Here is a 57,671-nt window from a genome sequence, read left to right on the forward strand (position 1 = left end):
TCAAAGTAGCATAAATTTCGTATCTTTCATCTTGAGAAAGTTGGGTGTATTTCTTCATTGTGTGCTTTCCAATTGCGAGTTGAAAAAGTCTAATGATTCTATGAATACACCTAACTTTTTCAACTAATTACAAATGTGTTGCACTTGGGATTTGAATCTGCGTAAAAAGAAAAAGTAAATAACAGTTTTTTGGCAAATACAGATCCCCTACTTAGATAAAACTGAAAAATTCATTAGATTAATTTCAGATACAGATTAAATTTTGACTTGTGGATATTGAAGACGGCGATCATATTCAAATGCAGGATGAGACCAGATGTCATGCATCGGGATTTTTACGTCTAGTGCAAGCGGTAATTTTTTGGGATTAAATTCCATCTGGCTTAAATCATTTCCCCATGCAATCAGGTCGACATCCAGGCTGATCTGATGCGATGGTCGAACCCGCCCTGAATCCGTTTCCATTTGCTTTAATAAATCTGTCATATCTTGAACAGAAACTTCACTGTATAGGAGGCAGGCCGCATTCCAGTAATCTGCTCCGATACTATCCCGACATGGAATGAGGTAAATTGGAGAAAACCGGACTTCCCCCAACTCACTGATCCGTTGCTGGGCAGCCTGAAAATGTTGCTGTGGATGACAATTACTCGCCAGTGCTAGGGCGAATATCGTTGCGGTGGCGTTCAAGACGTATCCCTACAGAATTGGCTTGCGCGATAATGGCAGGCTTACGGATCGTAATCATAATCGATTCTACACTTTCAAAGGTAGCAAAAAGCGCGTCTAGTACCAGTTTTGCTGCATGTTCGATCAATTTTGGCTGAGCTTCCTGAATCACCCGCGCTGAAATCTCGCAGATTTCGGCATAATTCAAAGTATCTTCCAGTTCATCTGACTGTGCCGCTTGTTCTAAGTTGGTACGAATGTTTAGATCCAGCATTAAAGGCTGAATGATTTGACGCTCCCAATTAAAGCAGCCGACTACTGTATCGACCTTTAAGCCTTCAATAATAATTGCGTCCATTTTAAAACTCGGAATTTAATATTTACCAATAATCTCCCTAAATCCCTCTTTAATACAGAGGGACTTTCATCACTTCTATTTATTTTGTAATGAAAGCCTCCCTTTCTTAAAGGGAGGACGGGAGGGATTAAATTAGTGCTTTAACAGCAAATTTGGGTCCATAGTCTGAACCATCTGCAAACGCTGATCTGCATAGATATCTGTATACGGCGCCAGAATTCTCATGAAACGGTCGAAATACAGCATTTGCTTGAACAATAAAGCAAAGTCACGTGGGAAACGAATGCCATGACGTTCACCGACTGCTACCATATCCATCATGATATCGTTGAGATCTGCAGGGCTTGAAGTTAATAGATCCTGAGGATCAGCTAACATCACACCACTAAATAAACGTTCAAGATCAGCCGCAAGCACTTTGGTATCAATCTCAACTGCAGTCATACCCATTTTCAGCATATTCTCTGCCATCAGGGTATAATTGGTATGCTGCAAGGCATCCATAAAGGCCATACACGCTGTCCAGACTTCTGGTTTAAGCTGGCCGACAATACCAAAATCAATAAAGCCCACACGACCATCTTCAAGCAGCATCAGATTACCCGCGTGTAAATCAGCATGGAAACTGTTACACATCATCAGGCTGCCAAACCAGGTGTTCATTGCAGTGATGAGAACCTGTGACGGGTCTTTAGCGACCTTTTTCACCACTTCAAAATCAGTCAGTGGCACGCCATATAAACGTTGCATGGTCAGCACACGACGTGTTGAATATTGATGATAAACCTTAGGAGCAGTTGCTGCTTTATTGTTGGTGATATTCAGATAATTGACGAAATCATCCAGATTTTGTGCTTCCTCGATGAAGTCAACCTCACGCACCATTCGGGTTTTGATTTCTTCGACAATATCTGCCAATGACGCAAATTTTACTTTCGGCACTGCTTTTTCCAGCAGTTTGGTCGCCCAATGCAATACATTTAAATCGGTATATAGAATTGTTTCCACACCCGGCTTTTGTACTTTAATAACTACATCTTCACCAGAAACCAGCTTGGCCGCATGTACCTGTGCAATGGAAGCAGAAGCCAGTGGTGTTTCTTCAATTGAGGCAAAGATTTCATCCAAGTTTCGGCCAGAAAACTCTGATGCTAGCACTTCCTGGATATAGCTGAATGGCAAGGTCGGTGTTTGATCCAGACAGCCCTGAAACTCTTCCACATATTCACGCGGAAACAGCGACGGCGTACTGGCAATAAACTGACCAAGCTTGATATAGGTTGAGCCTAAAGACTCAAATGTTTCACGCATGAGTTTGGCATTACTTGGCTTTTCAGTGGCATATTTAATGCCGGCCTTCGCCGCAACTACTGCGGTTTCACCCATACGGGCAACCGAACGTATTCCATCTAACCAGATATTTTTTTTCATAATGTCTTAGGAAAAATTAATTACATGCAGTGTAGCAAAAAAATTAAATTTTGCAGGCCTATCTTGCCTGACAGACCGGGCAATCTGTATCTTTTTCGAAACTTAAAATGCGCTGTTTGAAACTCAGACCATCCCAGAGTAGAAGTTTCTGTCTAAGTGGCATTTTACCCAGGCCTAAATAAAGCAATGCATGATGAGCTTGCAAACTCGCCATCACATTTGGCGTAGTCGCCAAGACGCCTGAGTCTGCACAACGCAAACTGGTATCAGCCTGATGTTCAGGTGGAAACAGGCAGGCATAGCAAGCTGAATCCCCTTCCATCATGAACAGTTGCCCTTGCAAACCAATCGCAGAAGCACTGATTAAAGGCACATTCAGTTTTACACAGCTTTGATTGATCAGATAACGTGTCTCGAACTGATCACATCCATCCAGCACCAGATCTTGATGTTCAATGATACTTTCTGCATTTTCAGTTGTTAAAGCCTGATTAATATATTCAACCTGAACATTCGGATTAATCTGAGCCAGCCTTTTCGCGAGTATTTCTGCCTTATAAAAGCCTAAATCATTTGGCGTAAATGCCAGTTGTCGTTGTAGATTACTCATCTCGATGGTATCAGGATCAATCAGAGTAATTTTGCCTACACCCGCTCGTGCCAGAAGTTCTGCCAAGGCACAACCAATCCCGCCACACCCCACGATACAGATATTAGAAAATTTCAGCTTTTCCTGTGCTTCAATATCCCAACCATCCAGAAGAATCTGGCGACTATATAAGTGCAATTCAGCATCGGTGAGTTCAAACTCTGGGGATATGGCATCCATAGTCGATATAGACAACGTCGTTCCTTGTTTCGAAGATTTTTAAGAAGCATGTGCCACAAAAAGTGCATTTACCGAAATTTCAATATGCGGATAAATCTCGAGCAAATTAACTTCTCTGCGCATAAACAGCAAATCAATAAATGGCTTGGCAATACTAGCGCTAAATAGCATATCAGTTAAATGCTCCGTATCAAGCTGATAGTGTCCTAATAAATATGTAATAGTCATATTATGAATGCACTTAACTTGATCTATATGCCACTTAATTTATTCACGTATTACATCTTCCTGGAACCTCGTTCTTCTATTCTTTTATCACCCTGTAACTATCTTTCGCTTGTTTAGCACTTCTGTAGCGGCTGCCTGCAATTCGGTAGGAAAATGTATCAGTTCAGTGAGACCCTCTGTATCCATTCCTAAATATGATTAAGCTGCTTAAGGAATAGTAATTATCCTCGCTTTCAAAAATAGTATGGAGCATATAGATGAACGAACAAAATCAGCATAATAATCGTGAAAAATTATGGGAACTAATCAAAGATGTACGTTACACCATGATCAGCCATGTGACCGAAAGTCAGGAAATTCATTCTCAGCCGATGACCATGCTCAATTCTGAGCAAATGAATGAGGATCAGAATTTGTATTTCATCATGCGTGATACTAATGATCTGGTGAAAGCTGCCAATACTGGTCGTACTCAGATCGGCCTGTCTTTCGCTAAACCTTCTGATGGTATTTATGTGTCAATTAGTGCAAATGCACAGATCAGTACTGACCGTATTCTGATTGAAAAATTATGGAATCCATGGGCAGAAAACTGGTTTGAAGGTAAAGATGATCCTAGCGTGCGTGTACTGATTGCTGAAGCTGAAAGTGCAGAATACTGGAATGTCACCGATAACAAAGTAACGCAGCTATTTAAGGCATTAAAAGGTGGTGTGACTGGCGAAGCTGGGGAACCAGATGCTGAGCACAAAAAAGTTGATCTATAAGTAAATAAGAATTCCACCTTCAATTTAGCCTCTTATTAAGAGGCTAAATTTTTGATTTATTTTATTTAAAAGATGAATAGTATTACATTGTAATGACAATTATTTTCTCTGATTAATTCGAACATAAACAAATTAATCGTATAAAAAAGGCCGCAATTGCGACCTTTTCAATATATTTAAATGAATATATTAACTGACCTGTTTAATGCCTTGAATCTTAGCAATTTCCTGTTGTTTAAGCAGATTACGCTGAATTTTACCGCTAGATGTTTTAGGTAAATCACTTACAAACTCAATCTCTTTCGGATAGGCATGTTTAGATAAACGGGAACGTACATAGTTTTGCAATTTCAGCATCAGTTCTTCACTAGCGGCATATTGTGATTTAAGCACTACAAAGGCTTTCACAATTTCGGTACGTTCCGGATCTGGCTTTCCAACCACAGCGGACTCCAACACCTCTTCACACTCCAGCAAGGTACTCTCTACATCAAAAGGTCCAACTCGATAACCCGAAGTCGTAATGACATCATCCGCACGACCAATGAAATCTATTCCACCATGTTCATTCAGTTTTACGGTATCTCCTGTTAAATAGTACTGTCCCACAAAGGCTTTCCGATTATTACCGCCATAGCCTTCAAACCACATCAAAGGTGAGGCTGAGTAGTCCATGGCCAAAGTACCAATACCACCTTTTTCGACTTCCTGATGCTCTTTATTTAAAACTGCAAAACGATGTCCTGGAATGGCAAAGCCAGCAGAACCGATTTTCTTGTGATGCTCCAGCGCATGATGATTGGCAATCACCATCCCAAGTTCAGTCTGTCCATACTGGTCGTAGATATTCACGTCCATTTCATGATTAAACCACTGAATGACTTCAGGCGTTAATGGCTCACCTGCACTACTGACCACACGTAAACACGAGCTAATCTCAGCATCAAATTTTTCCTTAAAGCCATAGAACATCCGGAACGCGGTTGGAGAACCGGTCAGGTTATTTACCCGATATTTTTTAATGACTTCAACAGCATTGTCTACGCTAAAGGCACGTTCATCCAGAATGATGCTATGCCCCAAACTTAATGGACCTGCAATTCCATAATACAGACCATAAGCCCAACCCGGATCTGCCAGATTCCAGAAAGTATCTTCGTCACGTAAATCTACGGCGTGCAGCATATAGCCTTTAAATGCCAGTAAAGCTTTAAGTGGTACAGGCACTGATTTTGCAAGTCCCGTTGTACCCGAAGTAAACATCATCAGGAAAATGTCACTAAAACGCCCCTGAACCGGTTCAAACTCAGTTGGATATTGCTTCAGTTCTGTCCAGAAATCTGCATCCTGACTGGTACTTTCAGGCGTTTGATGGACGGTTAAAAGATGTGGAATATCGAGATTATCTAGTTTTGCACGCTGTTCCTGATTGGTAATAATCAGTCGGGTATGTGCGGTATTAATACGATGCTCGATTGCCTTGCTTTCAAAAGCAGTAAATAAAGGCTGATAAATCGCACCAATACGCCAGGTAGCAAGAATGGTAATTAATAATTCTGGAGTTCGTGGGAGCAAACCAGCAATACAGTCACCTGCTTGTAAACCCAGTGAGGTCATATAATGAGCCAGTTGTCCTGAAGCCTCAGCCAATTGTTCAAAAGTCCAATATTGGGTCTTGCCATTTTTACCTTCCCAGATTAACGCGATCCGGTTTTGTCCCAGAAAACGTCCACAGCATTCTGTATAGGCATTGAGTGCATCTGGCGTTCCTGCCAGTTGTTGTTGAACCATAGTGTCAAAATCAAATTCACGATACGCTTGTTCTAGTGTCTTCATCACGACAACCTCTATTCCGTTTATAAACAGACTTTATGTCTGTGTCCGTTGTATTTGTTGTTCTGTCTGCCGCCTGCAAATTCCATTGCAATGCTGGTTTTATATAACATGCCCTATTGCTAGGACATGTTAGGTGTCACTCTACTGAGTCACTTTTCGCTTTATCAATAATTGACCATGTTTTATAGACCATCACAATTTCCATCTCCCTCAAATGAGCTGCAGGATTTGAACAGTCGGCTATTTCATGACTTTTAAACTTTGCTCACTTCCCGAGCAATGACCAGACGCTGAATATCTGATGCACCTTCATAAATCTGGCTCACTCTGACATCACGGTAAATACGTTCAACCGGGAAATCTGAGACATAGCCATAACCGCCATGAATCTGAATCGCATCCGAGCAGACTCGCTCTGCTATAGTCGAAGCAAACAGTTTAGCCATGGACGCTTCTTTTAAGCATGGTAATCCTGCATCTTTAAGCGTTGCTGCATGTAAGACCAGTTGTCTTGCTGCCTCAATCTGGGTGGCCATATCTGCGAGACGGAATGCTACTGCCTGATGCTGCACCAGCTCTACACCAAAAGATTTACGTTCATTGGCATATTCAACAGCAGCATCCAGTGCAGCTCGTGCCATACCTACAGATTGTGCTGCGATCCCGATCCGGCCAGATTCCAGATTAGACAAGGCAATCTTGTAGCCTTCACCTTCTTTTCCGAGCAGGTTCTCAGCCGGAATCCGGCATTGATCAAAAATAATGGTCGCGGTATCGGAACAATGCTGCCCCATTTTTTCTTCCAGATTCGAGACGATATATCCTGGACTATCGGTAGGTACCAAGAAACATGAGATTCCTTTCTTGCCCGCAGATTTATCTGTCACTGCAAATACCAGTGCAATCTGGGCATGCTTACCGGTAGTAATAAACTGCTTGGTGCCATTTAATACCCATTCATCGCCATCACGTTCTGCCTTACATTCTAGTGCGCTGGCATCGGAACCGGCTTGAGGTTCCGTCAGGCAGAAACACCCCAACCATTCACCGGTCGCCAGTTTGGTCAGGTATTTCTGCTTTTGTTCCTCGGTACCATAACGCTGGGTAATCCCGCAAGGCAGTGAATTCTGCACACTGACAATGGTCGAGATGGCTCCATCTCCAGCAGCGATTTCCTCAAGGGCCAGTACCAGCGACACATAGTCCAGACCTGCTCCACCCCATTGTTCAGACACGGTCATACCGAGTGCACCGAGTTCTTTCAATTCTTGTGCTGGAAATTGAGCCGTTTTATCCCTTAAACCAGCGGTGGGTTTCAGTTTTTGCTGCGAATAGTTTCGCATCATTTCCTGAATCATTTTCTGTTCGTCATTTAAAAGCACTGCGTATATCCCTTACTTATCTTTTAATTTTCCATATAGAGTGAATAAACCTATCTACTCTGACTTTTGTATTTTGCTTCGTTGGCTCGAACTTATTTTGGAGCCATACGGATGGCGCCATCCAGACGAATCACTTCACCGTTCAGATAGCTATTTTCGAAGATATGACCTACTAACTGGGCAAACTCCTGAGGTTTGGCCAGACGCGGTGGAAATGGAACCATCTGCCCCAGAGCATCCTGTACATTTTGCGGCATGCCTTTCAGCATTGGGGTTTCCATGATGCCGGGTGCAATGGTCATGACACGAATCGCTTCACGTGCCAGCTCACGCGCGAGTGGCAGCGTCATCGCAACGACTGCACCTTTAGACGCAGAATAAGCTGTCTGACCAATCTGACCATCAAAGGCTGCAACTGAAGCCGTATTCACGATTACACCGCGCTCCTCTTCATCGGTTTGCAGCTCATACTTCGCGATTAAAGCCGCTGCAAAACGAAGCATATTGAATGTGCCACTTACATTGATATTCAACACTTTCTGGAACATCGCCAGTTCATGGATTCCATTGCGGCCCAGTACCTTGGCAGAAGGTGCAATACCAGCACAGTTCACCAAGCCATTGAGTTGGCCATACTGATTTTCAACATGATTAAAGAAAGCTTCAACCGCCTGCTCATCCGTTACATCCAATTGTACAAATTCAGCCTGCTCACCCAGTTGCTGTTGTAAGGCATTGCCCTGTTCCTGGTTCATATCGACTAGAATCACTTTTGCACCCTGTTCTACCAGATGAGTCGCTGTGGCTGCACCCAGACCTGATGCACCACCAGTAACCACAATCACTTTTCCCTGAATTTTCATGTTAATGTCCTGTTCCTATTTTTATGACAAGCTACGACTTAATAGGCAGAGTAAACAGAGATTTTATTCTGTACAATTTCCAAATGTTGCATCTTCACTGATGGATTTGGACAATCAAAGAAGGGATATCTGACTGGCTATGCATTTACCAGCCTTGGAATATAGTAAGGGAACCATTTCGATTGATCTGGTTCATGAAGCACTGCTGAATGCCAAAGCACAGCATTATGATATTGCTGCGATTTTAACTAAGGCTGCCATTCCATTAGAGATTCTTCATTCCTCTAAAGCACGGGTGTCAGTGGCGCAGTATGCCGCGCTATGGACTGCACTTGCCGATAGCATGAATGACGAATTTTTTGGCATGGACAGCCATCCAATGCGCCGTGGCAGTTTCAAACTCTTGTCAAAAATGCTGTTACAGACCGATACGCTGGAAAAAGCTCTGCAGCAAATCCTGCAATTTTTTAATCTGATTCTGGATGATCTGCACAGCACACTGATGGTCGAAGAAAACTTTGCCTATATCGTGATCTATGACCAGAACCAGACCAAGCGCATGTTTAGTTATGCAACCTATCTAATGCTGATTCATACCCTGCTATGCTGGTTAAGCGGACAGCGGGTTTTACTTAATCAGATTCAACTGAAATGTGCCGCACCACTCGATGATTTTGATTATAAAGTCCGTTTTTGTGAGCAGATTGAATATCAGGCCAGTGAAAACTATATCCAGTTTGATGCAGCCTATTTGCAGCTCCCAGTAAAACAGGATCAAACCTCCTGGTATCAGTTTATTCAACAGACTCCGCATAACCTACTAGTTCGCTTTAAAAATCCTTATGCGCTAAGTACACAGATCCGCAAACAGCTTTTAAAAGTACCTCCGGCTGAATGGCTTGAACTGAATGAGCTTGCTTTGAAAATGAATATGTCTGAAGCCACCATGCAACGGCGTCTTAAAAATGAAGGTGTGACTTATCAACAGCTCAAAAATGAAATTCGTCGTGATACAGCCATTGAACTATTAACCCGTACGGATCAAAGTTTGCAGGACATCAGTGATCAGCTTAACTTCCAGGAAGTCAGTGCTTTTCATCGTGCCTTTAAAAAATGGACAGGGGTTAGTCCAGGTGCCTATAGACAAAATATTACTAGATAATTTATATTTAATAAGACTTAAAAACGATTAAAATTTAGCATATAAATTTAAATTTATATTTTCTCAACAGTTATATTTTTCAAGGCTTACAGCCCAAAAATAGAGGACTGAACGGTCATCCATAATGCTTTGCATTCCCTATTAATATAGTTTATTTTTCAATCAATTTTTAGTGCTTCACTTTTGGCTGTACTCCCTTTCCCTCTTTCCTTGTTGAAGGTATTTTCCATGTTAAAGATGACTGATGTTCTTGGACAAAATCTTGTTCAAAACTTCGCCCAGGCTTTAGTTTCTTCGACCGATCTTAATGCAGAGCAATTGAATCAAGGCATCTTGAATGCGTCTGATTCTGCCCTCAAAGATGCTATTGTGCACTTCTTTAACCAGATTGATGCCACTGAAGCTGCGAAATCGCTTGAAATTCCGGCTGAGCGCATCGTTGCATTACAACAAGGTATTGCACTGAAAGATGAACAATATCTTGCTGATACTGCCAAAGTCGTGGCTCTTTGCCTGGCAATGGAAACTGGTAGCCTAGATCAAGTCGAGGTTTATGACTGTCTGCAAGACTACCCAATGTAAGCTATCCAGATTGATAAAATAGTGACTCAAAAAGCGATGCTAATGCATCGCTTTTTTTATGGCACTCGTTATTTATAAAACTTCCTACTGCAAAGACGAATGATTAAAAAAACAGCTTATCAATTTACGCCATACCATTTTTAAAATTTTATCTAAGCAAAACCTTTCTATTCTTTATTTAATAAATTCAAATAAAAACAAATACCTATATTTAAAGCTGTTAATTATTTCATTTTTTGATTTGATTATCTTTTTTTCTTTTTTGTGTGCTTATCGATTTATCGATATGAATGTAAAAAATTTAATTCAAGATTGAGATATTCATGAAAAAAACATTAAGAACTTCGGGTCTGACTTTACTCGGTCTTTCTATTTCTTTCTTTACCGGCTTGGCTAACGCAGCGATTCCATCTGAATAAAAATTGGATTATGCCTATTACGCACCGACCAGTCTGGTGGTTAAAGAACAGAAACTGCTAGAAAAAGCTTTGCCAAAAACCAAGATTAAATGGGTATTTAGCCAAGGCAGTAACCGCTCACTCGAATATCTAAATAGCGGTAGCACAGATTTTGCTTCTACTGCAGGTTTAGCGGCAGTGCTTAGCCGCGCCAATGGTAGCCCGATTAAAACAGTTTATATCCAGAGCCAGCCTGAATGGACAGCACTGGTCGTTAATAAAGATTCAAATATCAAATCTCTGAAAGATTTGAAAGGTAAAAAGATTGCTGCCACTAAAGGTACAGATCCTTTCTTATTTACTTTACAAGCCTTAGATACGATTGGTTTGGGCAAACGCGATGTAGAGCTCGTTCATTTACAGCATCCGGATGGTAAGACTGCGTTAGAGCGTAAACAGGTCGATGCCTGGGCAGGCCTTGATCCTTTAATGGCATCTGCGCAGGCACAGTCAGGTGCCAAATTACTGTATCGCAATGTCAGTTTTAATTCTTATAGCGTACTGAGCGTAAAAGACCAGTTTGCCAAATCCAGTCCGGAAGCGATTGAAGCGGTGATTAAAGCTTATGAACAGGCACGTCAATGGGCGAAAGCCAATCCCGACAAACTGGCTGAACTTCTGGCACGTGAAGCCAAGCTTCCGATTGAAGTCGCTAAACTTCAACTCAGCCGCACCAATCTGGATCAAAATATTCCAACCACCAAACATACCGGAGCATTACAAAAAGCCGGTCGTATCCTGACGGAAGAAGAACTGGTTCGTAAAGGAACCAATGTCAATCAGGTTGTGACTCAATTATTTGATGCCCGCTATGCAAAAAAGGTTGTAACTAAGTAATGGCTATACCGAAAAGCATCTCGGAACAGTTGAACGTAGAAGAACAGCCAAAATCCGCTGTGCTACCACGCAGTATTTCGCTGATCAAAGCCCTAACCTTACCTGCTATTTTTATCGTATTGGTAGAAATACTAGTCCGTAATGGCGTGATCGAACCTTATCTATTGCCTGCACCGAGTAGCCTGTTTCAGTCCTTTACTGAACTGGCTGAGGGCGATTTATGGCAACACATCTGGACCAGTAGCTGGCGGGTTTTTCTTGGCTTTGGGATTGGTAGTGGATTGGGACTGATCTTTGCGATCCTGGTTGGGCTAAACAGACATGCAGAAGATTTTCTGGAACCAACGTTTTCTGCAATTAAATCCATTCCGAGTCTGGCTTGGATTCCGTTACTTTTACTTTGGTTAGGGATTGATGAATCTTCTAAAATCACCTTGATCGCGATTGGTGCCTTCTTCCCGACATATACCAATACTGTGGCAGCGATTCAGGGTGTGGATCGTAAGCTGATTGAAGTCGCAAAAGTCTATCGCCTGAAATACTGGCAACAGGTTCAGCAGATTGTATTGCCTGCTGCCTCACCGGGAATATTGACTGGCTTAAGGAATAGCCTGAGTTTATCCTGGATGTTTATGATTGCAGCTGAATTGATTGCTGCCACTCAAGGGATTGGTTATCTGCTCAGTGATGGTCGTGAAACTTCACGTCCGGATATTGTGATTATTGCGATTATCCTGTTAGCAGTCCTAGGCAAAATCACCGATAGCATTATGAAATTGTTTGAAACCCGCTTACTGCGCTGGCGAGATGTGATTAAAAAGTCATAATTTATTGAATAAAAGAATTAAAAAAAGCGACCTATCCAGGTCGCTTTTTTATTAAATCAAGCTTTAAAAATTAATGTGGCCACTGACCTAAAGTTACCCGGTCATTTCCGCCATAATCTTTCACTGTACGGACCTGTTTATAGCCAGCTTGAGTAAACAGATGGCGGACCGCATCGCCCTGATCATAGCCGTGCTCAAGCACAACCCAGCCATTTACGGTCAGATGTTTTTTGGCTTGCTGAATAATCATCTCAATATCAGCCAGACCATTTTTGTCTGAAACCAGCGCACGTTCCGGCTCAGTCGCCAGATCTGGCATATGCTCATCGTCTGCATCAATATACGGTGGATTAGATACAATCGCATCAAAGAACTGCCGACCAAATGGTTTTAGCCAGGAACCAAGCACAAACTGCACCTGATCTAAATCATGCTGTTCCGCATTATATTTCGCAACTTCCAGTGTGGGTTCATAAATATCCGAAGCGGTAACAGACCAGTTCGGGCGCTCAGACGCCAGTGACAAGGCAATGGCACCGGTACCAGTTCCCAAGTCAACAATTCGTGCATCTTCCGGCAGGTCTAATTTCAGGACTGTTTCGACCAGCACTTCGGTATCCGGCCGTGGTACTAGCGTATCTTTAGTGACTTTTAGATCCAAAGTCCAGAACGGTTGTGAACCTGTGACATAAGCCAATGGCTCACCTGCAGCAATCCTCGCCAGGCTTTCGACATAGGCCTGTTCCTGTTCAGGCGTTAACTGCTGGTCTTTTTTCATTACCAGATCAAAAGCATCAATCTTGGTAATGTGTTCCAACAGCCAGGCATTTTCCTGACGTTCATAACTTTCAGGTTCACCACGTAAAGCCAGTGCTTCTTGAATGTTCATTAGCCACCATTCTGCTGTGCAAGCATGGCCAACTGATCGGCCTGATATTCACGATGCAGACTGTCTAATAGCTCAGTCAGATCACCTTCCATCACGGCATCCAGCTTATATAAAGTCAGGTTAATACGGTGATCGGTCATACGACCTTGTGGATAGTTATAGGTGCGAATACGTTCTGAACGGTCACCCGAACCGACCAGGTCACGGCGCATTTCAGAAGTCGCTGCATCTGCTGCGGCACGTTTGGCATTTTCCAGACGTGAAACCAGTAAGGCCATCGCTTTGGCTTTGTTTTTATGCTGTGAACGTTCATCCTGACATTCCACCACAGTACCGGTTGGAATGTGCGTAATACGCACCGCAGAGTCAGTTTTGTTAATGTGCTGACCACCGGCACCTGATGCACGGTAAGTATCGATACGCAAGTCAGCCGGGTTAATGTCGACTGAAGTATCTACATCCACTTCTGGAAGAATTGCTACCGTACACGCTGAAGTATGTACACGACCTTGCGATTCTGTCGCAGGCACACGTTGTACACGGTGTGCTCCACTTTCAAATTTCAGGCGACCATATACCCCTTCACCATTCACCAGGCAGATGACTTCTTTATAGCCACCATGCTCACCTTCATTTTCAGACAGGATTTCAATACGCCAACCTTGAGATTCCGCATATTTGCTATACATACGGAATAAATCACCCGAGAAGATTGCCGCTTCATCACCACCGGTTCCGGCACGGATTTCCAAATAAGCAGAGTTGGCATCATTCGGATCTTTTGGAATCATCAGGATATTCAAATCAGCCTCAAGCTGTTCGATCAGGGCTTTATTTTCCTTAATCTCTTCCTGCGCCATTTCCTTAAAGTCAGGATCAGACAGCATGGCTTGCGCAGTTTCAATATCTTCTTCAGCCTGTTTGTACTTGGTCCAAACGCTGGTAATCTCGGTTAAATCATTATGCTCACGTGATAACTGGCGAAAACGCTTGTTGTCCGAAATCACTTCAACATCTGCCAATAACGCAGTCAGTTCTTCATGACGGTCAGAGAGTTGGTCTAATCGTAAACGTAACGATTCTTTCATTTTCTAAAAAATCTCAAACATAAGGCTGTGACTAAACTAAACAGTGATTTAGCACAGCGAAATCAAAAAATTGCGCCTAGTTTAACGATTCTCTGGGTCAATGAACATCATTATTCAGTAAGTCATTGCTTAGATGCAGCGATGTCACCGCCATTTGTTAACAAATATAAATAAAATCTTCAGTTTTGGATTTTTTCTGCTCAATTCGATCCTTATTTATTTCTCATTTTACAAATTGGCAAATAAACACATTAAATATGGAGGTAGATCTTCACATTCTTTTGGGCATGATTTGTTACATTTTCTGCGTCGAAACACACTAACATATGAAAGTCCTATCAGGGACACGGAGTTACAACATGAAACTCAATGCAATTTTACTGAGTGCTGCAATGGCTGCTGGCTCAATGATGACAGTGAGTGCGCATGCAGACAGTACTGCACGTGTGGCAGCAGCAAGTGCTTTAGGTAGCGTTGCTGGTACTGCACTGGGCAAAAACATGGGGGGCAACACTGGCGCAACAATTGGTGCTGCATTAGGTGGTGCAGGTGGTGCTGCTGTTGCAAGTAACAAGAAAAACCGTACCTCATCTGCAATTGGTGGTGCTTTAGGTGGTGGTGCTGGTTATACCGTAGGTAAAAACATGGGCGGTTCTAATGGCGGCTATATCGGTTCAGCACTCGGTGCTGCGGGTGGTGCAGCATTAGGTAATAAAATTTCTAAAGATAAAGCAGCCGATCGTGCCAAAGCGAATCGTGCTAAACACTGGAAAAAACGTCACCGTTAATTTCTTGCCCTTAGGCTCTTTAAATTCGACGCTACATTTAACATTAAAAGCACCTGTTTGGGTGCTTTTTTTATTGTATGTTCAACACATCCAAATTCATGTAATACATCAAATTATCAGAACTAGATCATGAATAAATTAAGGAGATAAAAATCACAATTCGCCAACACTGCCTCCATGCTATTTGACGGTTGCTAGATTAAATTTATCTCATCAACAAATACAGCTAGATATATAAAAGGTGTACTCATGAATTACAAATCTCTAATGATCGCTGTCGTAGCAACCTCAGCCATGGGTATGACAGCCGCCAATGCCGGAAATACAACGAATACGGCTTTAGCTTCTGCTTTGGGTGGTGTCGTTGGTGCCGCAGTGGGCAATAAAATGGGTGGTACAACTGGTGCAACAATCGGTTCTGCGATTGGCGGTGGTGCTGGTGCCGCAGTAGCAGCGAATAAACGTGACCGTAATGGTGCGATTATCGGCGGTGCTTTAGGTGGTGGTGCCGGTTATGCCGTAGGTAAAAACATGGCGGGTTCTAATGGCGGCTTAATTGGTGCTGCATTAGGTTCTGCTGGTGGTTCTGCCCTTGGTAAAAAAGTCAGCGAAGACCGTCGTTATGATGACCGTTATGACCGTCGCTATAGTTCAAAAAACTATCGTACTAGCAACTACCGTTATAACCACCGTCGCTAAGATTTCCTCTAATCACTTTTCCTCCTTGAATAAGCATCTTCGGATGCTTATTTTTTTGCCTGTTATTTTGGTTTACATATATATCGATTTTTTTCGATATACAAATACAATGCAAAGTCGTATGCTCTTAGTCATGTTTATTCAAGAGTAATATTATGCGTACGCTTACCGATACCCAGTTCTCTATTCTCGAACTGGTTCCAGTTCGTGACGATAAGACCATTCAATTCTCCCTGCAACATGCGTTGGAATTGGCCCAGACCGCAGAACGTCTAGGTTATAGCCGGATGTGGCTGGCCGAGCATCATAATATGGATGGTATTGCCAGCTCAGCGACTGCCGTTCTCTTAGGCTATTTACTGGCAAATACTAATAGCATCAAACTTGGTTCTGGCGGCATTATGTTGCCAAACCACGCTCCACTTGTAGTAGCAGAGCAATTCGGTACGTTAGCGACTTTATATCCAGATCGTATTGAACTGGGACTGGGTCGTGCTCCGGGTACCGATCAAATGACCATGCGTGCTTTGCGTCGTGGCCGCCAGGAAACTGAAGATCAGTTCCCGCAGGATGTTTTAGAAATTCTGCAATACTTTAAAGATCCGATTCCAGGCCAACGCATTGTGGCGACTCCAGGCCAAAGCACACACGTACCTGTGTGGTTATTAGGTTCCAGCCTGTTTAGTGCACAACTGGCAGCAAAACTCGGTCTACCCTATTCTTTTGCATCTCACTTTGCTCCGCGGATGCTTGGTCAAGCGATTCAATTGTATCGGGACAATTTCGAACCGTCTGAATATCTGGATCGTCCTTATGTTTCTATGGGCGTACCGACTTGTGTCGCAGATACAGATGAAGAAGCTGAATATCTGGCAACAAGTGCTTACCAGCGTGTCCTTGCCCTGATTCGCGGTCAAAGCCTGAAATTGAAAGCGCCGATTGATTCTATGGAAGGACTCTGGTCACCACCTGAAAAAATGTCTGTCGACAATTTCTTTGCCATGGCGCAAGTGGGTTCCAAAGAAACTGTTAAAGCCGGTTTGGAAGCACTCATAGCAAAATATGATGTAGATGAGTTTATCTTCACCTGTGACATCTATGACACAGAGAAACGTCTGCATAATTTTGAATTGCTGATGCAGATCAAAAACGGGCAATAATGCTGTCTTGCTTTGCCTAATTTATTCTGATCTATATACCCACTCTTAGGAATGGGTATATTTTTTAAAACTTTGTTTGAAAATTTTAAGTCTCCAAATAGATAAATCCATGTCTAAGATGGATCTCCTGCGCTTTAATACATCTATGTCTCATTAAAAATACAATAGAAAAAAGAATGACTGTCTAAGTTAAATTTTGAACTTTACCGCTCTAGGGCTTTTGTTAATATCTATAACAAAGCAAATAAGACCAATTATTAAATAATTTCAAGGAAAAACAATGTCTACCAAGCAGGATGCACACACGGGTATATTTGAGAATCGTCCCGAAAATTTCCAGCATTTTACTGGCATTAAAATGCCCTCTTCCCAGCTCGCTGAACTTGACTGTGCCGGAAAAGATATTGCGATTATCGGTACGGATCAATTTACCGTAAGCCAGCTCAACAAGATTAGCCAGCAAGCTCACTCAGTAAAAGTTTTTCAGATTAATCCGCAATTTGTATTGCCAGGTACTGAACGTGGTTTGCAGCGGTTATTAAATCACCCCTTAATCATTAAAAATCGACGCCTATTTAATAACCGCATTAAAAGCATTTTATCATTACGTTATCTAGAAAATCAGGTACAAAATTTATGGCTCAGACGCCAGCTCATGCCAAATCTTGCAGCCGCATCCAAAGTTTATCTTAAATCAGATCACTATTATGCTGCTCTGCAACGTGAAAATTGCCAGCTGATTACCTGGCCTATTGCAAAAATTTCCGAAAATAGTATTCATTGTATTAATGGAGATGAACATCAGGTTGAGCTAATTGTGCATACTTTTCAATCAGCAAGTTAATCTGTTTTTAGCACATAAGATTAAAAATTCGGAGTGTATTTGGAAAAATTTAGCTCTGCAAAATTGAATTTTTGATTTCATTGAATAGCAAAAAAGTTTAAAAAACAATCACTACATTTTTTATTAAAATATTGAATATTTCAACAACTTATAATATTCATATTTTATTTCTATGAAAGCAGTATTTTTATTAATTTTTATCTATAAATCAGAGCCAAACTGAAGTCTGGCTCTGAATTCTTTTTAGCCAATTCGACGTTTTAGTCCTGTCATCTGTAAGACACGCGTTGAGATTTCTTCAATCGACATTTCCGAAACATTCAGGTACTTTATCCCTTCCGAAATATAGATGCCTTCAATTGCACGCAGTTCCATCTGACACTGGCTAAAGCTGGCATAACGGCTGTTGGCCTTACGTTCTGTACGAATTGCAACCAAACGTTCTGCATCAATCATCAAGCCAAAAAGCTTGTTTTTATGCGGTCTTAGCACTGCTGGCAGGCGGTTATCGTCCAGATCTTCTTCAGTTAGCGGATAGTTCGCTACACGAATTCCAAATTGCAGAGACAAATAAATTGAGGTTGGAGTCTTACCGGAACGCGATACGCCAATCAGGATCAGATCAGCCTTATCATAGTGACGCGTACGCGCACCATCATCATTGTCGAGCGCAAAATGTACGGCATCAATACGTGCCTTATAAGACTCAGAATCGGTCACCGCATGGGTCTGACCGACTAAAGTCGTAGGTTCAGTACCAAGCTCTTCTGATAATTTACTGATAAGCCCTTCAAAAACATCAAGATTTACTGCATTTGCAGTATTAATAATTTCACGCACATAGGGATCCACCAATGTATCGAAAACCAAAGGTTTTTGACCGTCTTTTTGGGCACGTTCATTGATCTCTGTGACCACATTCATGGCCGCTTCTTCAGAGCTAATATAAGGGATAATATGAATGTCAAAATCCACATGCGGAAACTGCGCTAACAGTGAGTGGCCAAGGGTTTCAGCAGTAATGGCAGTACCATCGGAAATAAAAAACACACTCCGCTGAATTTGTTTACCTTCTGACATTAAAATTCTCCTCAAACATTTGTCTTAGTACTATATAATCTTTATAGTAAACCGATCTTACATGACTGTCGCTTAGTAAAATCAAAAACCTAGAAGATTTGCTATACTCTCATGCCAAGATAGTGATTAATACTGCAAAAGTGGAGTAACAACTTTGGAAGCGCGCGTAATTGGTCTAGAAAAATTAGGGAAGCACGATGTTGAGCTTGTAGGTGGGAAAAACTCATCTCTGGGCGAAATGATCAGCCACTTATCTAATGCTGGTGTATCAGTACCAGGTGGCTTCGCAACAACAGCTGCTGCTTATCGTGAATTTCTCGAGCAAAGTGGCCTAAACGCTAAAATCAATGCAGAGCTTGCTGCACTTAACGTTGATGACGTCAATGCACTTGCTGAAACTGGTGCAAAGATTCGTCAATGGATTGTGGAAACTCCACTTACTGCTGAACTGGAAAAGGAAATTCGTGCAGCTTTTGCAGAACTTTCAAACGGCAACCCTGACATCGCGGTTGCCGTTCGCTCATCTGCGACTGCAGAAGACTTACCTGATGCTTCTTTCGCAGGTCAGCAAGAAACCTTCCTGAACATTCGTGGTATCGATAACGTTCTGATCGCGATCAAAGAAGTGTTTGCATCTTTGTACAATGACCGCGCGATCTCTTACCGTGTACACCAAAACTTTGCGCATGACGTGGTTGCTCTTTCTGCAGGCGTACAACGTATGGTTCGCTCAGAAACTGGTGCTGCTGGTGTAATGTTCACTCTAGATACTGAATCAGGCTTCCGTGATGCAGTATTCATTACAGCTTCTTATGGCTTGGGTGAAATGGTAGTTCAGGGTGCAGTAAACCCGGATGAATTCTATATTTCAAAACCGCTTCTAAATGCAGGCAAACACGCTGTACTGCGCCGTAACTTAGGTTCTAAACACCAGAAAATGATTTATGGTGAAGAAGCCGCTGCGGGTAAATCAGTTGTTGTAGTTGATGTAGAAAAAGCGGATCGTCAACAATTTGCATTGAACGATCATGAACTGCAAGAATTGGCTAAGCAAGCACTGATCATTGAAAACCACTACGGTTCTCCAATGGACATCGAGTGGGCGAAAGACGGTGATGACGGCAAAATCTACATCGTTCAGGCGCGTCCTGAAACTGTGAAGAGCCGTGAAAATGTCGGCACGATGGAACGCTACCTGTTAAAACAACGTGGTACTGTAATCTGTGAAGGCCGTTCAATCGGTCAACGTATCGGTTCTGGTAAAGTCCGCATCGTAACTTCAATTAAAGAAATGGACAAAGTACAAGACGGTGATGTACTTGTATCTGATATGACTGACCCGGATTGGGAACCAGTAATGAAACGTGCTGCTGCGATTGTAACTAACCGTGGTGGTCGTACTTGTCACGCTGCAATCATTGCACGTGAGCTTGGTGTTCCAGCTATCGTAGGTTGTGGTAATGCAACCGAAGTCCTGGTTGACGGTCAGGAAGTAACTGTATCTTGTGCTGAAGGTGATACTGGTTTCATCTACGAAGGTGCATTGGATTTCGAAATCCAAACCAACTCTATCGAATCTATGCCAAAACTTCCGTTCAAAATCATGATGAACGTAGGTAACCCGGATCGTGCATTTGACTTCGCGCAAATTCCGAACGAAGGTATTGGTCTTGCTCGTCTAGAGTTCATCATCAACCGTATGATCGGTGTGCATCCTAAAGCCCTATTGAACATCGATAGTCTGCCACGTGAAACTCGTGCTGCTGTACTTGCCCGTACTGCAGGTTATGCATCTCCAATCGAATTCTATGTAGAAAAACTGGTTGAAGGTATCTCTACTCTTGCTGCTGCGTTCGCTGACAAACCAGTGATCGTACGTATGTCTGACTTCAAGTCAAACGAATACGCTAACCTGATCGGCGGTAAACTGTACGAACCTGAAGAAGAAAACCCAATGTTGGGCTTCCGTGGTGCAAGCCGTTATGTATCTGACAACTTCCGTGACTGCTTCGAACTTGAATGCCGTGCACTGAAAAAAGTTCGTGACGAAATGGGCCTGACTAATGTTCAAATCATGATCCCGTTCGTACGTACTGTTGCTGAAGCTAAACGTGTTATTGAGCTATTAGGTCAAAACGGTCTGAAACGTGGTGAAAATGGTCTTAAAGTGATCATGATGTGTGAATTGCCAACTAACGCTTTGTTAGCTGAACAGTTCCTTGAACACTTCGATGGTTTCTCTATCGGTTCAAACGACTTGACTCAATTAACACTTGGTCTGGACCGTGACTCTGGTATTGTTTCTCACTTGTTTGATGAACGTGATCCAGCAGTAAAAGCGCTTCTTTCTATGGCCATCCATGCTTGCCGTAAAGCAGGCAAATATGTAGGTATCTGTGGCCAAGGTCCTTCTGACCACCCAGATCTTGCACAATGGCTGATGGAACAAGGTATTGAATCTGTATCTCTTAACCCAGACTCAGTATTGGATACCTGGTTCTTCCTGTCTGAAGAGAAAGCTCAAAAGGCTTAATTCGCTCTATAAAAAAAGACCCTTTCATAGGGTCTTTTTTTATGTTCTCAATATTACCTAGATATTGTCTTAATCACATTTATAGTTAAGTGATCAATCATATATTTTTGATTTAACTGAAATCCAATCATCTACATAAGCATAAGCTTATTAGTGTAATGACAAACAAATACCAACAAACAGCATGAGAAAAAATTGCATAATTAAATTTAAGTGAATTTTCACATCTTGATAGCAAAATCATCAATCCTTGCTACACTGTCTCAATTATGGAGGAATTTGGTGATGAACATTCTTGAAAATCCTAAACTTATCCATATATTACACTTATATTCTTTTATTTGTTTTCAGCCTGAAAATACTTAAACTCCTAGTTCAATTTTTGTCTAAATTTATATTTTTGAGATTCAGTTTATATGCAGATTTACTTGGCACGAAATAATCAACAAGCTGGCCCATATACGCTCGAGCAATTAAATCAGATGCTTGCCAACCAACAGGTACTTCTGACTGATTTGGCTTGGCATCAAGGTATGACCGAATGGAAAGCTTTAGGTGAACTCACCCAAGGGAAACTGATCTATCAGCCTGAAGGCTATGTAGCACCAGAAACGCCAGCGACACCAGTCTATCAGGCTCCACAGAACACAAATGAGTCAAGTACAGACCATCTTCGTGCCCGCAGTTCTCAAAATGTTGCAGCAAAAAAAGAACTGGCGAGTATTCCAAGCCGTATTTTAGCCAAGATTGTGGATCTGCTTTTATGGCTGCCTGCGACGTTTATTTTGACCGCATTTTTTACTCCTGAACAGGAAACCCAGTTTGCACAACTGAACCAGGAGTTTATGAATGTGATGTTAAGTAGTGACGCTGACCATGCTCTGGCACAGCAACTACAAACTCAGATGTTTGACATGTTTTCACAACAGGCATGGATTGCGACTGCAATTTACCTGGTGATCATGCTCGCTATTCAGGCCTTTCTGATTGCCAAATCGGGTCAAAGTATCGGTAAAAAACTGACTAAAATTAAGATCGTAGATGCCGAGACTGGTGAAAAAACCAGCTTGATGCGCGCCTTCACTATTCGCAGTGTATTCTTTATTTTCCTGAATATTATCTTCATGCCACTCAGCACCATCATTGACTGGGCGTTCGGTTTAGGGCAAAAACGTCAAACCGTGCACGATAAACTGGCAAAAACCCAAGTCGTTAAACAATAATTAGTTCTGCCATAAAATGGGATGTTTTGGCATCCCATTTTCCTACATAACTTTGAAATTACAATAAAATTCCTATAAATATTCTTGAAACCTGACCAACAAAATCGGTTTTTATTACAGTCATTTAAAGCACCTTTATATATAGCTTAGTTTGGCAATATCAGGCATAATGCCCTACAACGTAGCGGTGTATTATGATTAGAAGGGTGTTTTGTAAAAAAACGGCCTCTTTTATCATGCGACACTTTAATCGCTATCCCATATTAAATTAGGGAATGGGACTCTTCACCGAGGTTGTAAAATGAGACAAACGATTTTAGCTGTATTGTCTTTATCAACGATGGCTGCACTTTTAACAGGGTGTGGTGGTGATCTAGTACTTCTGAACTCTAAGGGTCCAGTTGCTGAAGGCCAAAGTAGCCTGATGATGACTGCGATTTACTTAATGCTATTGGTGGTAATTCCATCAATTATCATGGCATTATGGTTCGGTTGGAAATATCGCGCATCGAATAAAGACGCAGACTATAAACCTACATGGGCACACTCTACTGCGATTGAAATTGTAGTTTGGGGTATCCCTGTCATTATTATTGGTATTTTAGCTTGGTTAACTTGGTGGGGTTCCCACAAGTACGACCCATACCGCCCACTTGAGGCAGATAAAGCACCATTAACAGTTCAGGTTATTGCTGAACAGTTCAAATGGATCTTCATCTACCCAGAACAAAACATTGCGACTGTAAACGAAATTCGCTTCCCAGAGAAAACTCCGGTAAGTCTTCGTTTGACTTCTAACTTCACGATGAACTCATTCTTCATCCCTGCGTTAAGTGGTCAGATCTATGCAATGGCGGGTATGCAAACTCACCTGAACTTAATGGCAGACGAAACTAGCCCAGCTGAAGGCTACCGCGGTTTCTCTTCTAACTATTCAGGCTATGGCTTCTCACAAATGCGCTTCCGTGCACATGCTGTGACTGATGCTCAGTTTGCTGAATGGGTAGCTGCAGTTAAAGCAGGTAACGGTACTTCAGTAAATCCAGAAGCAGTTCAAAAAACTGTTTTAGACCAAGCTGAATTTGCAAGCTTGCGTGACGGTAACCGTGGTAAACACCAAATCGAAGCGATTATTGCAAAAGCTACGACTCCTGAAGAGAAGGCTGCTGCTGAAGCAATGAAGCCTTACCCAACTAAGCCACATCCAGTGACTTACTACTCTTCTGTTGAGCAAGGTTTGTTTGAATCTGTGATCAATCACTACATGAGTAACTATCACGGTGCTGATCACTCAGCGTCTTCTGTTGCTCACCAGGAAGCAGCTGCTTCTGAAGCACATGTAGATGTTGAACATGCGACTGCTTCTCAAGGAGAATAATTCATGAGCTTCTTAGGTAAGTTAGGTCCAGATGCAATTCCGTACGATCCAATCGTATTGGTTACTGTTGCAATGATGATCTTAGGTGGTATCGCAGTTGTTGCAGGTATTACCTACTTCAAAAAATGGGGCTACCTGTGGAACGAATGGTTCACATCTGTAGACCATAAAAAAATTGGTATCATGTATATCTTTGTATCAGTGATCATGCTGGTACGTGGTTTCGCCGATGCGATTATGATGCGTCTTCAGCAGTTCCTTGCAAAAGGTGGCGGCGAAGGCTACTTGCACCCAGAACACTATGACCAGATCTTCACCGCACACGGTGTGATCATGATCTTCTTCGTGGCAATGGGTCTTGTTGTTGGCTTAATGAACATCTCTGTACCGCTTCAAATCGGTGCACGTGACGTTGCATTCCCATTATTGAACTCTTTAAGCTTCTGGCTGTTCGCTGGTGCTGCGGGTCTGATGATGGCTTCACTTGCGATTGGTGAATTCGCTGCGACTGGTTGGATGGCTTATCCTCCACTATCAGGCATTGAATACTCTCCTGGCGTCGGTGTGGATTACTACATCTGGGCACTGCAGATTTCAGGTCTGGGTACGCTATTAACGGGTGTTAACTTCTTCGTTACCATCATCAAAATGCGTGCGCCTGGCATGAAACTGATGGAAATGCCAATCTTTACCTGGACATCTTTATGTACAGCAGTATTGATTATCGCAGCATTCCCAGTGTTGACTGCTACTATTGCAATGCTGTCTCTTGACCGTTACTTCGGCTTCCACTTCTTCACAAACGAGCTAGGCGGTAGCCCAATGCTTTATGTGAACTTGATTTGGACTTGGGGTCACCCAGAAGTATACATTCTGGTATTGCCAGCATTTGGTATTTACTCTGAAGTTGTATCGACTTTCGCTCGTAAAGCGTTGTTCGGTTACAAATCAATGGTGTATGCAACAGTTGCAATTACAGTATTGTCATTCGTTGTATGGGTTCACCACTTCTTTACCATGGGTGCAGGTGCCAACGTTAACGCGTTCTTCGGTATCATGACCATGATTATTGCGATTCCTACTGGTGTGAAAATCTTCTCTTGGTTGTTCACCATGTACAAGGGTCGTATCGTTTACACTACCCCAATGCTATGGACACTTGGCTTCCTTGTGACTTTTGGTATCGGTGGTTTAACAGGTGTATTGATGGCAGTTCCACCAGCGGACTTCCTGGTACACAACTCTTTATTCCTGATCGCTCACTTCCATAACGTAATTATTGGTGGTGTAGTATTCGCGATGTTCGCGGGTATCATCTTCTACTGGCCGAAAATGTTCGGTTGGAGATTGAATGAGACTTGGGGTAAAGCAGCATTCTGGTTCTGGTTCTTTGGTTTCTACTTTGCATTCATGCCACTTTATATCCTTGGTTTCATGGGTATGACTCGTCGTCTGAATACATTTGATAACCCAGACTGGGATCCGTATGTAAACATCGCAATGTTCGGTGCTGTTCTAGTTGCACTTGGTATTGTATGTTTCATCATGCAAATCGTTGTTGGTTTCCTACAACGCGATCAACGTCTAGATTTGACTGGCGATCCATGGGATGGTCGTACGCTTGAATGGGCTACATCTTCTCCTGCTCCGTTCTATAACTTTGCTCATCTTCCAAAGATCAATGGTATTGATACTTTCTGGGTCGAGAAAGAAAACGGTGTTGCTTATGCAAAACCTACGAAGTACGAAGATATCCATATGCCGACTAACCGTGCTGCTGGTTTCATTATCGCAATGTTCATTACTGTTATGGGCTTCGCGTTAATCTGGCACATCTGGTGGTTAGTAGCGGTTACTTTCGTAGCAGCTATCATCAGCTTCATCGTGTCTTCTTTCACCAAGAAAGTGGATTACTATGTTCCTGCTGCTGAAGTTGAGCGTATTGAAGGTGAACGTTATGCGATCCTTGAAAAACACTTGAAGAAGGACTAAGACCATGGCTGAAGTACTTCATCACGATAACCACGGACACGATGAGCATCATCATCACGATGATACTGACATCACTGTCTTTGGTTTCTGGACTTACTTGATGAGTGACCTTATCCTTTTCGGTACACTCTTCATTGCATTCGCTGTTTTAAGTAGCCACGTTCCATTAGGCACTCCAAGCGCGCGTGATCTGTTTGGTGATTCATTAGGCTTCGTTTTAACTGAAACGTTTGCCCTCTTGATCTCTTCCGTAACTTTTGGTTTTGCCGTTCTAGCTGCCTACAAGAAAAACGTTAGTCAGGTTCTTACCTGGTTAGCGATCACTTGGTTATTTGGTGCTGCCTTCATCGGTATGGAACTTTATGAGTTCAATCATTTAGTTCATGCTGGTCATGGCCCTAGCACTTCTGCGTTCCTGTCTTCGTTCTTTACGCTGGTAGGTACGCACGGTATCCACGTGACTTCAGGTTTGGTATGGATGATCGTGTTAATGATTCAAATCAAGAAATATGGTTTGACTCTGCCTAACACTCGTCGTCTTGCGTGCCTAAGCTTGTTCTGGCACTTCCTTGACATCGTATGGATCTGTGTATTCAGCGTAGTTTACTTGATGGGAGTTCTATAATGAGTCATGATCATAACGCTGCTGGCGAATCACACGGTAACATGAAGCAATATACTGTTGGCTTCATCCTGTCTGTTGTCCTTACTGTAATTCCATTCGGTATGGTCATGGCAGGTGGTTTTAGCCGCGGTATCTTGATTACTGCTATTGCAATTACTGCAGTCGCTCAGATTCTTGTGCAATTAATTTACTTCTTGCACATGAACTCTTCTTCAGAGCAACGCTGGAACGTAATTGCATTTGTGTATACCATCTTAACCATCGCTATTCTTTTAGTGGGTTCTGTATGGATCATGAACTACCTACACTACAACATGATGATCTAAACTGGTTGTCATGCTGAAAAAGTATTTATTCCTGACTAAGCCAGGAATTCTCTTCGGTAACTTTGTTACCACTTTGGGTGGCTACTTCGTAGCCACTCAAGGTTCTGTAGATTTCCTTCTCCTGCTTCTTACTCTTATTGGTACTACTCTCGTAGTGGCATCAGGATGCGTGGTCAATAACGTTATTGATCAGGACATCGACCAAAAAATGCAGCGCACGCAAAATCGCGCACTTGTCAAAAAAACTATTTCTGTACCTGTTGCTCTCACCTTTGCTTTTGTACTGGGTGTGATCGGTTTTGGCATTTTATGGTTCTGGGTAAATGCATACGCTTTCCTATTCGCAGTTATTGGTTTTGTCGTATACGTTGGTTTTTACAGCTTATGGACAAAACGAACAACTATTCACCAAACACTGGTAGGCAGTATTTCTGGTGCAGCACCGCCTGTGATCGGTTATACCGCAGTTGCAAGCCAGTTTGACCTGGGTGCCCTTTTAATTTTTCTAGGGTATGCACTCTGGCAAATGCCCCATTCATGGGGAATTGCAGTCTATCGTTTTGAAGATTACAAAAATGCAGGCATTCCAATTCTGCCTGTCGCCCGTTCAATTCGACGTACCAAGATCGAATCTTTGATCTACGTGATATTGTTCGGAATTACCATGAATGCTTTATTTGTTTATGGTTATGCAAACTGGATCTATCTGGTGGTATTAAATCTGATGACGCTTTACTGGATCTATCTCAGTATTCAGGGCTTTAAAGCTGAAGATGATCAGGCATGGGCAAAACAGTATTTCATGTTCTCGGTCAAACTAATTACCGTGATCAGTATTATTTTCAGTTTTACTTCTACCGCCCCGCAGAATCCAATCATATTTTTTTAAGAAGATAGAGTTTTACTCTATCTTTTTTATTTCTTCTACTAAATACATAATCCCTTCCGAGCTTACTTAAAGTAACTTTGTTTCCTTTAGAAACTTAACTCTTGTAAATTTTTTATTTGTTTCCATACGTGCTCAAACATTCATCATCTGGCAAGATTTGCTTGTATTTCAGCCCCAAAACCACTAAACTTCACGCTTCGCATATTATGCGACACAACCAAGGTTGTGACTCCTTGCTTCAATTTCACTTAAATTGGGGCTGTTTAAACCGTAAGGAGCTGACAATGCGTCACTACGAAATCGTACTATTGGTACATCCAGACCAAAGCGATCAAGTTGTGGGTATGGTAGAACGTTACCTGACTCACATCAAAGAAGCTGAAGGTCAAATCCACCGTCTTGAAGACTGGGGCCGTCGTCAATTGGCTTACCCAATCAACAAGATCCACAAAGCTCACTACATTCTGATGAATGTTGAGTGTGGTCAAACTACTCTTGATGAGCTAGAAGAATTGTTCCGTTATAACGATGCAATCATTCGTAGCCTTATCATCCGTCGTGAAAACGCTATCACTGAAGAGTCACTATTGGCTAAGAGTGCTGAAGAAAAACGTGCGCGTAAAGCTCAACGTGAAGAAGCACAACAAGCTCAAGACTCTGCTGAAGCATAAGGAGAACCTAACATGGCACGTTTTTACCGTCGTCGCAAGTTCTGCCGCTTTACAGCTGAGAACGTTACGTACATCGACTACAAAGATATCGACACTTTAAAACAGTACATCACTGAAAACGGCAAGATTGTTCCTAGCCGTATTACAGGTACTAAAGCTCGTTACCAACGTCAGCTAGCACTTGCTATCAAACAAGCTCGCTACTTGTCTTTGATCCCTTACACTGACAATCATAAGTGAGGTTGAGCTGTGGATATTATCTTATTACAACGCATTAAAAACCTTGGTAAACTTGGTGATAAAGTTTCAGTTAAAGCTGGTTACGGCCGTAACTACTTGATCCCTCAAGGTAAAGCAGTTGCAGCTACTGAAGCTAACACTGCTGCTTTTGAAGCTCGTCGTGCTGAACTTGAGAAACAAGAAGCTGAAGTATTAGCTGCTGCTCAAGCACGTGCTGACCAATTGAACGAAGTAAACATCGTAATCACTGCGAAAGCTGGTGATGAAGGTAAACTGTTCGGTTCAATCGGTACTCGTGACATCGCTGACGCGTTGACAAATGCTGGTCTTACAGTTGACCGTGCTGAAGTTCGTCTTCCAAATGGCGCACTTCGCAACACTGGTGAATTCAACATCGCAATCCAATTGCACCATGATGTTGCTGCAGAAGTTCTGGTTACTATCGTAGCTGAGTAATTTCTCACCGAAAAAAGGGCATGCTTTGGCATGCTCTTTTTTTATCTCTAAAAAATATAATCTGCTCAACAGTAGAAAATTCAATTTATTCTTCGCGTTCACAAAAAATTGCACTTCGCATTTTGGATCAGACCGCGTATCATTTCATCTCGTAGTGAATAAACCTTATTCATCTCCGACAATATTTAACCATTGTATTTAAAATCAGGGATTTATATGTCACAGGCGAATGCCAGCAAAAAGGCACCTACCGCTAAACCAGAAATTGTTGCTGATACCCAACTTAAGGAGTTCCGTACTCCCCCGCACAATTTAGCGATTGAACAGGCTGTACTTGCTGCCCTTATGACTGTGGCTGAATCTTTTGAACAAGTCGGCGATGTACTTACCGAAAATGATTTTTATGCGACCCGGCATAAATATATCTTCCGTGCCATTGAACAGCTTTCTAAAGAAAACTCGCCTTATGATGCAGTACTGGTTCATGACTGGCTGATCAAGCAGAACTTACTCGATGCGGTCGGTGGTGAAGAATATTTAATGCAGCTGATGGCTGATTCGCCTTCGAGTTTCTATAACCTGGAAACCTATGCCGGCAAAATTAAAGAGTTCTCTACTTTACGTAGCATGATCAAGGTCAGCTCTGAAATTTTACAGAATGCCTATGACACTAAAGGCCGTCCGGTGAGTGAAATTCTAGATCTGGCTGAAACTAATATTTTCTCGATTGCCGAACAACATAATAACAATGCCAAGGCTCAAGGCCCAAAAGCCATTAATACCGTTGTCGCAGACGTATTCGATAAGCTAAATGAACTTTCTCAGCTTGAAGGTTCAATTACCGGTCTGACCACCGGTTTCGTGGAACTGGACAATAAAACTTCCGGTATGCAGGCTGGCGACCTGATTATTGTCGCAGCCCGTCCCTCTATGGGTAAAACCACCTTTGCCATGAACCTGGTCGAAAGTGTGCTGTTTAACAACAACCTTCCTGCGCTGGTCTATTCGATGGAAATGCCAGCGGATTCGATTGCGATGCGTTTGATTTCCTCTTTCGGCCGTGTACATCAAGGTCACTTACGTGCTGGTAAAATGGACAGCGATGAATGGTCAAAAGTGACTAGTACCATTGTGCATTTACAGGAAAAGCATCTTTATATCGATGATTCCTCTGCACTACCACCGACTGAGGTTCGTGCGCGTGCGCGTCGTATTGCCAAAATGCATGGCGGTAAGCTCGGTTGTATCATGGTCGATTATCTTCAATTGATGAAAGTACCGGGTATGGGTGATAACCGTGTAGGCGAGATCTCGGAAATTTCTCGAAGCTTAAAAGCCTTGGCCAAAGAGATGCAATGTCCAGTCATTGCCTTATCACAGTTGAACCGTTCTCTAGAAAACCGTCCCAACAAACGCCCGGTGATGTCTGACCTTCGTGAATCTGGTGCGATCGAACAGGATGCCGACTTGATCATGTTTATTTACCGTGACGAGGTTTATAATAAGGAATCGAAAGAAGCCGGCACTGCCGAAATTATTATCGGTAAACAGCGTAATGGTCCAATTGGTACCGTACGTCTGGCATTTGAAGGTCAATATACCCGTTTCAGTAACCTCTCTCCTGAGTTCTATGCCCAGTATGATGATGAAGAGTAAGTATTCAAGTTTGATCTGAGTGTAGAAAAGAGGCCGAAATGGTCTCTTTTTTATTTAGAATGCTTGCTGTGCATGAAATTATATAAATGAGCATGTCCATTTATAGTAGATAGGTCTACAATATTCACAATTTTGAAATGACCGCTTTTGTTTTCACAATCCTGTTATTTCTCTCCCTGTTTTGTGTGTTCCACACGATATTATTTTTGTCATCCCGCAGGAGTATCTAGGGTGCGCCAAGCTACAGTTTATATTGACAGTGAAGCACTGCAATATAATTTAAACCGTGTCAAACAACTTGCCCCAACCGCTAAAATCGTCAGCATGGTCAAAGCCAATGCTTACGGACATGGAATTAAAGACTGCTTAGCAGCCTTAAAAGATAGTGATGCCTTTGGTGTCGCCTGTCTGGAAGAAGCCCTGGAAATTCGTGAACTCGGCTACCAGCAACCCATTACCCTAATCGAAGGCATTTTCTCTGCAGATGAAATGCAGGTTGTGATCGATCAGAATATTGAAGTCATTGTGCATCATCAGCCACAACTGGACTGGTTACTGACAAATAAAGAAGCCTATATTGCGAAAGGCCTAAAAGTTTGGGTAAAACTCAACAGCGGTATGAACCGTCTTGGTTTTAAAATTGATGTGATTAAAAATGTGATCAATCAATTAAAAGCAGAAGGTTTTACCTGCGTGCTGGCGATGCACTTTGCCAATGCTGATGCGGAACATCCTCTCAATGAACAGCAAATCCAGCAGTTCTTGGAAGTGAAGAATGACTGCGCACCTTTAATGGGTTCTTGCTGTAACTCAGCTGCGATCTATAAATATCCAGAATTGCATTTTGACTTTGTTCGTCCGGGCATCATGCTCTACGGCGCGACTCCATTTGCAGACAAGACTGTACATAATCTAGATCTAAAACCAGTCATGACTTTTACCGCTGAAGTGATTGCATTGAATAATATCAAACCTGGTGAACATGTCGGTTATGGTTCAACTTTTACTGCTGACAAAGACATGACCTTGGCCATTGTTTCTATCGGTTATGGTGACGGTTATCCACGTGCTTTCCCAAAACAGAACCATGTAGCGATTAATGGTCAGCAAACCCGTGTGATTGGCCGTGTGGCAATGGACATGATTGCCATTGATGCAACTGGTCTCAATCTGGAATTGGGTACTGAAGTCGAACTATGGGGCAAATCCCGTCTGGTCGATGATGTGGCTGAAGCCAATGGCACCATTGGTTATGAATTGCTTTGCCGTATGTCTGCCCGCCCGGTACGCAAACTAGTTTAAAGAAAAACTATTTAAAAATAAAAAAGCCCAACTCATGTTGGGCTTTTTTATATTGTCAGCATTCAAGCTGATTTTTGCTCTTCATTTTCGATTAATGACAGTTCAAATAATAAAGCATCTACTTGTTCCTGGTTAAAATCATTAGGCGTAAAAACCTCAAATCCCATTTCTTGGCAGAATTGTTGAATAGAACTACGTTTAGAAATATATTTCATTGACCAGTCGCCAAAAGTACGCTGCTCAATCTCTTTGGTTTCAAATAGTTTAATATTTTTATGGCGTGGATCTTTAGACAGTCTCTCTGTCAGTAAAGCTTTTAAAACCAGACATTCCCCTTCCAGGCACTGGAAAAAATGTCCATCAGCAAAATAAAGCACCCCTGTTATTTGATTAGAATGATTAAAATCATGTGCTTCTTTAAGGATATCCGTTAAATCTTGAAGTAAGTCGGCTTTGGACGAGGTACTTTCACTGGCGTAACAAAATTGGTACATGCGGCTAACCTCTATTCTTATCTATGCAATATCGTATAGAAGTTAGCACTGTACACTAAGCAGTCAATTTTTACTAATTCTTATAAGAAAAACTTATTTTTATTTCTATAAATATTATAAGAAATAATCATTCGATGGGGTGGGTAATTCAGCCAGGCCTTTCTTTAAAGTTTCTGACCATTGCCGACTGATATCCGTAAAATATTCATCGTCTTCAGCAATACGTTTACCTTTCGGCATCATTAAGCTGTCTTTTTTATAGACAAGTACATCCAGTGGCATACCGACAGATACATTTGAACGTAAGGTAGAAGCAAAAGAAATCAAAGAACAACGTAATGCTTCATCGAGTGGCATATCATAGGTCAAGGCACGATCCAGAATCGGCTTACCGTATTTGCTTTCACCAATCTGGAAATATGGCGTATCTCGTGTCGCGCAAATAAAATTGCCTTGCGGGTAGATATGATAGAGCTGCATTTCCTGATTTTTAATCTGGCCGCCGACCAGGAAATTACAATAGTAAGTACTTTGTTCTAAACTATCATCCGTGACATTGGCAATCACTTTTTTGAGTGTATTACCCACCAGTTCCGCAACATCAAACATGGTCGGTAAACTCAGGATATTCGGTTCCTGCCTGAGTTCCAGCTGATTTCTGATATGTCCGATTACCGCCTGTGTTGTTGCCAGGTTTCCGGAAGCCTGGAGTACGATAACGCGCTCCCCATCTACCCCAAAGGTATATAATTTTCGAAATACCGAAATGTGATCCACACCAGCATTGGTACGTGTATCACTGATAAATAGCATACCTTGCTCTAAACGAAGGGCACAACAATACGTCATTTTTTGTCCTTATTAATGAATTAACATCCTAGTACCTGGACGATGGAATACATGGATTCCACACCGCCTTCTTCTCTTACACCACGTACTGGTGCAACATCCCAATAGTCGCGCCCCACCGCAACATAGACATGCGCACTAGGCGTAAATAACAGGTTACTCACATCAAAACAGTACCATGCCTGTTCAATAAATACCTCAGCCCAAGCATGACTCGCCAGATGTGAGGCATTCTGTGCATAAAGATAACCTGATATATAACGTGATGGTAAACCTAAATGTTTACACATGGTGATAAAAATATGACTGTGATCCTGACAGACGCCCTGACGTGCTTCAAAAGCATCAATAGCAGACCCCTGTACCGTAGTACTATTTGATATATAAGGAACGTGTTCGAGTACGGCTTGAGCCAAGCCGATTAAATGTTTACGAGTTAATGCTGGAACATGACGATCTGCAAAATCCTTCATCTCTGCATTGCATTTTGTTGCTTCAGTCGGCTGTAAAAATAGATATGGATTTAAGGAATCATTTAAGCCCTGCTCATGCGCGAGATTTAGCTCAACGATGCCTTGTGCCATGATCATCAGGCTATGATAGGATTCACGCTGTGTACTGGTCATCCAGAGATTTTTAAAGGCATCATGCCGAATCACTTTCTGACCCGGTACACTGACATCCCAATAATGCACCTTCTGATGTTCATTGGTGGAAGGCATCATTTTGATGTACTGAATACTGTTCCTCACCTCGGCTGTGTACGTGTATTGCGTTTGGTGATTCACCATCAATTTCATACATCAGCCTCGAACAAGCGATGAATATGATCACTAAACTGGTAAAACTGCTTCAGATCAGGTGCGGCACGTAACTGTGTCCAGTATTGTTTTACACTGCCCCAACCAATCTCACAGAGTGTATCCACAATATAATCGATTTTACATAAGGTACGGGTAGTATCCTCACCGAGACGTAACTGCTGATCTAGCTGTTCCAAACATTGGCCCAGACTGAAAAATAGAAATACATCTGATGATTCTGCTTCTAGAATTTCGGCACAATCTGTCACGACATCGCAGATATAACCGGCATTCTGATCCGCAGTTTTAATCAGTTTCAGTAGTTCGGAATAGGCTTTGCCAGACAATACACCGCGTAATTCCTGAATATTGTCTTTTGCCACCTGAAACTGTTGGGTAAATGAAGTCGGTTGGGTACTATCCAGAACCAGCTCATTTAATGAACTGGCATCAAACGCAGGCAAACAGAAAGCATGTGCATAAGCCACAGCGGCTTCATCATCTAAAAATGGAAAATGCGAACATAAAAACTGGGTACGAGATAAATAACGGCCTAACCAAAAAATATGTTGCGCATTGGTATTTAACAAAACCATGACGTTATCCTTCTTTGGAATGTTATGAATGTAAGTTGTCGACTACCCAAGTATCTTTGATCCCGCCTCCTTGCGATGAGTTGACCACCAGTGAGCCTGCCTGCATGGCTACCCGGGTCAGACCACCTGGCACAATTTCAGTGCGGTAAGGTGAGCTCAAGACAAAAGGACGCAGATCAATATGTCGTTCAGCAATACCAAAATTGCTTAAAGTCGGACTGACCGACAAATCCAAAGTTGGCTGCGCAATGTATAAATGCGGCGCAGCTAAAATTTTATCTCTGAAAATATCAATATGCTGTTGAGAGGCTTGTGGCCCAATCAGCATGCCGTAACCGCCAGAACCTTGTGCTTCCTTGACGACCAGCTGATCCAAATTTGTCAACACATAGTCCAGATCTTCCGGATTACGGCATTGGTAGGTTGGAACATTATTTAAAATCGGTTTTTCACCCAAATAAAAATGAATCATTTTATCGACATAAGGATAAATCGATTTATCATCTGCCACACCTGTACCCGGGGCATTTGCGATTACAACATTGTGCTGTAAATATGCGGACATTAAGCCCGGAACACCCAAAGTACTGTCTGGTTTAAAGCACAGTGGATCAAGATAGGCGTCGTCGACTCTTCTATAAATAACATCAACCTGTTGACGCCCACGTATTGTTTTTACATAAACCTTCGAGTTCTCAACAAAAAGATCACGTGATGTCACTAAAGGCACATTCATCTCCCTTGCAAGGCAAGCGTGTTCATAGTATGCACTATTGAAACGACCCGGGGTCAAAACCACAATGAATGGATTATCGGTATAAGCATTTTCCGCCAGAATTTCTTTTAAGAGTTTTGGATATTGTTCAATACCGGCAATATTGGATTGCTCAAACACTTTTGGCATTAACTTCTGGCTGATCTTGCGGCATTCCAGCATATAAGACACCCCAGATGGCGTTCTCAGGTTATCTTCCAGTACATAAAATTCACCTTTGGAATCCCGGATAATATCAATCCCGCTAATCTGGCTATAGATACTGCCTTTCAAATGATGCTGGTACATATGTGGCTGATACGCTTCATGGGTGAGCACCTGAAGCTCAGGGACAATATTGGCTTTAAGAATATCCTGCTGATGATAAATATCATGCAGAAACAGGTTTAAGGCTTGAACACGCTGTGCTGAACCGAGTGCCACCATATTCCACTGTTTACGGGCAATCACCCGGGGAATTACATCGAAAGGAATAGTCCGCTCAGTGCCCTGCTCATCGCCGTATACGGTAAATGTAATACCGTCATAGAGAAAATGTTCTTTTGCCACTTCATTTAGCTGATTCAGTTCATCTAATGTATGCTGTGACAGCCATTCTTCAATTCGTTGACCTGCCTGGCTGTTCATCACCTGATGATTACGCATTTCATTGAAAAATTTCGAAGAAATCTCTTGGTATAAAAAATGCGGACTGTGCTTAATTGCAATATTGAGTGCTGTAGTATCTGTAAAATTTTTGCTTAAATCTGCTGCAGTATGATTTTCTACTGTTGTAATAGTATTTGTATCCTGGCTTTCTTTTAGCATACAAACCTCGTCATTGTAATCTATTATAATAAAATCAGAGCAATATCCATGCCATGATATCCGTTTCGAAGTCTGTATTAACCCAGCAAAGTGCCTATTCACTCAATATCATTTTTCACCAAGATGTTTACGGATTGTAGGACAATTGTTGCGCAGAATAACTTGCGAAAAAAATCCAGATTTCTTATTGTGGTAAGCTCATATTTAATTTGTTTCCACTGATTGCCAGTAAAAATACATTATGTCAGCACAAGAAAAAGAAACCTCCAATAGCCTTTACCGCCAATGGCAAATCTTGTCGCGTCTTTCTACCGGCAAATGGATGGGAACCCGTGAACTCCAGGAAATCCTGAATCGCGAAGGGATCGAGATCAGTTTACGCACCATTCAGCGTGACCTGAATCAGATTGCCCAGCGTTTTCCGATTGAGAGCAGTAAAACCACGCCCCAAGGCTGGCGCTGGCGTTCAGATGCCCCGATTCAAAGCTTGCCGCACATGACCAGTTCACAGGCAGTGACCTTTATGATGGTGGAAGAGCATCTGAAACATTTGCTGCCACCTAGTCTGATTGAAGAAATGAATCCTTGGTTTGATCTGGCTCGACGCAGCCTGTCTTCACAAAATAATGTACGACAATGGATTAACCGGGTCAGAATCGTGCCAGCTACCCAGCCACTCATTCCGCCTGTCGTTGATAAAACGGCCCAGCAGGCGATTTATGAAGGCCTGTTACAGGACAAACAGCTGGAATGTGTTTATCAGGGTCGTGGTCATAATGGTGAAGAGAAAACCTATATTTTAAATCCGCTGGCATTAGTACAAAAAGGTTCAATTATCTATCTGGTCTGTACCCGTCATGATAAATCGGATATTCAAACCTTTGCTCTGCACCGTTTTAAATCAGCGGTGGTGCTGAATTCTCGTGCCCTGCACCCGGTAAATTTTGATATTGATGAATATATTGAATCTGGCGCTTTAGGATTCCGGGTCGATTTTAACCAGCCAACAGAAAATGTATTGCTTCAACTGAGCATGCCTGAATCTGATGCACATTATTTTGAGGAAAGTCAGCTCAGCAAAGATCAAAAAATTGAAAAAATCGAAAATGGCATGGCGCTGATTAGTGCGACTGTGCCTTTTACCTCACAACTAGTCTGGTGGTTACGCAGTTTTGGCAATAAAATCAAGCATATCGAACCAAAAATAGTGGCAGATGCTGTTTATCAAGTAGAGGAAACTGATTCAGCTTCTTCCAAAGAGTAAAAAAGTCCCCATTTTGGGGACCTGATCAATTTATCATTTTATTTTTATTATTGCTCTGGTGGTCTGCTACTGAGCCAGTCTGCTTTCCTCTTGCCCCAGAAAACAGACCGGATGTGTCACATTAGAAATTAAAGAGTACGGCAGCATGAGCAAGCCAGCTCTGCATTATTAAAACGGATCGATTTTTTTGTCATAATTTACACTCCTACTGTGGGGGTAAAATCACTATAAAACGCTTAAGCCTGTTTTTGAAATAAAAAGAATGCATGCCTTTTGCACAATTTTTCCATAGAAGATTATTTGGAAAATTTATTATCTATCTAGAAGTCAGGTATAGTGGCCTACGCCCCATTTTCAGCAAGTTTATAAAATTAAAAAACAATTCTATGCTTGTATAAGCCAGGCAGCTCTGCACATTATTAAACGCTATCGTAGTGGAAATAGGAATTTAATTTCATAATGGCTAACCCTGCGCAATTAGTACGACACAAATTACTTAATACTTTCTTTTCACGGCATTCGGTCTGGTTTGCCTGCATCACCATCGCCGTTATTTTTACGATTTTTCATATCGGTTATGAGCCGCGCTATATTTATTATTTTATGCCGGCAACCTTAGTGAATACACTATGGATCGTTAGTATTCTGCTGAGCCTGCTAGGCCTATATGACGTCTTGCAGAACAGACATTCAATCTTAAAAAATTATCCGATTATGGGCCACTTCCGTTTTATCTTTGAAGAATTCCGCCCCGAAATTCGTCAGTATTTTATCGAAGCAGATCGGGATGCTTTGCCATTTTCACGTATGCAGCGTAGTCTGGTGTATCAACGGGCCAAAAATGAAAATTCAGATAAGCCCTTCGGCTCAATCATGAATGTCTATGAAGAAAACTATAAGTTTATTAGCCATTCCCTCACCCCTTGCCGACCTGCTGATCCAGAAACCTTTCGCATTCTGATCGGCAATGAACAATGTATCCAGCCTTATTCTGCTTCCATTTTGAATATCTCGGCTATGAGTTTCGGGAGTTTAAGTGCCAATGCGGTTCGGGCTTTAAATCTTGGTGCGCAAAAAGGCAAATTCTTTCATGATACCGGTGAAGGTAGTATCAGCCCTTATCATCTGGAACATGGCGGTGACATTGTCTGGGAAATTGGTAGCGGCTATTTTGGTTGTCGGACCTTAGAAGGTCAGTTTGATCCGGTAAAATTTGCAGAAAAAGCTAAGCTACCTCAGGTAAAGATGATTGAAATCAAGCTTTCACAAGGTGCCAAGCCTGGACATGGGGGGATTTTACCTAAAGCCAAGATTTCAGAAGAAATTGCTCAGATTCGCGGGATTAGCCGTGAACATGACTGTGTCTCACCTTCTGGACATCCGGCGTTTAAAACCCCGATTGAAATGATGAATTTCATTCAACAACTACGTGAGCTTTCTGAAGGTAAGCCAGTCGGATTCAAGCTTTGTCTGGGTCAACCTTGGCAATTTATGAGTATGGTGAAAGCCATGCTACATACCAAAATTTATCCTGATTTTATTGTGGTAGATGGATCTGAGGGCGGTACCGGTGCTGCACCAATTGAATTGATTGACTATATGGGTACTCCTTTAAGAGAAGGTCTTTTGTTTGTGCACAATACCTTGGTCGGTGCAGGATTGAGAGACAAGATTAAAATTGGTGCAAGCGGGAAAATTATCAGTGCCTTTGATATTGCTAGTACCATGGCACTTGGAGCTGACTGGGTTAATTCAGCGCGCGGATTCATGTTTGCAGTCGGATGTATCCAGGCTCAAAGTTGTCATACCAATCAATGCCCTGTGGGAGTCACTACTCAGGATAAAGAGCGTCAAAAAGCCCTGCATGTCCCGACTAAGGCCGAGCGAGTATTTTATTTCCATAAAAATACAATGCATGCCCTGTCTGAGCTAATCGCTTCAGCAGGTTTAAAACATCCTTCTGCTATTAAACCGCATCATCTGGCACAGCGAATCAGCAATCATGAAATCAAGAACTTTGCCCAGATTCATTTCTGGCTTAAAGAAGGTGAATTATTACATTGCGAAAATAAAGATGAGGAAAATTTCTATTTCCGTATGTGGAATATGGCCAAATTGGAAAGTTTTTAGACTTAGAATAAGTGAAATTTAATCGAGTTAGACAAGAAAAAGGCGTTTACTAAAACGCCTTTTTTTAATTGAGAGTGTCACAGTCTAATAATAGGTCTTACTGCCATGCGCATGTAAAAAGGCTGGAATTAAACCTGTGAGTGCTGCACGGATATCCGCGCGTTCATTAATCAATTGATGTGAACCTTCTTCCAGCATTAACAAAGTTTGCAGGCGGAACTTGCGCCGGATAAATTCAATATTGTAACGCCAGTCCACTGTCTGATCCTGAGCACCTTGAGCTAACCAGACAGGGATTCGGCAAGCTGGACGTGCTTCCATTTCCAGCATCCAGCGTGACATCGCTAGAATCCAGTCCATGCCCATCATGCGGGGTTGCAAAGGATCTTTAAGTCGGATAAAACGCAGAAATTCAGGATTATGGTTATTACGGCGGAAATGACGCGGTACTTCACGCTTGATCCGGCTAATAATGCCGAGACCGAGCGGATTATGCCACCAGGCAGTTTTAGCTGGACGAATCAACGGTGACAATAACAGCACGCGATCTACAAACGGATTTTCGCGTCGTTCTGCAAATTCGAGCAAATGATGCATCCAAATCGCACCACCGGTACTTTGTCCAATGCCAACCCAAGGTTTAGGTAATTGCTCGGCATGCTTCACATAACGATATACCGCATGCAGAACCTGCTGGTAATGATCAAAATTCTGGATACTGGCAGATGAACCATCACTCAGACCATGCCCCGGCAGATCATAGGTCAGGACACTAAAGCCCTGTTCCAGCAACTCACGTACGATCGGCTGATAAATTCCGCTATGTTCCAGATATCCATGTAATAGAAACGCCGTTCCCTGAATTTTGTCAAAACGGGTATTTTCTAGATTAGGTGTAAATACTTGCACATGCAGTTTAAACAGCGGCATCTGTACATAGCCCTGCCAATGCTTGCAATCCAGTAAATCAAAACCATACAGTCTGCGATAAGACAACAGATCAATAGTGGGCTGGTCATCCCTATTCAGGTTTAAGGGCTGTAAAAGCTGTGGCGTTGTTTCCCTGCTTGGCACAGGTAAATCCAGCTGTTTCAGGATGGTCGGGTTTAAAAACGGAATATCAGACATTAAGGCACCTCCCGACAGTCACTGGAGCCAAACCACATATCGCGGATAGTGGCCAGCATTTCATAATTGGCACGGCGACTATGATCATAATTTTGTCGACTTGGACGCCAACGGGTCAAGGACTTCGGCATCGGTGCTTCCACTGGAATCGTTTGAATACCATTCAGTGCAAACAGACGACGGGTACGCGGCATATGATAACGGTCGGTAATCAGAATCACAGTCGGTGCCCCACCTTTTTTTTGCAATAATAACGAGCTGAAACGGGTATTTTCACAGGTATTCATGCTGCGGTCTTCAAGCAATTTGGCATCGACATTGTAATTTTGTAACCAGCGCTGCATATACGGCGCTTCCACACCACTCAATACGATCGGTAACTGATACTGTTTTTCAACTGCGAGTGTGGTTTCCAGACGCAAACGCGTATAGTCATTGACCACAATATCCTTACCATTTTCATGTAAAGTTAAACCACCACCTAAGACCACAATGGCATAAGGTTTAGACTGATTGACCGGTTTCTGTTGCTGCTGTTCCTGCAGTAAAGCCAGATCTTCCTTGATTTCTTCTTTCGCTGTGACCTGAACGGCGCTCGCTTCTTCATCTTCCAGAGGATGAGTCGTCAAGAATTCAATATATTGCTCAATGCGTTCTTTGTTTTCATTACTGTCCCATTCCAGCAGTTCGCGGACCTTCTGAGTCGGGTCAACGGCTTCCACAGGTTCTTGCTGGGACAATAAAGGCACTTGTGCAGGCTGGTTCTGTTCTGCTTTTTCTTCCTGCTGTTCACGCTGATGTTCTTCAATCATCTCTTGCAGTATCTTGTAGCGTGCCTGAATCAGCATCAGATTGGCAGAATGATTTTTCTGGATATCCTGCTCCATCACACGCAAATAAGCCTGACGGGCAATCCACTGATCAGAACCTGGTTCAAGCGTATCATCTTCACTCAGGGAAGCCATTTTCTGGCTTTGTGCTGCAACTTCGTTAATTTCAAAGGACACAAATCGATTGAGTCCCTTAACCACGAGCTGAGAATAAAATGGCGAATAGATCAACATCACCAAACAGCCGAAAAATACAAACAGTCCTGCGACGATTTGTACTAAACGGACCATCCAATGGGTGTTTTTCATATACGTTATTTATCCTGATGAGATCGAATTAAGCCTTTACAATCAAATAATACCGGTTCAGGTTCGAGCATAATCTTGAATTTGTCCCAGACAGCCTGCTGTACTGCGCTATAGGTTTGACGGACATCCGTCAGAGAAGCATGACCATAGTTCACCAGAACCAGTGCCTGTTTATGGAACATGCCAACTGGCCCAAGCTGTTTCCCCTTCCAGCCTGCCTGATCAATCAGCCAGCCTGCCGCCATTTTAACCTGATCATTGGCCTGCGGATAATGGGGCAAATTAGAAAAATGCACAGCAATTCGGTCAAAAACCTGTTGATTTACGATAGGATTTTTAAAGAAACTTCCCACGTTTGGAAATTCTTTAGGGTCAGGAAGTTTGCTCTGACGAATCCGGATCACCTGCTGCTGTAAGTTTTCTGCTGTGAGATTATCACCCACCGCTGCTTTAAGATCACCATAATTCAGTTTCAGATTTGCCTGTTTTAGTAATTTAAAAGTAACGTGTGTAATCACATAACGTGTTGGATCATCTTTAAAAATACTATGACGATAGGAAAAATGACAGTCTGAAGCAGGAATGGAATCAAATTTTTTCAGCTTACGGTCATAGACCTCTACCGCATGAATAAATTCGCCGACTTCGACACCATATGCCCCAATATTCTGCACTGGAGATGCGCCGACCAGTCCGGGAATCAGGGCCAGATTCTGTAGACCATAGAGTTTCTGTTCTGTCGTCCAGAGTACGAAGTCATGCCAAACTTGGCCCCCACCTACCCGCAGACATTGATGCTGCTCATTTCCTTCTAGCATTTCAATGCCCTGGATATCCATATGCAGGACGAGAGCATCAATCTGTTCCGGCAATAACATATTGCTACCGCCAGAAAGAATCAGCACATTCAGTTGTTGCTGCTCAGCAAACTCCAGTGCAGCAATCAGATCATCAGTTGATTGGATCCGGCTGTAGTAAGCGGCAATCACTTCGAGATTTAGCGTATTAAAAGGTTTAAGTTGAACCTGAGTCTGAATCTGCATGACTTAAACCTTTTCTGTTTGATGTTGTTTAAAAATTTCTACCCAGGCCCGACTGCTGGACTCACATTGGTTCAGGACACGCTCAAAACCATCTGCCCCGCCATAATATGGATCTGGCAAAGCCTGTTTTGGATAGTGCTGATCATGTTCACTCATTAAAGCAACCTGGGCACGCAGGCGTCCGAATTCTGCCTCTGCCTGATGCTGGAGCGCCTGAATATCTGCCAGATTTTCCAGATCCATCGCTAGAATCAGATCATAATCAATAAAATCATGGGTTTTGAGTTGACGCGCACGCAGGCCAGAAAGATCATAACCCCGTTTTAAGGCATGTTGCTGGCTACGCAAATCAGGTGCTTTCCCCGGATGGTAATTACTGGTTCCTGCTGAGTCGACCACAATATCGAGTTTCTGTTCATCACAATAATGTCTGAGTACCACTTCTGCCGTGGGAGAACGACAAATATTTCCCAAACAAACACATAACACCTTATATGGCGTTCTGGATGACATAAACAACCTCAGAGTTAATCATTTTCAAGATACTTATGTTAAGTTATTTACCTGATGAATCCTATATCACCGCCCCATAATAATTTTGTATTTGCGATAAAAATTAAAGGATAAAGACATGAATCGATTTCAGTTTCAAACCGTTCCCAACATCATCGCCGGCCTCGGCACGATTCAGGAATTATCCTCTATTCTCAAACAGGGCCGTTATCAGCGTGTTTTACTAGTCACTGATCCAGGCATGCTACAGCATCAATTACACCTGCCTATTCTGGAAATTATTGAAGATGCGGGACTGGATTATGCAATTTATTCCGATGTACAGGCCGATCCACCTGAGCATGTAGTGCTTGAAGCAGCAGATTTTGCCAAACAGGAAAATGTCGATATCGTGATTGGCTTTGGTGGTGGCAGCTCTATGGATGTCGCCAAGCTGATCGCAATCTTGAGTCATCCGGCACAGCACCAATCTTTGTCTGATCTGTATGGCGTAAATCAGGCTACTGGCCCCCGTTTGCCCTTGATTTTGGTTCCTACCACTGCAGGTACAGGATCTGAAGTTACTCCGATTTCAATTGTCACTACAGGTGAAATTACCAAAACCGGAATTGTGGCACCGATCCTGTTTGCAGATACTGCCATTCTGGATGCAACCTTTACCCAAAATCTGCCGCCCTTAATTACTGCTGCGACCGGCATTGATGCCATGGTCCATGCCATTGAAGCTTATACTTCTAAAATCAAAAAAAATCCCTATTCCGATATGCTGGCCAAGCATGCCTTAAAACTGTTAAATGCCAATCTTCAACGTGTGCTAGATGATGGTCAGGATCTGGACGCACGTCAAAACATGCTGGTCGGCTCGATGCTAGCAGGTCAAGCTTTTGCCAATGCACCAGTAGGTGCAGTGCATGCTTTGGCTTATCCATTAGGTGGACATTTCCATATTTCGCATGGACATAGTAATGCACTGGTATTAACTGAGGTGATGAAATTTAATACGCCGGATGCCAAATCGCTCTATGCCGAACTGATGTGCTGGTTAGATCCACAAAGCAAAGGCTGTCACGATGGCCTGACTGACCTGTTTATTGATCATTTTAATAACCATCTGGTGAAAAGTGGCTTAACCCTGAAACTCAAACAGTTAGGAATTCCTGAACATATGCTGATGATTATGGCGGAAGATGCCATGAAACAGAGCCGCCTGTTACAGAACAATCCACGTGAACTTACTCTGGAAGATGCTTACAACATTTATCAGGCGATCTATTAGATTTAGGATTATTTTCGACTCAGCAGATCTAGCCACTACAAGTTATTTAAAAATATGAAAGCAGCTCTTAAACAACGCGAACATTATTCATTTTTTCTGCCGATACAGACTCGTTGGGCGGACAATGACCTGTATGGCCATGTCAATAATGTCACTTATTACAGCTATTTTGATACGGCCGCGAATGCCCTTTTGATTCAGGAAGCCGCATTTGATCCCAAATATTCTCCAATGATTGGACTGGTGGTCAGCTCGCAATGCCAGTTCAATCAGGAACTGTCTTATCCGGAAATTATTGAGGTAGGTGTCGCCATAGAAAAAATGGGGAATAGTTCTCTCAGCTATGATCTGGCAATCTTTAAAATGAATTCTGATACGGCAGCCGCTCAAGGCAGTTTTGTGCATGTGTTTGTCGATCGCTACACACGAAAAAGTACCCCGATTCCAGCTGAAATGCGGGATGCTTTAGCGCGTTTTGTCTCAGCCTAAAATTATTTTATTTCAGCTGAATATTGTGCAATTCACCATCAAACTGTTCCAGCAAGTCACGTACAGCCGGTTCAGCATGCAGCAGCTCTTCTGCGCGTTTAAAAGCGCGTACTTTACGTTCTTGCTGCATGGTATATGGCGTTAACTGCTCTACATCTTCAAACTTCACCTGGAAAATGGTCTGTGGCCATTGTTCCCGCAAAGCTGCTTCCAGATGATGTTGTAGCTGCGACAAAAGCGGCTGATAACGCTCTGGAATATGAAAGACCGATGCTGCATTAATCTGACCAGTCATGATGCCATACTGAGCCAATTCCTGAACTGCCGGAGATAACTGGCTGTTACGGAACCAGAATTCCCATTTTTCTACCGTCCATTCACCCTGCATATCCTGTACCGGAATTTGCAGAATATCCTGAGGCATCAGATTACGGTCTGTAGAAATATTTGTATTTTCGATCTGAGTAGATGCAACCTCAGTCTGAGTAGAAATTTCTGGCTGGCTTTCATCTGCTTTATGAATCACTTGTTCTGATTCAGGAGCTAAAGCATCCAGACTAAACTCGGATTCTTGTTCTACTGGTGCAGCAATATCATTTTCAGGAATGAATTCTTCTAAGAGAAAATCATCACTGCTGGCTTCAGGGCTGGATGGAACAGGTTCTGCAGGAACATCGTCAAAACCAAACAGGCCATCTTCCAGGTTTGGATCAAATACAATCTGATCAGACTCAGATTGTTCTACTCTAGTTGATTCAGCTTGTATGACTTGAGGCTCAGAATTGGTTTCTGGCTCGTCTTCATCCAGAAAATCATTCGAAGATGGTTCAGACTGTGCAGTGACTGGATGATTATCCTGATCGTCTTCATAGCCAGCATCTAATGAAAAATCTTCTCCAGCAGCTTGAGCAACCGGCGCACTTTCCTGCTGCGTTATCTGATGTTGCTGTGGAACTGATGCAGCAGGTACAGCTTGTGGTATCTGAGCTGTATTGGCTGGAATTTCATTGGGCTGTAGCGGACGGAAGGCTAGCAAACGCAGCACCGTCATCTCAAAGCCTTGCTCCTGCGTAACCGCAAGCTGTAGGTCAGCCCGGCCTTTACAGGCAATCTGATAATACAGTTGCAAATCTTGTGCTGAAATCAAAGCCGATAACTGCATGATCTTTTGATTGATCTCGGCACTGTATTTCAGGCTTAAATCCGGCAGATATTGTAATAAAGCCAGTTCATGCAGGGTAGAAATCAGCTGATCTAATACCAGTGATACATCCAGCGCCTGCTGACGGAATTGCAATAATAATTCGCTAACACGTGCTTTCTGATTCTGATGAATCGCCAGAATCAGATCGTAAATGATGGTTCGGTCGATCAAGCCCAGCATGTCTTTGACATCCTGATGTTGAATGGCACCCTGACCATAAGCAATCGCCTGATCCGTTAAAGACAAAGCATCACGAAGCGAACCCTGTGCTGATTCGGCAATCTGCCAGATCGCATCCTGATCAGCCTGAATGCTTTCTTTGGTGAGAATATTACCCAGATGTTCAGTAATTTCATCAACAGCCAATGGACGCAAAGTAAATTGCAGGCAGCGAGAAATAACAGTAATCGGCAGCTTTTGCGGATCTGTGGTTGCAAACAGAAATTTGACATGCTCCGGTGGTTCTTCCAGTGTCTTTAATAGAGCATTGAAAGAATGCGTGGACAGCATATGTACTTCATCGATCAGATAGACCTTGAAACGACCCTGAGTTGGCGCATAAGGGACATTGTCCAGCAGCTCACGGGTATCTTCAACTTTGGTACGTGATGCCGCATCGATCTCAATCAGGTCAATAAAACGGCCTTCATTGACGGCGGTACAGGTCGGACATACCTCACAAGGAGTCGAAGTAATACCGGTTTCACAGTTCAAGCACTTCGCCAAAATACGTGCAATCGTGGTTTTACCAACACCACGCGTTCCCGTAAACAAATAGGCATGGTGCAAACGGCCACGCTCCAGTGCGCTGGTTAAGGCACGTGAAACATGGTTTTGACCGACCAATTCGTTGAAATTGCGGGGACGGTATTTTCGCGCAAGTACTTGATACATGTATGCTCCTTTTTACAGGTCTAAGCATACTGTTTTTTTATAAAATAGTGAATGAATTAATCAGTTATGATCTGGAGAGATAGACCTATCAATCTGATTTAAATCAACTATCTCGAAGCTGTTTGCTCCATTTTTATGCCTGACTGAAATATCAGGATATTTTTAGTATATTTGGAAAATAAAATATCTATTGATTTTCGCTCTATTTGAGCGGATTAATACAATCTTAGAAATAAAAATTTCTGATCAAAGATAAAGGATTGGGTTGAATCTGTTTAAGCGAATCGCCCTAAAATAAAATCACTCTGCATCTGGTAGCGTTTACCGCTTTTGTCTTCACGGATTTCCAGCACATGCTCTTCCAAATCAACATACAGTAAATTACGAGTCGCTACATTCACCAGCTCAATTTTCTGATGAGAATCATCTTGGAAACGAATCGGGCCACTAAAGGTTTCCACCTCATTATGACCACTCAGGCTTTCACGTTCTAAAGTATAAGTTTGATCTTCGTGCAGAGTTAGCATGACAGCCATGCCCGGACAATCATCACAACGGGACAAGCAGCCCATGCAAGGAGTTGTACCCTGATACTCTCCCGCCCATGCTGGAATCTGTGCCTTGGCTTCAACAATAGTATTTTTAGCTGATTGGGTTTGATCCTGACAACCGAATAAAGCACCGGTTGCCACTAAGGGAATCAGTATTACTTTTTTCATGGTTTCATTTCGCAGCACTGGAATTTGCCACAAAATAGCATATTTTAAATGACTGACTAAACTCCCAAATCAAGGATATTCAGTTAGCGCCAGCCTTTTCTTCCCGTCAATACCGCATCAGCACAGCGCAAAGTTTCCTGCGTCAGCCCCCAAAGACGGTAATCTCCAGTTAATGAACCTGTTGGGAAGTTATGGGTATAGGCAAAACTTAAACCGCGTTCCGGATCACACCAGGCACCAGAACCGTTAAAGCCCATATGACCAAAACCTGTAGAGGCTTTACCCAATGTCAAAATACGGTGATAACCCAGACGCCAGTGCATTGGCACAGGCATCACCCGATCACGACGGGTATATTGCACCTGGCTTAGTCGCTGGAATACTGGAGGTGAAATCAACTGCTGGCCTTGCCATGCACCGTGATTGGCCAACATCGCATAGATTTTTGCCAGACTGTCTGCAGTAAAGACCCCATTGGCTGAAGGAATAATCGCCTGTAATCCCTCATTACTAAAGAAGCTAAAATTCTTCATGCCTTTAGGAATCATGCCATCCTGAAAATCTTGGGGGCTCTGGCCACTCCAGACCAGAGCACGCTCCATTAAACCGGGTTTGCGTGTAACTACTTTTTTGCCTTTAGAAGATTGAGATGCAGACTTTGCTTTAAAGATCGGTCGCGCAACTCGAGGCAGTTCATCCATCGGCACACTAAAATAGGCACCATTTAATTGCAGAGGCTGAACTAAATATTCCTGCATTAATTGGTTTAATGATTTACCGGTTGCCTTTTCCAGTACTCCACCCACCTGCCAGCCAAAAGTCAAAGGTTGATAAGCGGCATCTGTCGTGGTCTGAAAACGTGGCTCAGCTGCCGCGATCCGCTCCAGCATGTGTGACCAGTCAGCCATTTCAGTGGCATCATCAATGATATTACGGATATCAAACAAACCACTTTGATGGCTCAGCATATGTGCCAAAGTAATCGACCGTTTACCTTTCTGTGCAAATTCAGGCCAGTATTCTGCAACTGATCTGTCATAGTCGAGATAACCCTTACTTACCAGAATGTGTGCTAATGTCGCCAGTACACCTTTGCCAGTGGAATAGCATAGTGACATGGTATCGGGCTGCCAGTTTTCAGTGACAGACTTCTTCCCGGTATAGATATCGACAACTTTTTGTCCCTGAAAATATACAACAAGTGCCGCACCACCCTGATCAGTACGTGCATCCTGTAAGCGGCTAAACTGACGAGCAAGGTCGCGAAAACGCGCATCCACATTGCCCTGATAATTATGCTGATCAGCAAACAGATAATCTTTAATTGGCTGCATCATTCTATCCATAGAATTTTGATCCCTTAAAATGAAAAAGCCTAAATCGAGTTTAGGCTTTTGATTCAGATTTAAATCGCTTTTACATGGCCGGTCACATGCGGCTTCTGGTTTTTGCTGTTCCGGATCAGAAAGTCTGTATCATTCGCTGCTTGAGCAGTCAGGAACTCAACTTTAGAGGGTAAGTACATCGGCAGCTTAAACCAGACATCGGCTTCATACGCATCCGGCAATGACAGATTAGCCAGCGCTTTGGCTTTGCTCCACATACCATGTGCAATCGCCTGTTTAAAACCAAAAGCCTTCGCTGTAACAGCATGAATATGAATCAGATTAAAATCACCTGAGGTCATGGCATAACGGCGGCCGGTATTTTCTGAAATTTTCCATTCAGTATTTAGCTTATAGTCTGGCGCTTTACTTTCTGCCGGTTTAACAGCCGCTTTAACATCAGTCTTTTGACGTGAAAGATAAGTCGTTAATGCCTCAACGACGACTTCATTGCCTACTTTGACTGTGGTAATAAAATCAAACTGAACACCTTTGTCATGAGGCTGTAACTCACCAAATTTGCATGACAGGGTTAAAGTCTCATTTACACCGACTTTACGGTACTGCTTGACCTGATTACGGATATGTACCAGTCCTAAAATCGGGAACGGAAATGCTTCCGAGGTCATCATGTGCATTTGCAGACTTTGAGACAGCACGGTCAAATAAATAGCTGGAATATAACCATTATTTTTAAAGCCACATACTTCATTATAGGCTTTTAAATGTTTCTGATCGACCTTGAATGAATCCACCACATATTCAACTTGCGGTAGAACTTTTTCAGCTTTCGGCTTTTTAAAAATCAAGCCTTGAATCACTTTTGAATAGGCTAAATAAGGTTTTGGAAGTTGACTAAAATGGCGCGTATTCATACTGAACCTTTAAAATATTCTTTTCATTTATATATGAGTGGAGTTCTCTCTCCCTTTGGGAGAGAGTTAGAGAGAGGGCTAAAAAAAGGCCCCTAATCTCCCTCTCCTAAATCCTCTCCCTGAGCTTTAATTAAACTGCAAGAAAGGACTTGATGCTTTAAGCCCCTAATAGGCTTTGACCACAGACACGAACCACGTTGCCATTTAAACCTGTTGAAGCCGTAGAAGCAAACATGGCAATTGTTTCTGCAACATCTACAGGTAGACCACCTTGGCTCATTGAGTTCATACGGCGGCCAGCTTCACGGATTGCAAATGGAATCGCAGCCGTCATTTGTGTTTCGATAAAGCCCGGTGCAACGGCATTAATCGTTATACCATTTTTTAAGGTTGGTGCTGTGAATTTCACCACACCAATCACACCCGCTTTAGACGCTGCATAGTTGGTTTGACCCAGGTTACCTGCAATGCCTGAAATTGAGGATACACAGATAATACGGCCATTGGCATTTAGACCATCGTTGGAGATTAAATAGTCATTTACACGTTCAATGGCAGACAGGTTGATGTTAATCACCAGATCCCATAGCTCAGGTTTCATATTGGCCAAAGTCTTGTCGCGGGTAATACCGGCATTGTGCACAATAATGTCCAGACCGCCTTGCTCAGCTGCTGCTTTGATTTTCTCACCTGCATCTGCAGCAGTAATATCGATGGCTAAAGTTGAACCGCCAATTTCGCCGGCTACACGGTCAAGGTCTGCTTGCTGTTGCGGAACATCCAGACAGATGACATGTGCGCCATCACGTGCCAATACATGAGCAATCGCTTCACCAATACCACGGCTCGCACCAGTCACTACAGCAGTTTTGCCCGCTAATGGTTTAGTCCAGTCTACATCCACTTTTTCAGCAGGTGAAACACGGATCACCTGACCAGAAACATAGGCAGAACGTGGAGAAACTGCAAAGCGTAAAGCAGATTCAAGATTTGCTTCAGCACCGGCATCTACATAGATCAGGTTTGCTGCAATTCCCTTTTTAAACTCTTTACCCACAGATTTTACAAAACCTTCCAGTGCGCGTTGAGCAATTGACTGACTGACTGATTTAGCAGTTTCAGGCGTAGTCCCCACAATCACGACATGGCCAGAACTTTGGATTTGACGCGCAATCGGGTTGAAGAAATCATAAAGTGATTTTAACTGTTCTGAATTTTCGATTCCTGAAGCATCAAAAATGACAACTTTGAATTTTGATTCTTTATCGCCCGGATTAAACGCGCCCAGATTCAGTCCAGCCGATGCAGCAGCCTGTTGCAGTTCAGCATTGTTACCTGCATAACTATTGGCATGAATATTTGCCAGAACCTGAGCAATAGCACCAGTCAAGGTACTTGCCGGTGCTGCTCCAAACAATACCGCACCTTTGACAACTGGTGTAGCAGACTCAAAACGGTCTAAAGAAGTTGGGGATGGCAGACCCAAATTTTTAATGACAAATTTACCAATAGGAGATTTTGCAAAAGTTTGGTACTGATCAGTCATGTTTATTATCTCTCATACAAATTAATTTTTGGTTGATCTAAAGTTATCCTTAAACTTCAGTATGATGCCAGACACTTATATTTCAATAGATCTACCAGTTTCCGCCCAATCATACTTGAGATAACAGGCAGATGACTTGACCTAAGCGCAGTCTGTAATGTCATTGTAGTCAATACAGCCTATCTTCTTCTATGCTAATGTAACCGCCAAGAAGACGATCTATTTGCCTGGTAAAGCCTTATGAGCAAAACAACTCAAGATAATCCAGCAGTCGAGAACTCTGCGACAGAAACTGTGTCAAAACCATCAACGCGTAGCAAGCGTAGCACTAAAAATCCTGATACAGCCAATGCCACAGAAAAAAGTCCGGCTAAAACCACACGTACACGCAGTACATCTGCACGTACCAAAAAAACGACTTCAAGCCAACAAGATTCAACATCTATAACACAGACTTCTGTTCAACAGGAACCAAACATGAGCCAAAATACAGTTCGCCGCGTTGCTATTATCGGTGGTAACCGCATTCCATTTGCACGTTCTAACGGTGCTTACTTTACGGCATCCAATACTGATATGTTCACAGCAGCCCTGAATGGTCTGGTTGAACGTTTTAACCTTCAAGGTCAACGCTTAGGTGAAGTGGTTGCAGGTGCTGTACTGAAACACAGCCGCGACTTCAACATGACTCGTGAATGTGTACTAAATACTGCTCTTGCACCGGAAACCCCTGCTTATGACATTCAGCAAGCATGTGGTACTGGCCTTCAAGCGGCATTCTTGGTCGCGAACAAGATTGCTCTAGGTCAGATCGAAGTGGGGATCGCAGGCGGTGTAGATACGACTTCTGATGCGCCAATCGCTTTCGGTGATGGCTTACGTAAAGCATTACTTGAGCTGAACATTGCGAAAACGGCGAAAGACCGCTTAAAAGCACTGACTAAAATCAATGTGAAAGACCTGATGGACGCACCAAAAAATGGTGAGCCACGTACTGGCCTGTCTATGGGTGACCATCAGGCAATTACTACACTAGAATGGGGTATTTCCCGTGAAGCGCAAGACGAGCTTGCAGCCTCTTCACATCAAAAAATGGCAGCAGCCTATGAAGAAGGTTTCTTTGATGACCTGGTGACTCCATTCCTGGGTCTTGAACGTGACAACAACTTGCGTCCAGATTCTTCAGTTGAAAAACTGGCGAAACTAAAACCTGCATTCGGTAAAGGCGATGCACGTACCATGACGGCGGGTAACTCTACTCCACTGACTGATGGTGCGTCTTGTGTGCTATTGGCTTCTGAAGAATGGGCTAAAGCAAATGGTCATGAAGTACTGGCTTACCTGACTTTCCAGGAAACTGCTGCCGTTGATTTCGTAGAGAAGAAAGAAGGCTTGTTGATGGCACCTGCTTATGCAGTTCCTCGTATGCTGGAACGTGCTGGTCTGAAACTTCAAGATTTTGACTACTATGAAATTCACGAAGCATTTGCATCGCAAGTACTTTCAACGCTGAAAGCTTGGGAAGATCCAAAATTCTGTAAAGAACGTTTAGGTCTGGATGCTCCACTAGGTTCAATTGATCGTGCCAAGCTGAACGTAAAAGGTTCTTCTCTTGCTGCAGGTCACCCGTTTGCAGCAACTGGCGGTCGTATTATCGCAACTGCAGCAAAACTGATTAACCAGAAAGGTTCAGGTCGTGTACTGGTTTCGATCTGTGCAGCTGGTGGTCAAGGCGTAACAGCAATTATTGAAAAATAATCCAAACCTCATATAAAAAAGCCGCTCTTTATGAGCGGTTTTTTATTGCAATATTATTAGCGAAGCATTTGAGGATTACTCTAGTAAAGACTCAAGTTAAGCTTTTCGGTAGTCTGGTTCCAGCCCCATTTTGGCCTCAAGGTGATCATAGCACCACTGGAAGATAAAGGTATACACCAGAATACATAGTGTCATCGCCAAATCCAGAAGAAAAGCCTGCGCCAGACCGATCTGTAATGCATAAGCTACCATCGGAATCGTCGCCAGCATCAAACCACCCTCAAATCCAATCGCATGAGCAATCCGCACTTTGATGGTTCTTTTCAGACAATGTTTGGCTTCAAACTTTTCAAAATAATGATTAAACAGCATATTCCAGAACATTGAAGTGACAGCCATCGCAATTCCGAGAGCGCCTGTGACCTCAAGCGGCATATGCATGAGCGTACTCAGTAATATGGCAATCACCACCAATAAAATGCCTTCATATAAGGTGGCATGAATCAGTCTTCTTTTCGAAATTAACATTTCCGTTCAACAAGTCAGGAGATAAAAGAATTTTATTTTTTTAAATTTGATTATTCGAGTTAGAATCTATCAATAAAAATGAAAGATAGAATTCATGAATATTAATCAAGAACAGCTGCTAATGTTTAAACTGGTCATGGAAACCGGCTCCTTCTCTGCTGCTGCACGTAAACTTGGTAAAGTTCCTTCTGCAGTGAGCATGTCCATTGCCAATCTGGAAATTGATCTTAATCTGGTGTTATTTGAACGCATTGGCCGTGAACCGAAACCCACCGCACAGGCGCAAGTGCTATATGAAAAAACTGAACAGCTTTTGGTTGAAATGAATCAATGGAAGCAACATGCGCTTGCGCTCAGTTCTGGTCTGGAATCTGAATTAAATATTGTGGTGGTGTCTGAGCTCCTCCATACCCGCTGGACCGATTATATCGTTTTGCTGGAACGGGAATTTCCAGCCCTGCAAGTTAATGTCTTTAGCGCACCTCAGGAAGATGCTCATCACATGCTATTTGAAGGTTCAGCGCAGTTAGCGCTGATGTTTGAACGAGAACAGCTGGAAACCCGTGAACAGTTTATAGAATTAAAGCGTGAGGTACTGGTTGCTGTGGCGGCCAAACAGCATCCATTAAGTCAATTTCACCAGGTCAGCTATGAACAGATTTTACAAAACCGACAGATTGTTGTTGCCAGTCGTGATCGTAGCATTAAGCCAGAACTGCTCTTTTCCCGGAATTACTGGCGCACTGACAATCATCATTCAGCCTGTAACATGATCCAGCAAGGTTTGGGCTGGGGTGTACTCCCTCTGGAAATGATCAATGAACAGCTACATTTGCAGGAGCAGCTACAGATCTTGCAGCTGCTCGATTTCACCCCAAAATTTGAATATTTTGTCGATCTGGTCTGGAGCCGGGAAACTCGACTGGGTACAGCTGCTCATTTTTTGATTAATCACTTGCGTCAGCAGCGAAAAACCGACCATTAATCACAGAAATTCAACGACAGTCTACTTGGTAAGAGGATGATTTATGATATATAAGAATGCATAAGCAATAACCATAGAACTAGATCGTAATGACATTAACTGCATTAAACCAATTAAAAAACTTGACGACTATTGTGGCAGATAGCAGTGATTTAAGCGCAATTGAGAAATTTCGCCCTCTGGATGCAACCACAAATCCATCTCTGATTACTGCAGCAGCGAAACAACCTGAAAATCAGGCATTGATTGAAGCTGCTTTTCAACAAGCCCAGCAAGAAAGCTATGTGAATAATGCCCTGATTGAACGCACGATTGATATTTTGACCGTCAAATTCGGTGTTGAAATTTTAAAACTGATTGAAGGTCGTGTTTCGACTGAAGTGGATGCTTCCCTGTCTTTTGATACTGAAGCGACCATCGCCAAGGCTAAAGAATTACTCGCGCTGTATGATCAATATGGAATTAATTCTGACCGCATCCTGATTAAGATCGCATCAACCTGGGAAGGCATTCAGGCAGCGAAAGCACTGGAAGAAGAAGGTATCCATACCAACCTGACCTTATTATTTGGTCAGCATCAGGCTCATGCCTGCGCTGATGCCAAAGTGACTTTAATCTCACCTTTTGTCGGCCGCATTCTAGACTGGTACAAGAAAGCGGAAGGTGTTGAGTCGTATCCGATCGAAAAAGATCCGGGCGTACTCTCAGTGAAGCGCATTTATGAATTCTATAAAGCGCATGGGATTAAAACTGAAATCATGGGGGCAAGCTTCCGTAGTATTGAACAGGTCCTGGGCCTCAGCGGTTGTGATCTACTGACTGTCGCACCAAACTTGCTGGAACAACTGGAAAATGATCAGCGTGAAGTTCAGGCTCAGCTTTCAGCCAAAGATATTCAATCTCAAGGTGAACTGAATCCAATCAGTCATGCCGATTTTGATGCGCAACTGAAACAGGACCAGATGGCCAGTGAATTACTGCAAGGTGGTATCGATGGCTTTATCAAAGCCCGTGAACAACTGGCGGCTTTATTAAAGGAAAGTTTTTTGAGCACCACCTAAATTCACAGCGAATTTATAGAATTTCTCCAAGCCGATGTTGCTATAATGCCGCATCGGCTTTTTTCATTTTTGCGAGTTCTTCGTGTTTGGTATCACAGATCTAACGACCTTTATTATTGGGACAACGTTAATTGTGTTACTGCCGGGGCCGAATTCCCTCTATGTCATGTCAATTGCCTCCCGCTTTGGCATCAAGACCGGTTATATGGGTGCCTTAGGGGTTTATACCGGTGATCTGATTCTGATCCTATGTACGGCGTTAGGCGCAGCCTCCTTACTCCATACGTTCCCCGTGCTGTTTATTGCCCTGAAAATTATCGGTGCTGTTTATCTCAGTTATCTTGGGATCAAACTGATCATTGCCGCCTATCAGACTTTCTTTCCGAAACAGTCGTCACAATGTGTTCAGATTAAAAAGGCTACTTCTGAAACTGTCGAGTCGATTCAGCCTTTCCGTACAGCATTAACAATCAGTGTTTTAAATCCTAAAGCGATTCTGTTCTACCTGTCTTTTTTCGTGCAGTTTGTTGATCCTGTTTACCCTTATCCGGCACTGACTTTTGCACTCTTGGCTTTAATCCTGCAACTGATCAGCATGACCTACCTTTCAATCCTGATCTTTTCCGGGGTCAAACTCGCGAGCTATTTCAACCAGAATTATAAATTGACGGCTGGCGGGGTTGCTTCAGTAGGAATTCTCTTCTGCGGGTTCGGAATTAAACTGGCGACTTCAACCTTCTAAAAATTAGCAGCTTTCTGGCAAGAGCAGCGCTTTCAAAAATTGTTAAAAACATTGTGTTGATATATGAAAAGCGTATGATTTAAACGCATTTAAAAATAGTGTCATGGATGATGCCTAAACTTTTACAAGATCTCTCCTTTCCTGCCATCATGGCGGGTTTTATTACCTGCATGATTGGGATCAGCGTATCCGCGGTACTGGTCATTGAAGCAGCCCAAAGCCTGGGTGCAAATGCAGCGCAAATCAGTTCCTGGTTATGGGCACTCGGTATAGGTATTGGGGTTTCCGGCTTTCTGCTTTCCTGGAAATATCGTTATCCGATTTCCACCGCCTGGTCGACAGCCGGTCTAGCGTTAATTATTGCCTCCGCAGGCCATTACAGTCTGGCCGAAGCGATTGGCGCTTTTCTGATTTGCGGTATCCTGATTGCCTGTCTGGGATTTTTCGGAATATTTGACCGGATTTTTCAGTTTATTCCACAAAGTCTGACCAGTGCCATGCTGGCTGGTGTCTTACTGAAATTTGGTATTTCAGTATTTGGCAGCCTGCAACAATCCTGGGGCTTTGTACTTACCGTACTGGCCATTTATCTCATTTCTA

The 57,671-nt window shown here is 42.8% G+C and carries 56 protein-coding genes (1 of these 56 running past the window's edge); 30 read left to right on the plus strand and 26 right to left on the minus strand.

Annotated features, from left to right (window positions below; translation table 11 throughout):
- Window positions 1–255: 255 nt before the first annotated feature.
- The 5 genes from FTU19_RS07615 to FTU19_RS07635 form a co-directional block, all read right to left on the minus strand.
- A complete protein-coding gene (locus FTU19_RS07615) occupies window positions 256–690 on the minus strand; it encodes a 2-amino-4-hydroxy-6-hydroxymethyldihydropteridine diphosphokinase (RefSeq protein WP_004783827.1) in 435 nt (144 codons plus the stop codon).
- A complete protein-coding gene (gene folB / locus FTU19_RS07620; protein WP_004783828.1) occupies window positions 647–1,027 on the minus strand; it encodes a dihydroneopterin aldolase in 381 nt (126 codons plus the stop codon). The genes FTU19_RS07615 and folB overlap by 44 nt, the downstream gene beginning before the upstream one ends.
- Window positions 1,028–1,159: 132 nt before the next feature.
- Window positions 1,160–2,458: an AarF/ABC1/UbiB kinase family protein gene (locus FTU19_RS07625; RefSeq protein ID WP_159123174.1), complete on the minus strand. Its 1,299-nt coding sequence runs from the start codon at window positions 2,456–2,458 to the stop codon at window positions 1,160–1,162.
- Window positions 2,459–2,516: 58 nt separating this feature from the next.
- Window positions 2,517–3,287 carry a HesA/MoeB/ThiF family protein gene (locus FTU19_RS07630; RefSeq protein WP_166135057.1) on the minus strand — a complete coding sequence of 257 codons (771 nt, stop codon included), beginning with the start codon at window positions 3,285–3,287 and terminating at the stop codon, window positions 2,517–2,519.
- Window positions 3,288–3,326: 39 nt separating this feature from the next.
- Window positions 3,327–3,515: a hypothetical protein gene (locus FTU19_RS07635; protein ID WP_180013001.1), complete on the minus strand. Its 189-nt coding sequence runs from the start codon at window positions 3,513–3,515 to the stop codon at window positions 3,327–3,329.
- Between the two features lie 257 nt (window positions 3,516–3,772).
- Here FTU19_RS07635 and FTU19_RS07640 point away from each other — a divergent pair, with 257 nt between their 5' ends.
- Window positions 3,773–4,282 (plus strand): pyridoxamine 5'-phosphate oxidase family protein, encoded by a 510-nt coding sequence (locus FTU19_RS07640; protein WP_004783835.1) that lies wholly within the window; start codon window positions 3,773–3,775, stop codon window positions 4,280–4,282.
- Between the two features lie 189 nt (window positions 4,283–4,471).
- Here FTU19_RS07640 and FTU19_RS07645 read toward each other — a convergent pair whose 3' ends face one another.
- The 3 genes from FTU19_RS07645 to FTU19_RS07655 all read right to left on the minus strand — a co-directional run bounded on the left by FTU19_RS07645 (window position 4,472) and on the right by FTU19_RS07655 (window position 8,363).
- Window positions 4,472–6,118 (minus strand): AMP-binding protein, encoded by a 1,647-nt coding sequence (locus FTU19_RS07645; protein ID WP_180130596.1) that lies wholly within the window; start codon window positions 6,116–6,118, stop codon window positions 4,472–4,474.
- 254 nt (window positions 6,119–6,372) lie between these two features.
- Window positions 6,373–7,500, minus strand: a complete 1,128-nt coding sequence (locus tag FTU19_RS07650; RefSeq protein WP_180130598.1) for an acyl-CoA dehydrogenase family protein — start codon at window positions 7,498–7,500, stop codon at window positions 6,373–6,375.
- 92 nt (window positions 7,501–7,592) lie between these two features.
- Complete coding sequence (locus FTU19_RS07655) at window positions 7,593–8,363, minus strand: 3-hydroxyacyl-CoA dehydrogenase (RefSeq protein ID WP_034171627.1); 771 nt, start codon at window positions 8,361–8,363, stop codon at window positions 7,593–7,595.
- 139 nt (window positions 8,364–8,502) lie between these two features.
- Between FTU19_RS07655 and FTU19_RS07660 the strand changes: the two genes are divergently transcribed.
- The 4 genes from FTU19_RS07660 to FTU19_RS07675 all read left to right on the plus strand — a co-directional run bounded on the left by FTU19_RS07660 (window position 8,503) and on the right by FTU19_RS07675 (window position 12,229).
- Window positions 8,503–9,525, plus strand: coding sequence for an AraC family transcriptional regulator (locus tag FTU19_RS07660; RefSeq protein ID WP_180130600.1), 1,023 nt, complete (start codon window positions 8,503–8,505; stop codon window positions 9,523–9,525).
- Window positions 9,526–9,753: 228 nt separating this feature from the next.
- Complete coding sequence (locus FTU19_RS07665) at window positions 9,754–10,107, plus strand: hypothetical protein (RefSeq protein ID WP_004783846.1); 354 nt, start codon at window positions 9,754–9,756, stop codon at window positions 10,105–10,107.
- 422 nt (window positions 10,108–10,529) lie between these two features.
- Window positions 10,530–11,402 carry an aliphatic sulfonate ABC transporter substrate-binding protein gene (locus FTU19_RS07670; protein WP_257225441.1) on the plus strand — a complete coding sequence of 291 codons (873 nt, stop codon included), beginning with the start codon at window positions 10,530–10,532 and terminating at the stop codon, window positions 11,400–11,402.
- Window positions 11,402–12,229, plus strand: coding sequence for an ABC transporter permease (locus FTU19_RS07675; protein WP_180130603.1), 828 nt, complete (start codon window positions 11,402–11,404; stop codon window positions 12,227–12,229). Before FTU19_RS07670 ends, FTU19_RS07675 begins: the two co-directional genes overlap by 1 nt.
- Before the next feature lie 70 nt (window positions 12,230–12,299).
- Here FTU19_RS07675 and prmC read toward each other — a convergent pair whose 3' ends face one another.
- Complete coding sequence (prmC, locus tag FTU19_RS07680; protein WP_159123180.1) at window positions 12,300–13,118, minus strand: peptide chain release factor N(5)-glutamine methyltransferase; 819 nt, start codon at window positions 13,116–13,118, stop codon at window positions 12,300–12,302.
- Window positions 13,118–14,206: a peptide chain release factor 1 gene (gene prfA, locus FTU19_RS07685; protein ID WP_004783856.1), complete on the minus strand. Its 1,089-nt coding sequence runs from the start codon at window positions 14,204–14,206 to the stop codon at window positions 13,118–13,120. The genes prmC and prfA overlap by 1 nt, the downstream gene beginning before the upstream one ends.
- Window positions 14,207–14,565: 359 nt before the next feature.
- Here prfA and FTU19_RS07690 point away from each other — a divergent pair, with 359 nt between their 5' ends.
- From FTU19_RS07690 to FTU19_RS07705, 4 genes are all read left to right on the plus strand, one after another.
- Window positions 14,566–14,994 (plus strand): glycine zipper domain-containing protein, encoded by a 429-nt coding sequence (locus tag FTU19_RS07690; RefSeq protein ID WP_034171622.1) that lies wholly within the window; start codon window positions 14,566–14,568, stop codon window positions 14,992–14,994.
- A gap of 249 nt (window positions 14,995–15,243) precedes the next feature.
- The gene (locus FTU19_RS07695; protein WP_004783858.1) at window positions 15,244–15,693 is read left to right on the plus strand and encodes a hypothetical protein; all 450 of its coding nucleotides are present in this window, start codon (window positions 15,244–15,246) and stop codon (window positions 15,691–15,693) included.
- A gap of 155 nt (window positions 15,694–15,848) precedes the next feature.
- Window positions 15,849–16,853, plus strand: coding sequence for an LLM class flavin-dependent oxidoreductase (locus tag FTU19_RS07700; protein ID WP_004783860.1), 1,005 nt, complete (start codon window positions 15,849–15,851; stop codon window positions 16,851–16,853).
- 280 nt (window positions 16,854–17,133) lie between these two features.
- A complete protein-coding gene (locus tag FTU19_RS07705) occupies window positions 17,134–17,697 on the plus strand; it encodes a flavoprotein (protein WP_180017546.1) in 564 nt (187 codons plus the stop codon).
- A 243-nt stretch (window positions 17,698–17,940) separates the two neighbouring features.
- Here FTU19_RS07705 and FTU19_RS07710 read toward each other — a convergent pair whose 3' ends face one another.
- On the minus strand, window positions 17,941–18,777 hold the full coding sequence (locus tag FTU19_RS07710) for a pyruvate, water dikinase regulatory protein (protein ID WP_166134959.1): 837 nt from the start codon (window positions 18,775–18,777) through the stop codon (window positions 17,941–17,943).
- A gap of 154 nt (window positions 18,778–18,931) precedes the next feature.
- Here FTU19_RS07710 and ppsA point away from each other — a divergent pair, with 154 nt between their 5' ends.
- From ppsA to alr, 12 genes are all read left to right on the plus strand, one after another.
- Window positions 18,932–21,310 carry a phosphoenolpyruvate synthase gene (gene ppsA / locus FTU19_RS07715; RefSeq protein ID WP_004783865.1) on the plus strand — a complete coding sequence of 793 codons (2,379 nt, stop codon included), beginning with the start codon at window positions 18,932–18,934 and terminating at the stop codon, window positions 21,308–21,310.
- Between the two features lie 416 nt (window positions 21,311–21,726).
- Complete coding sequence (locus tag FTU19_RS07720) at window positions 21,727–22,533, plus strand: RDD family protein (protein ID WP_180130606.1); 807 nt, start codon at window positions 21,727–21,729, stop codon at window positions 22,531–22,533.
- 301 nt (window positions 22,534–22,834) lie between these two features.
- Complete coding sequence (gene cyoA / locus FTU19_RS07725; RefSeq protein ID WP_180130608.1) at window positions 22,835–23,911, plus strand: ubiquinol oxidase subunit II; 1,077 nt, start codon at window positions 22,835–22,837, stop codon at window positions 23,909–23,911.
- 3 nt (window positions 23,912–23,914) lie between these two features.
- On the plus strand, window positions 23,915–25,903 hold the full coding sequence (cyoB, locus tag FTU19_RS07730; RefSeq protein ID WP_180130611.1) for a cytochrome o ubiquinol oxidase subunit I: 1,989 nt from the start codon (window positions 23,915–23,917) through the stop codon (window positions 25,901–25,903).
- Window positions 25,904–25,907: 4 nt separating this feature from the next.
- Window positions 25,908–26,528, plus strand: coding sequence for a cytochrome o ubiquinol oxidase subunit III (cyoC, locus tag FTU19_RS07735; RefSeq protein ID WP_166134969.1), 621 nt, complete (start codon window positions 25,908–25,910; stop codon window positions 26,526–26,528).
- Window positions 26,525–26,854: a cytochrome o ubiquinol oxidase subunit IV gene (locus tag FTU19_RS07740; protein WP_171064814.1), complete on the plus strand. Its 330-nt coding sequence runs from the start codon at window positions 26,525–26,527 to the stop codon at window positions 26,852–26,854. Before cyoC ends, FTU19_RS07740 begins: the two co-directional genes overlap by 4 nt.
- A 10-nt stretch (window positions 26,855–26,864) precedes the next feature.
- Window positions 26,865–27,743: a heme o synthase gene (gene cyoE / locus FTU19_RS07745; protein WP_166134971.1), complete on the plus strand. Its 879-nt coding sequence runs from the start codon at window positions 26,865–26,867 to the stop codon at window positions 27,741–27,743.
- 284 nt (window positions 27,744–28,027) lie between these two features.
- Window positions 28,028–28,414, plus strand: a complete 387-nt coding sequence (gene rpsF, locus FTU19_RS07750) for a 30S ribosomal protein S6 (RefSeq protein WP_004696436.1) — start codon at window positions 28,028–28,030, stop codon at window positions 28,412–28,414.
- 12 nt (window positions 28,415–28,426) lie between these two features.
- Window positions 28,427–28,654 carry a 30S ribosomal protein S18 gene (rpsR, locus tag FTU19_RS07755; RefSeq protein ID WP_004278792.1) on the plus strand — a complete coding sequence of 76 codons (228 nt, stop codon included), beginning with the start codon at window positions 28,427–28,429 and terminating at the stop codon, window positions 28,652–28,654.
- A gap of 9 nt (window positions 28,655–28,663) precedes the next feature.
- Entirely contained in the window at window positions 28,664–29,110 is a 447-nt protein-coding gene (gene rplI, locus FTU19_RS07760; RefSeq protein WP_004783880.1) for a 50S ribosomal protein L9, read from the plus strand.
- A gap of 216 nt (window positions 29,111–29,326) precedes the next feature.
- Window positions 29,327–30,766, plus strand: coding sequence for a replicative DNA helicase (gene dnaB, locus FTU19_RS07765; RefSeq protein ID WP_004783882.1), 1,440 nt, complete (start codon window positions 29,327–29,329; stop codon window positions 30,764–30,766).
- Window positions 30,767–30,997: 231 nt separating this feature from the next.
- Window positions 30,998–32,068 (plus strand): alanine racemase, encoded by a 1,071-nt coding sequence (gene alr / locus FTU19_RS07770; protein ID WP_180130613.1) that lies wholly within the window; start codon window positions 30,998–31,000, stop codon window positions 32,066–32,068.
- Window positions 32,069–32,130: 62 nt separating this feature from the next.
- On the opposite strand, the gene FTU19_RS07775 is transcribed toward alr, so the two are convergent.
- The 5 genes from FTU19_RS07775 to FTU19_RS07795 all read right to left on the minus strand — a co-directional run bounded on the left by FTU19_RS07775 (window position 32,131) and on the right by FTU19_RS07795 (window position 36,392).
- A complete protein-coding gene (locus FTU19_RS07775) occupies window positions 32,131–32,562 on the minus strand; it encodes a BLUF domain-containing protein (protein ID WP_179992463.1) in 432 nt (143 codons plus the stop codon).
- Between the two features lie 114 nt (window positions 32,563–32,676).
- A complete protein-coding gene (locus FTU19_RS07780) occupies window positions 32,677–33,411 on the minus strand; it encodes a proteasome-type protease (protein ID WP_004783888.1) in 735 nt (244 codons plus the stop codon).
- A gap of 20 nt (window positions 33,412–33,431) precedes the next feature.
- Window positions 33,432–34,211: a transglutaminase family protein gene (locus FTU19_RS07785; RefSeq protein ID WP_180130616.1), complete on the minus strand. Its 780-nt coding sequence runs from the start codon at window positions 34,209–34,211 to the stop codon at window positions 33,432–33,434.
- Window positions 34,208–34,810 carry an alpha-E domain-containing protein gene (locus FTU19_RS07790; protein ID WP_004783892.1) on the minus strand — a complete coding sequence of 201 codons (603 nt, stop codon included), beginning with the start codon at window positions 34,808–34,810 and terminating at the stop codon, window positions 34,208–34,210. The genes FTU19_RS07785 and FTU19_RS07790 overlap by 4 nt, the downstream gene beginning before the upstream one ends.
- Before the next feature lie 22 nt (window positions 34,811–34,832).
- On the minus strand, window positions 34,833–36,392 hold the full coding sequence (locus FTU19_RS07795; protein ID WP_180130619.1) for a circularly permuted type 2 ATP-grasp protein: 1,560 nt from the start codon (window positions 36,390–36,392) through the stop codon (window positions 34,833–34,835).
- Window positions 36,393–36,633: 241 nt separating this feature from the next.
- Between FTU19_RS07795 and FTU19_RS07800 the strand changes: the two genes are divergently transcribed.
- Window positions 36,634–37,656 (plus strand): YafY family protein, encoded by a 1,023-nt coding sequence (locus FTU19_RS07800; protein ID WP_180130621.1) that lies wholly within the window; start codon window positions 36,634–36,636, stop codon window positions 37,654–37,656.
- A 459-nt stretch (window positions 37,657–38,115) separates the two neighbouring features.
- Complete coding sequence (locus FTU19_RS07805; RefSeq protein WP_180130624.1) at window positions 38,116–39,786, plus strand: FMN-binding glutamate synthase family protein; 1,671 nt, start codon at window positions 38,116–38,118, stop codon at window positions 39,784–39,786.
- A gap of 84 nt (window positions 39,787–39,870) precedes the next feature.
- On the opposite strand, the gene FTU19_RS07810 is transcribed toward FTU19_RS07805, so the two are convergent.
- The 4 genes from FTU19_RS07810 to FTU19_RS07825 are packed head-to-tail and all read right to left on the minus strand — an operon-like array spanning window position 39,871 to window position 43,609.
- Window positions 39,871–40,914: an alpha/beta hydrolase gene (locus FTU19_RS07810; RefSeq protein ID WP_005236036.1), complete on the minus strand. Its 1,044-nt coding sequence runs from the start codon at window positions 40,912–40,914 to the stop codon at window positions 39,871–39,873.
- Window positions 40,914–42,053 (minus strand): YdcF family protein, encoded by a 1,140-nt coding sequence (locus FTU19_RS07815; protein WP_180130627.1) that lies wholly within the window; start codon window positions 42,051–42,053, stop codon window positions 40,914–40,916. The genes FTU19_RS07810 and FTU19_RS07815 overlap by 1 nt, the downstream gene beginning before the upstream one ends.
- A 5-nt stretch (window positions 42,054–42,058) precedes the next feature.
- Window positions 42,059–43,096 carry a UDP-N-acetylmuramate dehydrogenase gene (murB, locus tag FTU19_RS07820; RefSeq protein WP_180130629.1) on the minus strand — a complete coding sequence of 346 codons (1,038 nt, stop codon included), beginning with the start codon at window positions 43,094–43,096 and terminating at the stop codon, window positions 42,059–42,061.
- Between the two features lie 3 nt (window positions 43,097–43,099).
- The gene (locus FTU19_RS07825; RefSeq protein ID WP_004783908.1) at window positions 43,100–43,609 is read right to left on the minus strand and encodes a low molecular weight protein-tyrosine-phosphatase; all 510 of its coding nucleotides are present in this window, start codon (window positions 43,607–43,609) and stop codon (window positions 43,100–43,102) included.
- Between the two features lie 118 nt (window positions 43,610–43,727).
- On the opposite strand from FTU19_RS07825, the gene FTU19_RS07830 reads away from it, so the two are divergent.
- The gene (locus FTU19_RS07830) at window positions 43,728–44,885 is read left to right on the plus strand and encodes an iron-containing alcohol dehydrogenase (RefSeq protein ID WP_180130632.1); all 1,158 of its coding nucleotides are present in this window, start codon (window positions 43,728–43,730) and stop codon (window positions 44,883–44,885) included.
- 54 nt (window positions 44,886–44,939) lie between these two features.
- Window positions 44,940–45,374: a thioesterase family protein gene (locus FTU19_RS07835; protein ID WP_104425981.1), complete on the plus strand. Its 435-nt coding sequence runs from the start codon at window positions 44,940–44,942 to the stop codon at window positions 45,372–45,374.
- A 7-nt stretch (window positions 45,375–45,381) separates the two neighbouring features.
- Here the strand turns inward: FTU19_RS07835 and dnaX are convergent, their stop codons facing one another.
- From dnaX to FTU19_RS07860, 5 genes are all read right to left on the minus strand, one after another.
- The gene (dnaX, locus tag FTU19_RS07840; protein ID WP_179992460.1) at window positions 45,382–47,472 is read right to left on the minus strand and encodes a DNA polymerase III subunit gamma/tau; all 2,091 of its coding nucleotides are present in this window, start codon (window positions 47,470–47,472) and stop codon (window positions 45,382–45,384) included.
- 275 nt (window positions 47,473–47,747) lie between these two features.
- On the minus strand, window positions 47,748–48,191 hold the full coding sequence (locus tag FTU19_RS07845; protein ID WP_004783916.1) for a copper resistance protein NlpE N-terminal domain-containing protein: 444 nt from the start codon (window positions 48,189–48,191) through the stop codon (window positions 47,748–47,750).
- An 83-nt stretch (window positions 48,192–48,274) separates the two neighbouring features.
- Window positions 48,275–49,537 carry a serine hydrolase gene (locus FTU19_RS07850; RefSeq protein WP_180130634.1) on the minus strand — a complete coding sequence of 421 codons (1,263 nt, stop codon included), beginning with the start codon at window positions 49,535–49,537 and terminating at the stop codon, window positions 48,275–48,277.
- Between the two features lie 59 nt (window positions 49,538–49,596).
- Window positions 49,597–50,451, minus strand: coding sequence for a MaoC/PaaZ C-terminal domain-containing protein (locus tag FTU19_RS07855; RefSeq protein ID WP_180017574.1), 855 nt, complete (start codon window positions 50,449–50,451; stop codon window positions 49,597–49,599).
- Between the two features lie 157 nt (window positions 50,452–50,608).
- Complete coding sequence (locus tag FTU19_RS07860; protein ID WP_180130637.1) at window positions 50,609–51,997, minus strand: 3-oxoacyl-ACP reductase; 1,389 nt, start codon at window positions 51,995–51,997, stop codon at window positions 50,609–50,611.
- A gap of 240 nt (window positions 51,998–52,237) precedes the next feature.
- On the opposite strand from FTU19_RS07860, the gene FTU19_RS07865 reads away from it, so the two are divergent.
- Window positions 52,238–53,755 carry an acetyl-CoA C-acetyltransferase gene (locus FTU19_RS07865; protein ID WP_180017576.1) on the plus strand — a complete coding sequence of 506 codons (1,518 nt, stop codon included), beginning with the start codon at window positions 52,238–52,240 and terminating at the stop codon, window positions 53,753–53,755.
- 96 nt (window positions 53,756–53,851) lie between these two features.
- On the opposite strand, the gene aceI is transcribed toward FTU19_RS07865, so the two are convergent.
- Window positions 53,852–54,283: a chlorhexidine efflux PACE transporter AceI gene (aceI, locus tag FTU19_RS07870; RefSeq protein WP_166135007.1), complete on the minus strand. Its 432-nt coding sequence runs from the start codon at window positions 54,281–54,283 to the stop codon at window positions 53,852–53,854.
- A 94-nt stretch (window positions 54,284–54,377) separates the two neighbouring features.
- On the opposite strand from aceI, the gene FTU19_RS07875 reads away from it, so the two are divergent.
- The 4 genes from FTU19_RS07875 to FTU19_RS07890 all read left to right on the plus strand — a co-directional run.
- A complete protein-coding gene (locus tag FTU19_RS07875) occupies window positions 54,378–55,268 on the plus strand; it encodes a LysR family transcriptional regulator (protein WP_166135010.1) in 891 nt (296 codons plus the stop codon).
- Window positions 55,269–55,357: 89 nt separating this feature from the next.
- On the plus strand, window positions 55,358–56,329 hold the full coding sequence (tal, locus tag FTU19_RS07880) for a transaldolase (RefSeq protein WP_180130640.1): 972 nt from the start codon (window positions 55,358–55,360) through the stop codon (window positions 56,327–56,329).
- Between the two features lie 82 nt (window positions 56,330–56,411).
- A complete protein-coding gene (gene leuE / locus FTU19_RS07885; RefSeq protein ID WP_180033507.1) occupies window positions 56,412–57,071 on the plus strand; it encodes a leucine efflux protein LeuE in 660 nt (219 codons plus the stop codon).
- A gap of 110 nt (window positions 57,072–57,181) precedes the next feature.
- Window positions 57,182–57,671, plus strand: the 5' portion of a protein-coding gene (locus tag FTU19_RS07890; protein ID WP_180033514.1) for a benzoate/H(+) symporter BenE family transporter. The gene runs 686 nt beyond the window's last position; the window shows 490 of its 1,176 coding nt (coding positions 1–490); its start codon is at window positions 57,182–57,184; the stop codon falls past the right edge of the window.

Source organism: Acinetobacter sp. YH12072, from assembly GCF_013419565.1.
Lineage (GTDB): Bacteria > Pseudomonadota > Gammaproteobacteria > Pseudomonadales > Moraxellaceae > Acinetobacter.

Coding starts and splice junctions, on each gene's coding strand:
- folB (WP_004783828.1), bottom strand. CDS start 1,027: ATGGACGCAATTATTATTGAAGGCTTAAAGGTCGATACAGTAGTCGGC.
- FTU19_RS07625 (WP_159123174.1), bottom strand. CDS start 2,458: ATGAAAAAAAATATCTGGTTAGATGGAATACGTTCGGTTGCCCGTATG.
- FTU19_RS07630 (WP_166135057.1), bottom strand. CDS start 3,287: ATGGATGCCATATCCCCAGAGTTTGAACTCACCGATGCTGAATTGCAC.
- FTU19_RS07635 (WP_180013001.1), bottom strand. CDS start 3,515: ATGACTATTACATATTTATTAGGACACTATCAGCTTGATACGGAGCAT.
- FTU19_RS07640 (WP_004783835.1), top strand. CDS start 3,773: ATGAACGAACAAAATCAGCATAATAATCGTGAAAAATTATGGGAACTA.
- FTU19_RS07645 (WP_180130596.1), bottom strand. CDS start 6,118: ATGAAGACACTAGAACAAGCGTATCGTGAATTTGATTTTGACACTATG.
- FTU19_RS07655 (WP_034171627.1), bottom strand. CDS start 8,363: ATGAAAATTCAGGGAAAAGTGATTGTGGTTACTGGTGGTGCATCAGGT.
- FTU19_RS07660 (WP_180130600.1), top strand. CDS start 8,503: ATGCATTTACCAGCCTTGGAATATAGTAAGGGAACCATTTCGATTGAT.
- FTU19_RS07665 (WP_004783846.1), top strand. CDS start 9,754: ATGTTAAAGATGACTGATGTTCTTGGACAAAATCTTGTTCAAAACTTC.
- FTU19_RS07675 (WP_180130603.1), top strand. CDS start 11,402: ATGGCTATACCGAAAAGCATCTCGGAACAGTTGAACGTAGAAGAACAG.
- prmC (WP_159123180.1), bottom strand. CDS start 13,118: ATGAACATTCAAGAAGCACTGGCTTTACGTGGTGAACCTGAAAGTTAT.
- prfA (WP_004783856.1), bottom strand. CDS start 14,206: ATGAAAGAATCGTTACGTTTACGATTAGACCAACTCTCTGACCGTCAT.
- FTU19_RS07690 (WP_034171622.1), top strand. CDS start 14,566: ATGAAACTCAATGCAATTTTACTGAGTGCTGCAATGGCTGCTGGCTCA.
- FTU19_RS07695 (WP_004783858.1), top strand. CDS start 15,244: ATGAATTACAAATCTCTAATGATCGCTGTCGTAGCAACCTCAGCCATG.
- FTU19_RS07700 (WP_004783860.1), top strand. CDS start 15,849: ATGCGTACGCTTACCGATACCCAGTTCTCTATTCTCGAACTGGTTCCA.
- FTU19_RS07705 (WP_180017546.1), top strand. CDS start 17,134: ATGTCTACCAAGCAGGATGCACACACGGGTATATTTGAGAATCGTCCC.
- FTU19_RS07710 (WP_166134959.1), bottom strand. CDS start 18,777: ATGTCAGAAGGTAAACAAATTCAGCGGAGTGTGTTTTTTATTTCCGAT.
- FTU19_RS07720 (WP_180130606.1), top strand. CDS start 21,727: ATGCAGATTTACTTGGCACGAAATAATCAACAAGCTGGCCCATATACG.
- cyoA (WP_180130608.1), top strand. CDS start 22,835: ATGAGACAAACGATTTTAGCTGTATTGTCTTTATCAACGATGGCTGCA.
- cyoB (WP_180130611.1), top strand. CDS start 23,915: ATGAGCTTCTTAGGTAAGTTAGGTCCAGATGCAATTCCGTACGATCCA.
- cyoC (WP_166134969.1), top strand. CDS start 25,908: ATGGCTGAAGTACTTCATCACGATAACCACGGACACGATGAGCATCAT.
- cyoE (WP_166134971.1), top strand. CDS start 26,865: ATGCTGAAAAAGTATTTATTCCTGACTAAGCCAGGAATTCTCTTCGGT.
- rpsF (WP_004696436.1), top strand. CDS start 28,028: ATGCGTCACTACGAAATCGTACTATTGGTACATCCAGACCAAAGCGAT.
- rpsR (WP_004278792.1), top strand. CDS start 28,427: ATGGCACGTTTTTACCGTCGTCGCAAGTTCTGCCGCTTTACAGCTGAG.
- dnaB (WP_004783882.1), top strand. CDS start 29,327: ATGTCACAGGCGAATGCCAGCAAAAAGGCACCTACCGCTAAACCAGAA.
- FTU19_RS07775 (WP_179992463.1), bottom strand. CDS start 32,562: ATGTACCAATTTTGTTACGCCAGTGAAAGTACCTCGTCCAAAGCCGAC.
- FTU19_RS07780 (WP_004783888.1), bottom strand. CDS start 33,411: ATGACGTATTGTTGTGCCCTTCGTTTAGAGCAAGGTATGCTATTTATC.
- FTU19_RS07785 (WP_180130616.1), bottom strand. CDS start 34,211: ATGAAATTGATGGTGAATCACCAAACGCAATACACGTACACAGCCGAG.
- FTU19_RS07790 (WP_004783892.1), bottom strand. CDS start 34,810: ATGGTTTTGTTAAATACCAATGCGCAACATATTTTTTGGTTAGGCCGT.
- FTU19_RS07795 (WP_180130619.1), bottom strand. CDS start 36,392: ATGCTAAAAGAAAGCCAGGATACAAATACTATTACAACAGTAGAAAAT.
- FTU19_RS07800 (WP_180130621.1), top strand. CDS start 36,634: ATGTCAGCACAAGAAAAAGAAACCTCCAATAGCCTTTACCGCCAATGG.
- FTU19_RS07805 (WP_180130624.1), top strand. CDS start 38,116: ATGGCTAACCCTGCGCAATTAGTACGACACAAATTACTTAATACTTTC.
- FTU19_RS07810 (WP_005236036.1), bottom strand. CDS start 40,914: ATGTCTGATATTCCGTTTTTAAACCCGACCATCCTGAAACAGCTGGAT.
- FTU19_RS07815 (WP_180130627.1), bottom strand. CDS start 42,053: ATGAAAAACACCCATTGGATGGTCCGTTTAGTACAAATCGTCGCAGGA.
- murB (WP_180130629.1), bottom strand. CDS start 43,096: ATGCAGATTCAGACTCAGGTTCAACTTAAACCTTTTAATACGCTAAAT.
- FTU19_RS07825 (WP_004783908.1), bottom strand. CDS start 43,609: ATGTCATCCAGAACGCCATATAAGGTGTTATGTGTTTGTTTGGGAAAT.
- FTU19_RS07830 (WP_180130632.1), top strand. CDS start 43,728: ATGAATCGATTTCAGTTTCAAACCGTTCCCAACATCATCGCCGGCCTC.
- FTU19_RS07835 (WP_104425981.1), top strand. CDS start 44,940: ATGAAAGCAGCTCTTAAACAACGCGAACATTATTCATTTTTTCTGCCG.
- dnaX (WP_179992460.1), bottom strand. CDS start 47,472: ATGTATCAAGTACTTGCGCGAAAATACCGTCCCCGCAATTTCAACGAA.
- FTU19_RS07845 (WP_004783916.1), bottom strand. CDS start 48,191: ATGAAAAAAGTAATACTGATTCCCTTAGTGGCAACCGGTGCTTTATTC.
- FTU19_RS07850 (WP_180130634.1), bottom strand. CDS start 49,537: ATGGATAGAATGATGCAGCCAATTAAAGATTATCTGTTTGCTGATCAG.
- FTU19_RS07855 (WP_180017574.1), bottom strand. CDS start 50,451: ATGAATACGCGCCATTTTAGTCAACTTCCAAAACCTTATTTAGCCTAT.
- FTU19_RS07860 (WP_180130637.1), bottom strand. CDS start 51,997: ATGACTGATCAGTACCAAACTTTTGCAAAATCTCCTATTGGTAAATTT.
- FTU19_RS07865 (WP_180017576.1), top strand. CDS start 52,238: ATGAGCAAAACAACTCAAGATAATCCAGCAGTCGAGAACTCTGCGACA.
- aceI (WP_166135007.1), bottom strand. CDS start 54,283: ATGTTAATTTCGAAAAGAAGACTGATTCATGCCACCTTATATGAAGGC.
- FTU19_RS07875 (WP_166135010.1), top strand. CDS start 54,378: ATGAATATTAATCAAGAACAGCTGCTAATGTTTAAACTGGTCATGGAA.
- tal (WP_180130640.1), top strand. CDS start 55,358: ATGACATTAACTGCATTAAACCAATTAAAAAACTTGACGACTATTGTG.